The organism is Paraburkholderia sp. SIMBA_054, assembly GCF_046534875.1.
Classification (GTDB): domain Bacteria; phylum Pseudomonadota; class Gammaproteobacteria; order Burkholderiales; family Burkholderiaceae; genus Paraburkholderia; species Paraburkholderia hospita.
In genome coordinates, this window is the sequence record NZ_JAWRXV010000015.1 from 57672 (window position 1) to 115342 (window position 57671).

Annotated in this window: 45 protein-coding genes, 5 tRNA genes and 1 pseudogene (1 of these 51 only partly in view); 19 read left to right on the forward strand and 32 right to left on the reverse strand. The window is 62.0% G+C overall.

Translation table 11 applies throughout. The annotated features are described in order from the left end of the window. Positions 1–1308, forward strand: the 3' portion of a protein-coding gene (locus SB822_RS19595) for an MATE family efflux transporter (RefSeq protein WP_090835748.1). 84 nt of this gene lie to the left of the window's left edge; the window shows 1308 of its 1392 coding nt (coding positions 85–1392); its start codon lies off the left edge, out of view; the stop codon is at positions 1306–1308. Between the two features lie 21 nt (positions 1309–1329). Here SB822_RS19595 and SB822_RS19600 read toward each other — a convergent pair whose 3' ends face one another. Then, complete coding sequence (locus SB822_RS19600; RefSeq protein WP_007744014.1) at positions 1330–1503, reverse strand: hypothetical protein; 174 nt, start codon at positions 1501–1503, stop codon at positions 1330–1332. Positions 1504–1669: 166 nt separating this feature from the next. Between SB822_RS19600 and SB822_RS19605 the strand changes: the two genes are divergently transcribed. The 6 genes from SB822_RS19605 to SB822_RS19630 all read left to right on the forward strand — a co-directional run bounded on the left by SB822_RS19605 (position 1670) and on the right by SB822_RS19630 (position 5089). Next, positions 1670–1843: a hypothetical protein gene (locus tag SB822_RS19605; RefSeq protein WP_167449573.1), complete on the forward strand. Its 174-nt coding sequence runs from the start codon at positions 1670–1672 to the stop codon at positions 1841–1843. A gap of 321 nt (positions 1844–2164) precedes the next feature. After that, positions 2165–2323, forward strand: a complete 159-nt coding sequence (locus SB822_RS19610; RefSeq protein WP_007744011.1) for a DUF3309 family protein — start codon at positions 2165–2167, stop codon at positions 2321–2323. A 61-nt stretch (positions 2324–2384) separates the two neighbouring features. Then, positions 2385–2461, forward strand: a tRNA-Pro gene (locus SB822_RS19615). Between the two features lie 367 nt (positions 2462–2828). Beyond that, a complete protein-coding gene (locus tag SB822_RS19620; RefSeq protein ID WP_090835804.1) occupies positions 2829–3278 on the forward strand; it encodes a hypothetical protein in 450 nt (149 codons plus the stop codon). Between the two features lie 371 nt (positions 3279–3649). Then, positions 3650–4108: a SixA phosphatase family protein gene (locus tag SB822_RS19625; protein WP_007744008.1), complete on the forward strand. Its 459-nt coding sequence runs from the start codon at positions 3650–3652 to the stop codon at positions 4106–4108. Between the two features lie 165 nt (positions 4109–4273). Beyond that, complete coding sequence (locus SB822_RS19630; protein ID WP_007744007.1) at positions 4274–5089, forward strand: GNAT family N-acetyltransferase; 816 nt, start codon at positions 4274–4276, stop codon at positions 5087–5089. A 906-nt stretch (positions 5090–5995) separates the two neighbouring features. On the opposite strand, the gene ppx is transcribed toward SB822_RS19630, so the two are convergent. Beyond that, on the reverse strand, positions 5996–7546 hold the full coding sequence (gene ppx / locus SB822_RS19635; protein WP_244144555.1) for an exopolyphosphatase: 1551 nt from the start codon (positions 7544–7546) through the stop codon (positions 5996–5998). Positions 7547–7783: 237 nt separating this feature from the next. Between ppx and ppk1 the strand changes: the two genes are divergently transcribed. Together ppk1 and SB822_RS19645 are read left to right on the forward strand one after the other, a co-directional pair. Beyond that, on the forward strand, positions 7784–9847 hold the full coding sequence (gene ppk1, locus SB822_RS19640) for a polyphosphate kinase 1 (RefSeq protein ID WP_090835750.1): 2064 nt from the start codon (positions 7784–7786) through the stop codon (positions 9845–9847). Positions 9848–10212: 365 nt separating this feature from the next. Beyond that, a complete protein-coding gene (locus tag SB822_RS19645) occupies positions 10213–14106 on the forward strand; it encodes an ESPR-type extended signal peptide-containing protein (RefSeq protein ID WP_103153673.1) in 3894 nt (1297 codons plus the stop codon). Between the two features lie 862 nt (positions 14107–14968). Here SB822_RS19645 and phoR read toward each other — a convergent pair. The 11 genes from phoR to SB822_RS19700 all read right to left on the reverse strand — a co-directional run bounded on the left by phoR (position 14969) and on the right by SB822_RS19700 (position 27287). Next, positions 14969–16282: a phosphate regulon sensor histidine kinase PhoR gene (phoR, locus tag SB822_RS19650; protein ID WP_090835752.1), complete on the reverse strand. Its 1314-nt coding sequence runs from the start codon at positions 16280–16282 to the stop codon at positions 14969–14971. Between the two features lie 102 nt (positions 16283–16384). Then, the gene (gene phoB / locus SB822_RS19655) at positions 16385–17086 is read right to left on the reverse strand and encodes a phosphate regulon transcriptional regulator PhoB (RefSeq protein WP_007748110.1); all 702 of its coding nucleotides are present in this window, start codon (positions 17084–17086) and stop codon (positions 16385–16387) included. 81 nt (positions 17087–17167) lie between these two features. After that, positions 17168–17872 (reverse strand): phosphate signaling complex protein PhoU, encoded by a 705-nt coding sequence (phoU, locus tag SB822_RS19660; protein ID WP_007748108.1) that lies wholly within the window; start codon positions 17870–17872, stop codon positions 17168–17170. 31 nt (positions 17873–17903) lie between these two features. Next, positions 17904–18752, reverse strand: coding sequence for a phosphate ABC transporter ATP-binding protein PstB (gene pstB, locus SB822_RS19665; protein WP_007748105.1), 849 nt, complete (start codon positions 18750–18752; stop codon positions 17904–17906). A gap of 15 nt (positions 18753–18767) precedes the next feature. Beyond that, on the reverse strand, positions 18768–19664 hold the full coding sequence (pstA, locus tag SB822_RS19670; RefSeq protein WP_086917243.1) for a phosphate ABC transporter permease PstA: 897 nt from the start codon (positions 19662–19664) through the stop codon (positions 18768–18770). Further along, positions 19661–20659 carry a phosphate ABC transporter permease PstC gene (gene pstC / locus SB822_RS19675; RefSeq protein WP_007748101.1) on the reverse strand — a complete coding sequence of 333 codons (999 nt, stop codon included), beginning with the start codon at positions 20657–20659 and terminating at the stop codon, positions 19661–19663. Before pstC ends, pstA begins: the two co-directional genes overlap by 4 nt. Positions 20660–20822: 163 nt before the next feature. Then, complete coding sequence (gene pstS, locus SB822_RS19680) at positions 20823–21854, reverse strand: phosphate ABC transporter substrate-binding protein PstS (RefSeq protein ID WP_007748098.1); 1032 nt, start codon at positions 21852–21854, stop codon at positions 20823–20825. A gap of 286 nt (positions 21855–22140) precedes the next feature. Further along, on the reverse strand, positions 22141–23499 hold the full coding sequence (gene glmM, locus SB822_RS19685; protein ID WP_007748096.1) for a phosphoglucosamine mutase: 1359 nt from the start codon (positions 23497–23499) through the stop codon (positions 22141–22143). Positions 23500–23527: 28 nt separating this feature from the next. Beyond that, positions 23528–24370 carry a dihydropteroate synthase gene (gene folP, locus SB822_RS19690; protein WP_090835754.1) on the reverse strand — a complete coding sequence of 281 codons (843 nt, stop codon included), beginning with the start codon at positions 24368–24370 and terminating at the stop codon, positions 23528–23530. A 177-nt stretch (positions 24371–24547) separates the two neighbouring features. Then, complete coding sequence (ftsH, locus tag SB822_RS19695; protein ID WP_007748092.1) at positions 24548–26437, reverse strand: ATP-dependent zinc metalloprotease FtsH; 1890 nt, start codon at positions 26435–26437, stop codon at positions 24548–24550. A 187-nt stretch (positions 26438–26624) separates the two neighbouring features. Beyond that, positions 26625–27287 (reverse strand): RlmE family RNA methyltransferase, encoded by a 663-nt coding sequence (locus tag SB822_RS19700; RefSeq protein ID WP_079499980.1) that lies wholly within the window; start codon positions 27285–27287, stop codon positions 26625–26627. 299 nt (positions 27288–27586) lie between these two features. Here SB822_RS19700 and SB822_RS19705 point away from each other — a divergent pair, with 299 nt between their 5' ends. Continuing rightward, positions 27587–28129, forward strand: a complete 543-nt coding sequence (locus tag SB822_RS19705; RefSeq protein ID WP_090835755.1) for a YhbY family RNA-binding protein — start codon at positions 27587–27589, stop codon at positions 28127–28129. Positions 28130–28287: 158 nt separating this feature from the next. Here SB822_RS19705 and SB822_RS19710 read toward each other — a convergent pair whose 3' ends face one another. The 7 genes from SB822_RS19710 to gloB all read right to left on the reverse strand — a co-directional run bounded on the left by SB822_RS19710 (position 28288) and on the right by gloB (position 38584). Next, positions 28288–28794, reverse strand: coding sequence for a DUF4149 domain-containing protein (locus SB822_RS19710; RefSeq protein ID WP_009770796.1), 507 nt, complete (start codon positions 28792–28794; stop codon positions 28288–28290). A 19-nt stretch (positions 28795–28813) separates the two neighbouring features. Beyond that, positions 28814–29290, reverse strand: coding sequence for a transcription elongation factor GreA (gene greA / locus SB822_RS19715; RefSeq protein WP_007748062.1), 477 nt, complete (start codon positions 29288–29290; stop codon positions 28814–28816). Positions 29291–29442: 152 nt separating this feature from the next. Continuing rightward, on the reverse strand, positions 29443–32697 hold the full coding sequence (carB, locus tag SB822_RS19720; RefSeq protein WP_090835756.1) for a carbamoyl-phosphate synthase large subunit: 3255 nt from the start codon (positions 32695–32697) through the stop codon (positions 29443–29445). A 137-nt stretch (positions 32698–32834) separates the two neighbouring features. Beyond that, positions 32835–33989: a glutamine-hydrolyzing carbamoyl-phosphate synthase small subunit gene (gene carA, locus SB822_RS19725; protein ID WP_090835757.1), complete on the reverse strand. Its 1155-nt coding sequence runs from the start codon at positions 33987–33989 to the stop codon at positions 32835–32837. A gap of 456 nt (positions 33990–34445) precedes the next feature. Next, on the reverse strand, positions 34446–35690 hold the full coding sequence (locus tag SB822_RS19730; RefSeq protein WP_090835758.1) for an MFS transporter: 1245 nt from the start codon (positions 35688–35690) through the stop codon (positions 34446–34448). Between the two features lie 270 nt (positions 35691–35960). Further along, positions 35961–37637: a transglycosylase SLT domain-containing protein gene (locus SB822_RS19735; protein WP_007748054.1), complete on the reverse strand. Its 1677-nt coding sequence runs from the start codon at positions 37635–37637 to the stop codon at positions 35961–35963. A 155-nt stretch (positions 37638–37792) separates the two neighbouring features. Next, a complete protein-coding gene (gloB, locus tag SB822_RS19740) occupies positions 37793–38584 on the reverse strand; it encodes a hydroxyacylglutathione hydrolase (RefSeq protein ID WP_090835805.1) in 792 nt (263 codons plus the stop codon). Between the two features lie 19 nt (positions 38585–38603). On the opposite strand from gloB, the gene SB822_RS19745 reads away from it, so the two are divergent. The 5 genes from SB822_RS19745 to SB822_RS19765 all read left to right on the forward strand — a co-directional run bounded on the left by SB822_RS19745 (position 38604) and on the right by SB822_RS19765 (position 41262). After that, the gene (locus SB822_RS19745) at positions 38604–39419 is read left to right on the forward strand and encodes a class I SAM-dependent methyltransferase (RefSeq protein WP_009770793.1); all 816 of its coding nucleotides are present in this window, start codon (positions 38604–38606) and stop codon (positions 39417–39419) included. Further along, positions 39416–39862, forward strand: a complete 447-nt coding sequence (gene rnhA, locus SB822_RS19750; protein ID WP_007748049.1) for a ribonuclease HI — start codon at positions 39416–39418, stop codon at positions 39860–39862. Before SB822_RS19745 ends, rnhA begins: the two co-directional genes overlap by 4 nt. A gap of 66 nt (positions 39863–39928) precedes the next feature. Beyond that, the gene (gene dnaQ / locus SB822_RS19755) at positions 39929–40678 is read left to right on the forward strand and encodes a DNA polymerase III subunit epsilon (RefSeq protein ID WP_079499986.1); all 750 of its coding nucleotides are present in this window, start codon (positions 39929–39931) and stop codon (positions 40676–40678) included. 48 nt (positions 40679–40726) lie between these two features. Further along, positions 40727–40801: transfer RNA gene (locus SB822_RS19760), tRNA-Val, on the forward strand. A 287-nt stretch (positions 40802–41088) separates the two neighbouring features. Further along, complete coding sequence (locus SB822_RS19765) at positions 41089–41262, forward strand: hypothetical protein (protein ID WP_167306977.1); 174 nt, start codon at positions 41089–41091, stop codon at positions 41260–41262. A gap of 17 nt (positions 41263–41279) precedes the next feature. Here the strand turns inward: SB822_RS19765 and SB822_RS19770 are convergent, their stop codons facing one another. The 3 genes from SB822_RS19770 to SB822_RS19780 form a co-directional block, all read right to left on the reverse strand. Next, complete coding sequence (locus SB822_RS19770; RefSeq protein ID WP_090835806.1) at positions 41280–41729, reverse strand: DUF2214 family protein; 450 nt, start codon at positions 41727–41729, stop codon at positions 41280–41282. Positions 41730–41823: 94 nt separating this feature from the next. Beyond that, positions 41824–42681 (reverse strand): hypothetical protein, encoded by an 858-nt coding sequence (locus SB822_RS19775; RefSeq protein ID WP_090835759.1) that lies wholly within the window; start codon positions 42679–42681, stop codon positions 41824–41826. A 252-nt stretch (positions 42682–42933) separates the two neighbouring features. Next, the gene (locus SB822_RS19780) at positions 42934–43998 is read right to left on the reverse strand and encodes a glycosyltransferase family 4 protein (RefSeq protein WP_079499989.1); all 1065 of its coding nucleotides are present in this window, start codon (positions 43996–43998) and stop codon (positions 42934–42936) included. 737 nt (positions 43999–44735) lie between these two features. Between SB822_RS19780 and SB822_RS19785 the strand changes: the two genes are divergently transcribed. Next, complete coding sequence (locus SB822_RS19785) at positions 44736–46571, forward strand: ABC transporter ATP-binding protein (protein WP_009770791.1); 1836 nt, start codon at positions 44736–44738, stop codon at positions 46569–46571. Between the two features lie 81 nt (positions 46572–46652). On the opposite strand, the gene otsA is transcribed toward SB822_RS19785, so the two are convergent. After that, on the reverse strand, positions 46653–48074 hold the full coding sequence (otsA, locus tag SB822_RS19790) for an alpha,alpha-trehalose-phosphate synthase (UDP-forming) (protein ID WP_090835760.1): 1422 nt from the start codon (positions 48072–48074) through the stop codon (positions 46653–46655). A gap of 52 nt (positions 48075–48126) precedes the next feature. After that, entirely contained in the window at positions 48127–48876 is a 750-nt protein-coding gene (gene otsB, locus SB822_RS19795; RefSeq protein ID WP_007741102.1) for a trehalose-phosphatase, read from the reverse strand. A gap of 428 nt (positions 48877–49304) precedes the next feature. Between otsB and SB822_RS19800 the strand changes: the two genes are divergently transcribed. The 3 genes and pseudogenes from SB822_RS19800 (at position 49305) to SB822_RS19810 (ending at position 51293) form a co-directional block, all read left to right on the forward strand. Continuing rightward, positions 49305–49898 (forward strand): SCO family protein, encoded by a 594-nt coding sequence (locus SB822_RS19800; RefSeq protein ID WP_090835761.1) that lies wholly within the window; start codon positions 49305–49307, stop codon positions 49896–49898. A gap of 17 nt (positions 49899–49915) precedes the next feature. Then, complete coding sequence (locus SB822_RS19805; protein WP_007741099.1) at positions 49916–50395, forward strand: copper chaperone PCu(A)C; 480 nt, start codon at positions 49916–49918, stop codon at positions 50393–50395. 20 nt (positions 50396–50415) lie between these two features. Beyond that, a pseudogene (locus SB822_RS19810) lies at positions 50416–51293 on the forward strand (cytochrome c oxidase assembly protein). A gap of 23 nt (positions 51294–51316) precedes the next feature. Here the strand turns inward: SB822_RS19810 and SB822_RS19815 are convergent. The 7 genes from SB822_RS19815 to ltrA form a co-directional block, all read right to left on the reverse strand. Then, positions 51317–51799, reverse strand: a complete 483-nt coding sequence (locus tag SB822_RS19815; protein ID WP_090835762.1) for a GNAT family N-acetyltransferase — start codon at positions 51797–51799, stop codon at positions 51317–51319. Between the two features lie 90 nt (positions 51800–51889). After that, a tRNA-Cys gene (locus SB822_RS19820) sits at positions 51890–51963 on the reverse strand. Between the two features lie 151 nt (positions 51964–52114). Continuing rightward, positions 52115–52190, reverse strand: a tRNA-Gly gene (locus SB822_RS19825). A 68-nt stretch (positions 52191–52258) separates the two neighbouring features. Next, positions 52259–52334 (reverse strand) — tRNA-Gly (locus tag SB822_RS19830). Positions 52335–52498: 164 nt separating this feature from the next. Continuing rightward, a complete protein-coding gene (gene pgsA, locus SB822_RS19835) occupies positions 52499–53089 on the reverse strand; it encodes a CDP-diacylglycerol--glycerol-3-phosphate 3-phosphatidyltransferase (RefSeq protein ID WP_007741090.1) in 591 nt (196 codons plus the stop codon). Between the two features lie 110 nt (positions 53090–53199). Next, a complete protein-coding gene (gene uvrC, locus SB822_RS19840) occupies positions 53200–55392 on the reverse strand; it encodes an excinuclease ABC subunit UvrC (RefSeq protein ID WP_090835763.1) in 2193 nt (730 codons plus the stop codon). 152 nt (positions 55393–55544) lie between these two features. Next, positions 55545–57245: a group II intron reverse transcriptase/maturase gene (ltrA, locus tag SB822_RS19845; protein ID WP_062915167.1), complete on the reverse strand. Its 1701-nt coding sequence runs from the start codon at positions 57243–57245 to the stop codon at positions 55545–55547. Positions 57246–57671 lie beyond the last annotated feature (426 nt).

Sequence of the window (57671 nt, forward strand, 5' to 3'; positions counted from 1 at the left end):
GTGCTGACGCTCGCGTTTCCCATCGTCCTCGCGAACCTGACGCAGCCGATACTCGGCGCCGTCGACACCGCCGTCGCCGGGCATCTCGACAGCGCGTCGTATCTCGGCGGCGTGGCGCTCGGCGGTCTATTCTTCAATTTCGTGTTCTGGGGCTTCGGCTTTCTGCGCATGGGCACGACGGGGCTCGTTGCGCAATCGTTCGGCGCGAACGATCAGGCCGGCCTGCGCATGAACATCGTGCGTGCGATGTTGCTCGCGTTCGCGATCGGCGCACTCATCCTGGCACTGCAGGTTCCGCTGATCGATTTTGCGGTACGCGCGATCGGCGGCAGCGACGACGTGCAGCGGCACGCGCGCGCGTACTGTCACGCGCGTATCTGGGCCGCGCCACTCGCGCTCGGCAACTATGTCGTACTAGGCTGGCTGCTCGGTACGCAGCGCGTGCGCGTTGCGCTTGCCACGCAAGTGTTCATCAACACGGCGAACATCGTCGCCGTGCTGCTGTATGTGTATGCGTTCGACTGGGGCGTGGCGGGCATCGGCGCCGCCACGGCGACGGCCGATGCGCTCGGCTTCGTGTTCGGCGCCATGCTACTCTGGCAGATGCGTCCGCGCGGGCTGCCCGCGCTCGAGCGCGCCGCGCTGTTCGATCCCGTCGCCCTCAGGCGCATGGTGACCATCAACCGCGACATCTTCGTGCGGACCATGTGCCTGCTCGGCGCGTTCGGCTGGTTCGCGCATCTCGGCGCGAAACAGGGCGACGCGACGCTGGCCGCGAACGCGCTGCTTCTCAACTTCCAGACATTCATGGGCTATGGGCTCGACGGCTTCGCGCATGCGGCTGAAGCGCTCGTCGGCGCGGCCATCGGCGCGCGCGACCGCGACGCGTTCCGCCAGGCCGTCAAGGTGACGCTGCTGTGGTCGGCGCTCGGCGCGCTGGTGTTCTCGCTCGTCTACTGGACGGCGGGCGCGTGGATCATCGAGCGGCTCACGGATCAGACCGTGGTGCGGGCAGCGGCGGAAGCCTTCCTGCCGTGGACCGTGCTGTCGCCGATCGTATCCGTGTGGGGCTTTCTGCTCGATGGCGTGTTCATCGGTGCGACGCGCACGCGCGATCTGATGACGTCGATGGTCGTGTCGCTCAGCGTGTTTTTTGCGGCTTCGTGGGCGCTCGCCGGCCCGCACGGCAATCACGGACTGTGGGCGGCGCTGATGATCTTCATGGCCGCGCGCGGCCTCACGCTTCTTCGCCTGTTACCGCGTCTTGCACGCGATGTCGGGTCGGAACTGTTGGGGAGCCGCGCGTAAGCGCACGCCCACGCCGTACGCTTATTTCGGCGCGGCGGGTGCGTCGATCATCGAAGGCGGACGGGTGTCGGTCGGCACGCCGTGGTAGTCCGCCGGGTCTTTCGGCGGCACGTGATGGTGAACGGTCGGATCGTCGGCACACGCAGACAGGGCGAACAGCGAAAACAGCGATGCAGCCAGCAGGAAGCGCTTCATAAACTTTTCGGACAAGGTGTGAGCATCGACGGATGACGTCGCGGGCCACGAGTCTAACCGCAAAGCGCAATGCGCGCCGCCGAACCTGGATATCCACCGCATTGCGCGATCTTGCAGCGCCTGTTCTACTATGTACACAGGGTCGTTTTCGTCGAAGGAGGCCGCCATGGATGCCGAATCGATCGCAGGTCTGGTTGGACTCGCCATAGGGTTGCTGGTGCTTGCCGTGCTGTCGGTGTTCGAGTCGCGCACCTATCGGCGCGAGCATCATGGCGAAGGCATGATGCATCACTGGCTTGCCGAGCATCACGTCCTGGACAGAATGCGCCGCAGACACTGAAGCCGGATGCGCCGCGCCTGCGGCGCTATCCTTTGTGACCGCCTGAATTTTCGTCCGACTCGCGCGCCGGTTTGATCTCGATGCGCGACGTCTTCATTTGCGCGTCCGGATTCCCGGGCACGCATCCTCTCCTGCGCCGTTTCCCGCGTCGTCCCTGCTCCACGGCACCGCCTCATGTCGGGCACATTGCTTGCTCATCTGTAAGGCATAGAGCACGCATTCCGCGCGCTCGACACTCCGGCCGCTAACGCGCGCACGGTCGCTGCCTGTAAGCGCCTACGCGGTCTCCATTTGTGGCCCGGCCATATAAGGAGAGATAACATGACCCTCGGAACCATTCTGCTGATCGTGGTGATCCTGCTTTTGATCGGCGCCCTTCCAAGCTGGCCGTACAGCCGCGAATGGGGTTATCGCCCGACCGGGCTCGTCGGGATTGTGCTGATCGTGGTGATTGTGTTGCTGCTGATGGGCCACTTATAACTTTTGTGCCGCGAGGGTTTGACTTGCGGGCCTCAATGCAGATAGAATCGCTGGCTCGCGTCGGAGCGTAGCGCAGCCTGGTAGCGCATCTGATTTGGGATCAGAGGGTCGTAGGTTCGAATCCTATCGCTCCGACCATAGAAACAAGCACTTAGCCCAGTCCTCGTGACTGGGCTTTTTGTTTTTTCGATCTACGTGTAACCGCTGTGTGGCCACATCTCGTCGACTCGCGCCCGACCACGGTCCCGGCAATCAGCCGACCGGGCGATAGTGCAATTCTTGCGGCACTGGTTCTTTGGCAGGGATGAGTGCGGTCACCCTCATTATGATGAAACTTGCGCTTTACCTCGCCTGATTCATAGGGCAGTTTGAGGGCTGCGCCGTGCAGCTTATGGGGTCCTCGGCTAGGCAATTTCGATTTAAGGAAAAGACGACGCTGATTCCGCGGCAGCTCGGCCATTCCTCGCGAGCAAGTGACGCCGCAACCCTCGATCGAGGAACGGCTATGCGCAGAATCGCTCGATTCATCATCTACTGTTTCAGCAGCTTCCTCTGGGCTCTGCAAATCAGTGTAAACTCATTTTTAGGCAACCCCGAGCCTGTCGGCCCACTGGGTTCCGGTGCTGCAAGCACTGCAGCAGCGATGTGTCTCTGTATCATCTGCTACATCCCGACTCAGGCGGAACGCTCCGACTTCGCGCGCGATTTATTTCTAAGTCGGAAGTGGAAGGAAGTACGGGGATGGAGCTTTGCGCTGTTGATCGTCAGCGTGGCATGGTGGACATGGATTATGTTCTCGACCGCATATCACGTGCGGCTACATCCCTACAACGACCTGATCGACTGGTTCTGGAGAAGCGACTGGAATCGAACGTTGTATCTGACCATATCCGTCGTCATGTACGTTCTCTCCGTGGTGCTCTCGGAGTTGAAGGAATGGGTGTTTGAACAATGAACACAACCATATATGCCGTACAGGTTATTTTGCTGGTTGTCTTGCCGGTAGGAGGATACCTGTTGGCCCGCTGGATCAAGGGACGATGGGAGCAACAGCATAGGGGCACCGACGGTAAACCTGTCCCGGGCACGGAAGGTAAGCCCGTCGCCATGCGCGACTGATTACGGAGAGAGGAAAAACCCGCGACACTTATCCTGGTGTCGCGGGTTTTTGCTTTTTGCGCCGCCGATTTCACGCGAATATCCTGCTAGCGCCGCATACACTCCCGAAACACGCGCGCATTCATTAAAACCAGAGCAGCAGAACTCGCCCCGCGCTGTCCATACTTGTCGAAACCCACCTGCCACCAGAAAAACGGAGACACCGCCATGAACCTGATCCTCTGGCGTCACGCTGAGGCCGAAGACACCGCCTCGACCGATCTCGCCCGCCAGCTGACGCCGCGAGGCCGCAAGCAGGCGCAGGCGTCCGCAAAATGGCTGCGCGCGCGTCTTCCCGACGACGCCGTGATCCTCGCCAGCCCCGCCGCGCGCACCGTGCAGACGGCCGAATCGTTGACGGATCAATATCGCGTGGTACGCGAGATTGCGCCGGACGCGAGCGTCGAAGCCGTTCTTACGGCCGCCGGCTGGCCCGACGGCATTGCGCCGACGGTCGTGATCGTCGGCCATCAGCCGACGCTCGGCCATGTCATCGCGCGTCTGCTCGCCGATAGCGGCGCGAGCTGGTCGGTCAAGAAATCGGCGGTATGGTGGATCGAGAGCCGCTTGCGCAGCAACGGCGAACAGGCCACGTTGCGCGCAGCGATCAGCCCCGATCTCATCTGATCCACGCCGCATCGCCGGGCAAGGCGAGGCAAGGATTGCAGGCGCTGCGAAAGCGTCTTGCTTACGACACGTCATCGAATCGTCACGACGTTGCCACGTGAGCGTCACCCGCCGTTACTACATTGGCGTCGAAGCGAATTTCACATTTTCGACCAGGAACGCCACATGCGAGAACTGCCGACGCCTACCCTGCCCTTCGCATCGATCCTCGAGCCGCGTCGCCGTTTGCCGCGCTCGGAAGAAACGGTAACCGCCCAGCATCGTCTGCAAGTGTCGTGGGCGCGCACCGACGAGGAGCTTCGCGAAGCGCAGCGTCTGCGTTACCGCGTCTTCGCCGAGGAAATGGGCGCGCGCCTGTCCGGCCCTGCCGGCCTCGACGTCGATGCGTTCGACGCTTACTGCGACCACCTGATTGTTCGCGATCTCGACACGCTCAAGGTGGTCGGCACGTATCGCGTGCTGCCGCCGCACCAGGCGGCGCGTATCGGCCGGTTGTATGCCGAGAGCGAGTTCGACGTGTCTCGGCTTACGCATCTGCGCTCGAAGATGGTCGAGGTGGGGCGTTCGTGTGTGCATGCTGACTATCGCAGCGGATCGGTGATCATGTCGTTGTGGGCCGGTCTTGGCTCTTATATGCAGCACAACGGGTATGAGACCATGCTCGGCTGCGCGAGCGTCGCGATGGCTGATGGCGGCCACTACGCGGCCAACCTGTATGCGTCGCTGCAGGACGATGCGCTGACCACGCCCGAGTACCGCGCGTTTCCGCATACGCCGCTGCCCGTCGATGAGCTGAAGACTGGCGCGAAGGTCGCGCCGCCGCCGCTTATTAAGGGTTATCTGCGGCTTGGTGCGAAGATTTGCGGCGCGCCGGCGTGGGATCCTGATTTCAACACCGCCGACTATCTGACGTTGTTCCGGCTCTCTGAAATCAATGCGCGGTATGCGCGGCACTTTCTTGGGGATGCGTTGCCAAGGTAAGTGATTTTTTGGGTTTGCTCGTCGGGGTCGTGGTTTAGGGTTTGCCTTTGCGGGGCAGGCGGTGCCGTTTGGTGTTGTTGGCTTTGCGGCGCGGGCGTTGCCGTTTGGTGTTTCTGCCTTTGCGTTGGCATCCGCGTGTTGCCTTCGCCCTTCAAGCGTCGCCCCTGTGCGGGGCGGCACCTACTTTTCTTTGCCGCCGCAAAGAAAAGTAGGCAAAAGAAAGCGGCTCACACCGCCAGCCCGTGTTCTTATCCACGGGCCCCCAACGTCCCCATGCTTCACACGGCAGTGCCCTGGTTAGTGCGCGTTGCCAACGCTTCGAATGAACGCCTCACCCGCTTCGGATACCCGTGCACGGGCTAACGGCAGCGAATGGTATGTGCCGCCCAGGTGGGAAACTGTGTGTAGGTTGTCGCGTCGTATAGGGTAGCGCTCTTACGGGTGGGACGTGTGCGCTATCGGTCTGGAGTGAGGTGCGTGCAGTACTACGGCCTACACACAGTTTGCCACCTGGGCGGCAGTGGATTATCTGGCGCGGCATGTGGCGACGCGGGCGCGTGAAGCGGGTGAGGCGTCAATTCAGAGCGTTGGCAACGAACATGAGTCACGTGATTGCCGTGTGCAGCGTGGGACCGGTTGGGGGCCCTCAGGCAAGAAGAAATGTTGGCGGTGTTAGCCGCTTTCTTTTGCCTACTTTTCTTTGCGGCGGCAAAGAAAAGTAGGTGCCGCCCCGCACAGGGGCGACGCTTGAAGCACGAAGACATAGCGCGGATGCCAACGCAAAGGCAGAAACACCAAACGGCAACGCTTGCGAAGGCAAAGGCAAAGGCAAAGGCAAAGGCAAAGACAAACCACAAATGCCAGCGCAAAGCCAAAAACACCACCCCCGCGTCGCAGACAAAAACCTCAATCCTCCGTGTACACCACGCGATACGGCGTCCGAATCTTCTCCCACTCAGCCGCCTCCTGAATGAGGCTATAGTCCGTCAGCGGGTTATTCGAAACCCATGAATGAGGCAGTCGCACTTCATACCCGCCATTCGCCTCAGCGACAGTAATCTCGGGCAACCCAGCATCCGCACGCCGCCGGCAAAACAGCGCCGCAAGCCGCAGACAGAACAGCAAATCCCACTCGATATCCCGCGTCTGCGCAAGCTTGCCGAGCTTACCGGCATGACCCACGACAAGCGCCGCAAGCCGCGCCTGATCGGTACGCGAAAACCCCGGCATATCCGCATTGCTCGCGATATAAGCCGAATGCTTGTGATACGCGCTGTGCGAAATCGACAGCCCGATCTCATGCAGCGCAGCCGCCCACCCGAGGAACATGCGGTTCTCTTCGCGCACTTCTGCATCAGGTTCTTCGAACTGGTCATAGAACCGCACCGCGAGTTCGCCGATACGGGCCGCCTGCTCGCGATCCACGCCATAGCGCCGCATAAAGCCTTCAACCGTGACCGTACGCATGTCCTCATGCTGCGAACGCCCCAGCAGGTCATACAGAACGCCAAGCCGCAGCGCGCCGTCCGTCGTATCGACGTATTCGACGCCGAGTTCATCGAACACGGCAATCATGATCGACAGGCCGCCCGCCAGCACGGGCACACGGTCCGGCTTCAGCGCCACGAGCTTGAGCCGGTTGACGTTCTCCGCCTTGATCAGCGCACGCTTCAAACGCTCGAGGCCGCCGCGCGAAATGCCATGCGTGATGCCGGGATCATTGAAGCCGTTCGCTTCCACCAGTTCGGCCAGCGCGCGCGCCGTGCCCGACGAACCGATGCCCTGGTCCCAACCCTCGGCCCGGTAGTCGGCCGAAATGATCTGGATCTCGCGCGATGCCGCGAGCTCAGCCTGGCGCATCGTGTATTCGTCGACATTGCCCGCCGGAAAGAACTGGCGGCTGTGACTCACGCAGCCGATGTACAGACTTTCCATTCGAATCGGCGTGTAGTGCGAGCCAATGATGAATTCCGTCGAGCCACCGCCGATATCAACGACAAGCCGCTTGCCCGCGCTCGCCGGGACCGAATGCGCAGCGCCGGCATAGATCAGGCGCGCTTCTTCGCGGCCCGCGATCACTTCAATGGGAAAGCCGAGCGCCGCTTCCGCTTCGCCGAGAAATTCCTGTGCATTCTTCGCGACGCGCAGCGTGTTGGTGGCGACCGCGCGCACATGATCGGGATGGAAATCGCGCAGACGTTCGCCGAAACGTTTCAGCGCATCCCACCCCCGTTCCTGCGAAGCACGGTCGAGCATTTTTTCGCGCGACAGGCCTGCGCCCAGGCGCACGGGTTCGCGCAGCGCGTCGACCTGATAGATCTGGCTGCCCGCCTCGGTTTCCTCGACGCGGCCCACGATCAGACGGAAGCTGTTCGAGCCGAGATCGACGGCGGCAAGGAGTGGCGGAGTATTGACCATCGGGTGTGAGAACCTCATGCGCGCGGGGAAAGCACCCATCCGGGGAGCCTTCGTTGGCGCGTTGTTTGAAAGCGCCATTTTAAGCGTAGTCGTCATTACGCTGTCACCTCCGCCATTGTCGAGCGATATCGTCACACATGGCTGCGTCATATTTACGACACGACGCGGCAAAAGCGTAAAATCATGACAAAAGTCATTTCATGCAACTGTCATCATACTGTGAGAATTTCCGAGCGTCCCTTCGAGTCACCTTCCGACATTTCATTCTCACCACCGATGTCCAACCGCTATCCTCTTCTGAACCGCGAGCTGGGCATTCTGGGGTTCAACGAACGCGTGCTCGCACAGGCCGCTGACCCTGCTGTTCCTCTACTCGAACGCTTGCGCTTCATCTGCATCACCAGCAGCAATCTCGACGAATTCTTCGAAGTCCGCATGGCCGGTCTTCAGGAACAGATGCGCGACAATCCAGGCGCGCTATCGCCCGATGGCATGTCGCTGCAGCATTGCTACGATCTCGTTGTCGAACGTGCGCAGAAGCTCGTGCATCGACAGTACACGATGCTGCAGGACACCGTGCTGCCCGCGCTCGAAGACGAAGGCATTTATTTTCACGGCATGGAAGCCTGGAACGAAGCGCAGACGCAATGGGCGCGCGACTACTTCGTCAATGAACTGCTGCCCGTCCTGACGCCGATCGGTCTCGACCCCGCGCATCCGTTTCCGCGCGTACTGAACAAGAGCCTGAACTTCGTCGTCGAACTCGAAGGCAAGGATGCATTCGGCCGTCAGGCCGTGATGGGCATCGTGCAGGCGCCGCGCGCGCTGCCGCGTCTCGTGCGCATGCCGCAGGAACTGTCCGGCTATCCGCATGGCTTCGTGCTGCTCAGTTCGCTGCTGCAACAGTTTGTCGGTGAGCTGTTTCCGAATCTCGCCGTGCGCAGCTGCAACCAGTTCCGCATCACGCGCAACAGCGAGCTGTTCGTCGATGAAGACGAAATCACGAACCTGCGCGTCGCGCTGCAGGGCGAACTGCCCGCGCGGCATCTCGGCAATGCGGTGCGGCTCGAGATGTCGGCGGGAACGCCTGCGCATCTGATGCGCCGCCTGCTCGACGAAAGCGGTCTGTCGCAGAAGGACTGCTACTTCGTCGATGGCCCGGTGAACCTCGTGCGGCTGATGCAGTTGCCCGAGATGGTCGACCGGCCCGATCTGAAGTTCGTCCCGCACATTCCCGCGACGCCGCCGCAGATCGCCAACAGCGCGAGCCTGTTCGACGTGATCGATCAGGGCGACGTGCTGCTGCATCATCCGTACGAGAGTTTTCAGCCGGTCCTCGAATTGCTGCTGCAGGCCGCGAAGGACCCGAACGTCGTCGCGATCAAGCAGACCATTTATCGCACGGGCACCGATTCGCCGCTGATGGACGCGCTGATGCAGGCTGCGCGCAACGGCAAGGAAGTGACCGTCGTCGTCGAGCTGCTCGCGCGCTTCGACGAAGAGACGAACATCAACTGGGCGTCGCAACTGGAAGCCGTCGGCGCGCATGTCGTGTACGGCGTGGTCGGCCACAAGTGCCACGCGAAGATGATGCTGATCGTGCGGCGCGTGTCGGAAGGCGGCAAATCGATCCTGAAGCGCTATGCGCACCTGGGCACGGGCAACTATCATCCGCGCACGGCGCGCCTGTATACCGACTTCGGGCTGATGACGGCCGACCAGAAGATCTGCGAAGACGTGCACCACGTGTTCCAGCAATTGACGGGGATCGGCGGTGAATTGCCGTTGCACGAGTTGTGGCAGTCGCCGTTCACGTTGCATCCGCGGCTCGTCGACGCGATTCGTGCGGAGGCCGAGCATGCGCGTGCAGGCAAGCGAGCGCGGATCGTCGCGAAGATGAATGCTCTGCTCGAACCGACCGTTATAGCGGAACTGTACGAGGCGTCGCAGGCTGGCGTGAAGATCGATCTGATCGTACGTGGCGTGTGCGCGTTGCAGCCGGGCGTCGAAGGGCTGTCGGAGAACATTACTGTGCGCTCGATCGTCGGGCGGTTCCTCGAACATCACCGTATCTTCTATTTCCATGACAACGGGCGCGAGCAGGTTTATCTGTCGAGCGCGGACTGGATGGATCGCAATTTCTTCCGCCGCGTCGAAGTCGCGTTTCCGATCAACAACCGGCGGTTGAAGCGCCGGGTGATTGCTGAGGGGCTGTCGGCGTTTCTCGGCGACAACCAGGCCGCGTGGCTAATGCAAAGCGATGGGCACTATCGGCGGCGCAGGCCGGGGAAATCGTCGCGCAATGCGCAGATGAGCTTGCTGACGAAGTTCTGCTCCTAATTTCCCCTCTTCCGAATACAGACACCCCAGACGTCGGTGACGACGCTGGGGTGTTTTTTTTGGGGAATTCCCGTTGCGCTTCCTCAATAAATCAGACAAATACAGCGCGTCCGGCAAATCCCAGGATACCCGCCTCATCAAATTAAGAGTTGTCTCATTAAAGCCCAGTCTCATCTCAAATAAATTTAGAGACATCGAAACGAACTCGCTTCTGGTTCGCGGAATTCCCCGAAAACCGACGAGCATTCGACATCCACGGCTATCGAGATAGCAGCAGATTCATGCACGCATGTGCGGCATCGCTTTGTTCGCGAATCTCAAAATGATAGATCGTTATCCTAAATTTATCTGCTGACGAGTTTTCCATGAACAAGACTTACCGAAATGTTTGGTGCGCAAAGACGGGTACGTTTATCGCCGCAGCCGAAACCGCCAGGGCCAAGGGCAAATCGGCCCGCAGCGGCATGCGTGCGCTGACCTGCGCAACGCTGCTGACGCTCGGCGGCGTGGCGGGTGCGGCGCACGCAGGCGCGCTGGACGGTGGCTCGACGCTCGGCGGAATCGCTGCTGACATCGCGTACGGCAGCGGCGCTCAAACGACGAACGCAGCAGGCGGCAAAGCGGCTGTGGCGATTGGCCAGAACGCTTCGGCAAACAATCTCTCCGGCGCAACGCCGAACGTTGACGGAACGGTCGCCGTTGGTGACTCCGCCAAGGCAACGGATGGCGGCGTTGCCGTAGGCGGGGCGAGCTATGCAGGCTCGATGTCGACGGCGGTAGGCGCCGGCGCGACGGCGGCGACGGCCAATTCGGTGGCGCTGGGCGCAAACTCGGTGGCGAACTCGACCACGCTCGGTACGGCTGGCTTTGCGCCCGTCGGCGGCACGGCAATCTCGGCAGCGACGGCGGCGGGCGAAGTGTCGATTGGCCAAGCGGGCGCCGAGCGTCGGATCACGAACGTGGCTGCGGGTCTGAATCCGACCGATGCTGTGAACCTGAGCCAGCTGATGTCGGTAGATGCGAAGGTCAACAACATCACCAACGGTGGCGCTGGCATCAAATACTTCCACACAAACTCGGCGGCGCCGGACTCGATGGCGTCGGGAAATGGTTCGGTCGCAGTCGGACCGGCCGCATCGGCGTCGAATGGAAATACCATTGCGATCGGAAGCGGTGCGACGGCAAGCGGCGGCAGTTCGCAAGCATTCGGACTAAATGCGCAATCTTCCGGTTCATTGTCAACAGCAATTGGCCCTGGTGCAAACGCCATGGGCCTGTATGCAACTGCTCTCGGCTACAACACGAGCGCTGTGCAACAAAACACGTTCGCTATGGGATCAAAGTCGACCGCCTCCGCTTCCGACGCCATCGCGATCGGCACCCAGTCGATATCTGACGCGAACTCAGACGCCGCGATATCGGTTGGGCGATTGAGCCGGTCTTTGAATGCCCCAAATGCTCTGGCGATTGGCAACCAAGCCATGGCAGCGGCTGCCAACGTGGTCGCTCTAGGCTTTAACGCGACCGCAACGGCATCCAACTCGGTAGCACTGGGCGCTAATTCGACCACGACGGCGAATCTGACTAGCACGGGATACAACCCCGGTTCAGGCTCGCTATCGGGTACGGCATCAACGGCCAACGGCGAAGTCTCCGTGGGCTCGACGGGTACGGAACGCCGTCTCACAAACGTGGCCGCCGGTTCGGCAGCTACCGATGCCGTGAACGTGAGCCAGTTGCAATCCGAGAATGCAAAGGTTAATGCACAAGGCGCAGCCACGGCAGCAGCGTTGGGCGGCGGCTCGACCTACAACTCGACAACGGGTGCGATCACGAACCCGACGTATGTAGTGGGTGGAAGCACCATCAACAACGTGGCTGGCGCGATCAGCAACATCGACGCACGCACCACGCAAAACGCGAACGACATCACCAACATCGACGCACGCACCACGCAGAACTCGAGCGATATCACCGACCTGACCACGGCCATCAACAACGGCGAATTAGGCCTCGTTCAGCAAGACGCAACGACCCGCAACATTTCGGTCGCGAAGACCACCGACGGCACGATCGTCGATTTCACCGGCACAGCGGGCGCGCGCAAGCTGACGGGCGTACACGCTGGCGACGTGAGCGCATCGAGCGCCGATGCCATCAACGGCTCGCAGCTTTACAGCCTGGCGAACTCGACGGCGAGTGCGATCGGCGGCGGCTCGACGGTCAATAGCGACGGCTCGATCTCGGCACCGAGCTACGTGATCGGCGGCACGACTATGAACAGCATCGCTGGCGCGATCACCAACATCGATGCGCGCACCACGCAGAACTCGAACGACATCACCACCATTGATGCGCGCACCACGCAAATCGTCGGCGACGTCACTAATCTCGACGCCCGCACGACGCAAATGTCGAGCGATATCACGAACCTGACCACGGCGATCAACAGCGGCGAACTCGGCCTCGCCCAACAGGACGATACGACGCGCAACATCACCGTCGCGAAGGCCACGGACGGCACGATCGTCGATTTCACCGGCACAGCGGGCGCGCGCAAGCTGACGGGCGTGCTCGCTGGCAACGTGAACGCGTCGAGCGTCGATGCCGTCAACGGCTCGCAGCTTTACAGCGTCGCGAATTCGACGGCCAGCGCGATCGGCGGCGGCTCGACGGTCAACAGCGACGGCTCGATCTCGGCACCCAGCTACGTGATCGGCGGCAAAACGGTCAACAGCATCGGCGGCGCAGTCACCAATATCGATGCGCGTACCACGCAACTGGCGAACGATGTCACCAACCTGACGACGTCGATCAACAACGGCGGACTCGGCCTCGTCCAACAGGACGCGACCACCCGCAACATCACGGTCGCCAAAGCAACCGACGGCACGATCGTCGACTTCACCGGCACAGCGGGCGCGCGCAAGCTGACGGGCGTACACGCTGGCGACGTGAGCGCATCGAGCGCCGATGCCATCAACGGCTCGCAGCTTTACAGCCTGGCGAACTCGACGGCGAGTGCGATCGGCGGCGGCTCGACGGTCAATAGCGACGGCTCGATCTCGGCACCGAGCTACGTGATCGGCGGCACGACGATGAACAGCATCGCTGGCGCGATCACCAATATCGACGCCCGCACCACGCAGAACGCGTCGGACATCAGCAGCATCAACACCGCGTTGAGCGACATCACCGGCGGCGGAATGGGCATCAAGTACTTCCACACGAACTCGATGCTGGCGGACTCGCAGGCGACGGGTAGCGAATCGGTGGCGATCGGCGGCGCTGCCGTGGCAACGGCCGCCAACTCGGTCGCGCTCGGCTCGAACTCGGTTGCGAACCGCGCGAACTCGGTTTCCGTGGGTTCGGCAGGCGCCGAACGGCAGATCACGAACGTGGCGGCAGGTACGGCCGACACGGACGCCGTCAACGTCGCACAACTGAAGGCAACGGGTCTCGTCGGCACGGACGGCACGTCGAAAGCGGCTGTCACCTACGACAGCAACGCAGACGGTTCCGTCAGCTACAGCAGCGTGACGATGGGAAGCGGCATCGCGGGCGGCACGACGATCCACAACGTGGCAGCCGGTACGGTCGACACCGACGCCGTGAACGTCGCGCAGATGAACTCGGCGCTCGCCAACGTCACCAACATCGCGATGAACTCATCGGCGGGCAACCCGATGTTCGCTGCAAGCGGAGACCGGAGCGCAGAGGCGGCAAGCGCCAACGGCCAGCATGCAACGGCGATGGGTGCGAATGCGAAGGCGTCGGCGGACAACTCGGTCGCGCTGGGTGCGAACTCGGTCGCGGACCGCGCGAATACTGTTTCAGTGGGTTCGAAGGGTAACGAGCGTCAGATCGCCAACGTCGCGGCCGGAACGCAGGGCACGGATGCCGTGAATGTCGACCAGATGAACGATGCGGTCGCCAGCGCGACGGGCAATCTGCCGGCAGGCATGAGCGCCAAGGACTACACCGACCAGCGGTTCAACTCGATGCAGAACACTGTCAACCAGGTCGCGAAAAACTCATACGCGGGTGTGGCCGCCGCGATGGCCATGCCGAACATGACGCCTTCGCAGCCAGGCAACACGGTTGTCGCCGCAGGTGCCGGCTCGTACAAGAGCGGCGCGGCGCTGGGTGTCGGCGCGACCTACCGCTCGCGTAACAGCAAGTGGCTGGTCAATGGCGCGGTGTCGGTGACGTCGACGGGGGACGCAGGTGTTCGCGCTCAGGTTGGGTACGAGTTCTAATCCGAATGCGTCGGATGAGCGCTGGCGGGTTCAGGCGCTGATGTTCCAGTAGTACGAAGCCCGGTTTGCTGGTGACAGTGAGCTGGGCTTTTTTGTTGGTGGGCACGGTTTTTTGTCTGCGACGCTGTTTGGTTTTTTTTTTGGATTTTCGCTGGCATCCGCGTTTTTTTAGCGTGCTTCAAGCGTCGCCCCTGTGCGGGGCGGCACCTACTTTTCTTTGCCGCCGCAAAGAAAAGTAGGCAAAAGAAAGCGGCTAACACCGCCAACATTTCTTCCTGCCTGAGGGCCCCCAACGGGTCTTACACTTCACACGGCAACCACGTGACCCATGCTTGTTGCCAACGCTTTGAGTGTGCGCCTCACCCGCTTCACGCGCCCGCGTCGCAGCATGCCGTGCCAGATATTCCACCGCCGCCCAGGTGGCAAACTGTGTGTAGGCCATAGCACTACACACGCGTCACTTCGGACCGATAGTACACGCGTCCCACCCTGTAAGAGCGCCAGGCTATACGACGCGACAACCTACACACAGTTTGCCACCTGGGCGGCACATACCATTCGCTGCCGCTAGTCCGTGTGCGGGTATTTGAAGCGGGTGAGGCGCTCATTCGGAGCGTTGGCAACGAACGTGAACAGGGACGTTGCCGTGTGCAGCGTAGGACCGGTTGGGGGCCCTCAGGCAAACACTAGAACTGGCGGTGTTAGCCGCTTTCTTTTGCCTACTTTTCTTTGCGGCGGCAAAGAAAAGTAGGTGCCGCCCCGCACAGGGGCGACGCGTGAAGCACGAAGGCAAAGCGCGGATGCCAACGAAAAAACCAAATCGACCCAAAGCGTCGAAGACAACACAAAAAAACCAAACCACTTACGCCGCAGTCGACTGCAACCTGGCCGTCCGTGCGGTCGGAAACCGCACAGTGAACGTACTCCCCCGCCCTTCCTCACTCTTAACCTCGAGCTGCGCATCATGCCGCTGCAGCACATGCTTGACGATAGCAAGCCCAAGCCCGGTACCACCCGTATCCCGCGACCGACTCCGATCAACGCGATAAAACCGCTCAGTCAACCGCGGAATATCCGCAGCAGGAATCCCGAGCCCGCTATCGGTCACACAGAACGTGGCCTGCCCGCCTTGAGCATGCCAGCTCACACTAATCGACCCGCCGTCAGGCGTATACCGAATCGCATTCGTAACGAGATTGCCAAACGCGCTGAGGATCTCCGTCTCGACGCCCGTCACAGTAAGCGCCTCGTCGGCGTCGAACGTAATCCGATGGCGTCCGCCAGAAAGACTCTGCGCATCGTCCTGCAAATGCCGCACCACCGCGCGCATATCGACCATCTGGCTGCTCGGCGGTTTGTTATCGCCTTCGAGCGTCGCGAGCACGAGCAGATCACTGACGATATGCTGCATCCGCTGCGCCTGCTGCATCATCAGATCCAGATACCGCACGCGTTCGCTCTCGTCGAGCGGCAACTCGCGCATCGTCTCGAGAAAACCGGACAGCACGGTCAACGGCGTCTTAAGTTCGTGCGATACATTCGCGACAAAGTCGCGGCGCATCGCGTCCGTGCGTTCCAGCTCCGTGATGTCCTGCGACAGCACCAGCTTGCGGTTCTCGCCGTACGGAAACACCTGCACGGAAATCACGTTCTGCCGCTTGTCGCCCATCCCGCGCATGATCAGCATCTCTTCATAGTGATGCGAATTCAGGTAACGGACGAAGTCGGGATGACGCACGAGATGCGTGATGTGCTGGCGCAGATCGCGTTTCGCATCGAGGCCGAAGTGCTCTTCGGAGATCGCGTTGCACCACTCGATCTGATCGTGATCGTCGAGCATCGCAACGCCGTTCGGCGACGCCTGGATCGCCTGAATGAAACGCGAGTGCTGCTGCTCGACCTGGCGCACCTGCGCGTGCCAGCGCTTCGCGAGCTTGTGCAGCCGGTAGTAGATTTCGCCCCAGATGCCTGGCGCGCTCGGCACTTCGCCATACACAGGCGCGTCGAGCAAACGCCACAGGCGCTGCTTGTGAAACGTGCTGAAAATGCCTTGCGCGAGCAGCGCGAGCACGGCAAGCGTCAACGCCGCCTTGGTGCTGACGAAAACACCGACTGCCGCGCATAGCACAGCGAGGAGCACAAGCGATACCAGGGAGCGCGCCCAGATGATGTTCATGTGTTCCTGCAACCTCGAAGACGAATCTGAAGACTACAGAGACAACAAAGCGCGCTGCGTTGACATGCCGCAGCGCGCTTCGTGTTTTTCGATCAGTTTACCTTATGCGCTCTTGGCCAGGCGATACCCACTGCCCCGCACCGTCTCGATCATCGCATCACAGCCGGCCGGCTTGAGCGCGGCGCGCAGACGCTTGATGTGCACGTCGACCGTGCGCTCTTCGACGAACACATGGTCGCCCCACACCTGATCGAGCAGCTGAGTGCGGCTGTGGACACGCTCCGGGTGCGTCATGAAGAAGTGCAGCAGACGGAATTCCGTCGGACCCAGATCGAGCTTGATCTCGTTGCCTTCCGCATGAGCCGCGACGCGATGCGTAGCCGGGTCGAGCTTCAGCCCGTTGATCGCGACGACGTCTTCCGTCAACTGCGGCGCGCGGCGGCGCAGCACCGCCTTGATGCGCGCCATCAGTTCCTTCGGCGAGAACGGCTTCGTCACGTAATCGTCGGCGCCGATCTCGAGGCCGAGCACCTTGTCCTGCTCGTCGCCGCGCGCCGTCAGCATGATGATGGGAATGTGCTTGGTGCGCTCGTTGTTGCGCAGGTCGCGCGCGAACGCAATACCCGATTTGCCCGGCAGCATCCAGTCGAGCAGCACGAGATCGGGAAGCACATCGCTGATCAGGTTCTGCGCCTGTTCGGCGTTGTACGCACGAATCGGACAATGGCCCGCGTGTTGCAAGTTGACCGAGATCAGCTCGGAAATAGCGGGTTCATCTTCGATAACGAGAATACTGCTGGGCATCTGCGCCTCTTGATAAACGGTATGCGATGAAAACGGTTTGCGTGAGCGGATAGACGCATCCGCTCACAGATCAACTCAGCATCAGCTGAGCGCCTCGCGTTCGAGCGCGTCGCGGCCCATGTGGCGCACGTCCGTGCCCTTCACCACGTAGATGATGAACTCGGCGATGTTCTTCGAGTGGTCGCCGATCCGCTCGATCGCCTTCGCGATGAACAGAAAGTCGAGCCCGACGGAGATCAGGCGCGGATCTTCCGTCATGTACGAAATCAGCTTGCGCACGAACGCGCGGAATTCCTCGTCGATCGCCTTGTCGTCGCGCACGATCTGCGCGGCCGCCACGGTGTCGAGGCGCGCGAACGCATCGAGCGCGCGGCGCAGGATGCTCACGGCCATATCGCCCGACAGCTTGATCTCGGCGATGTTGATCGTGCGCGATGCGCCGTCTTCCGACAGGCGCTTGGTGCGCTTGGCGATCTTCTCGGCTTCGTCGCCGGCGCGCTCGAGGTTCGTGATGGTCTTCGAGATCGCCATCACGAGGCGCAGGTCACGCGCCGTCGGCTGACGCCGCGCGATGATGTTGCTGCACTCTTCGTCGATCTCGACTTCCATCTGGTTCAGACGTTCTTCTGCGGCGATCACCTGATCGGCGATACCAGTGTCGAATTCGTTCAGCGCGTTCATCGCGGCGACGATCTGCGCCTCGACGAGGCCGCCCATTTCGAGCACCTTCGAAGACACGGCGTTCAGATCGGCGTCGAACTGGCTGGACAGGTGTTTGTCGGACATGTCGTACTCCCTAAGCTCGTGCGCTCAGCGCTTAGCCGAAACGGCCCGTGATGTAGTCTTCCGTTTCCTTGCGGACCGGCTTGATGAAGATCTTCTCGGTGTCGCCGAACTCGATCAGCTCACCCAGGTACATATAGGCAGTGTAGTCCGAACAACGCGCCGCCTGCTGCATGTTGTGCGTGACGATCACCACCGTATAGTCGCTCTTCAGTTCGGCGATCAGCTCTTCGATGCGCCCCGTCGAAATCGGGTCGAGCGCCGAGCACGGCTCGTCGAGCAACAGCACTTCCGGACGGATCGCAATGCCGCGCGCGATGCACAGACGCTGCTGCTGGCCGCCCGACAGACCGTAGCCGCTCTGGCCGAGCTTGTCCTTCACTTCATTCCACAGGGCCGCCTTGGTCAGGGCCCACTCGACGCGGTCGTCCATCTCCGAGCGCGACAGCGTTTCGAACATCTTCACGCCGAAAGCGATGTTGTCGTAGATCGACATCGGGAACGGCGTCGGCTTCTGGAACACCATGCCGATGCGCGCGCGCAGCAGCGAAATGTCGCGCTTCGTCGTGAGCAGGTTTTCGCCGTCCATCAGGATTTCGCCTTCGGCGCGTTGCTCCGGATAAAGCGCATACATCTTGTTGAACGTGCGCAGCAGCGTCGACTTGCCGCAACCCGACGGACCGATGAACGCGGTCACCTTGCCTTCGGGAATCTGCAGGTTGATGTTCTTCAGCGCGTGATACTTGCTGTAGAAGAAGTTCAGGTTGTTGACTTCGATCTTCGGGCGCGAGGGCGCTGCCGCTTGACCGCTCTGTGCCGGGTCGAAACCGGCGGGTGCCGCCGGGCGTTCGACGGGATTCAGGTGACTTTCTGCCATGTTCATCGGATCGCTCCGCCCTTACTTGTTCGAAAAGATCGTACGCGCGAGGATGTTGAGTCCCAACACTCCGAGCGTGATCAGGAAGACGCCAGCCCACGCGAGCGATTGCCACTGCGCAAACGGGCTCATCGCGAACTTGAAGATCGTGACCGGCAGGTTCGCAACCGGTTGATTCATGTCCAGCGTGAAGAATTGATTGGACAGCGCCGTGAAGAGCAGCGGTGCCGTTTCACCGGCGATACGCGCGATGGCCAGCAACACGCCCGTCACGATACCCGCCACCGACGCCTTCAGCGTGATCGACAGCACCATCTTCCACTTCGGCGTGCCGAGCGCGAAAGCCGCTTCACGCAGCGCGTTCGGCACGAGCTTCAGCATGTTCTCCGTGGTGCGGATCACGATGGGAACCTGCAGCAGCGCCAGCGAGATCACGCCTGCCCAGCCGCTGAAGTGGCCCATCTTGGCAACCACGAGCGCATACACGAACAGACCGACGACGATCGACGGCGCCGACAGCAGAATGTCGTTGATGAAGCGCGTGATGCTCGCGAGCCAGCCCTTCTGGCCGTACTCGGCGAGATACACACCCGCCATGATGCCGATCGGCGTGCCGACGAACGTGGCAATCACGACCAGCATCAGGCTGCCGACGATCGCGTTCGCGAGGCCGCCGCCGTCCGTGTTCGGTGGCGGCGTCGACTGCGTGAACAGTTCGATGGACAGGCCACCGATGCCAAGGCGCAGCGTCGTGTAGAGGATCCACACGAGCCACAGGAGGCCGAATGCCATTGCCGCGAGCGACATCGTCAGCGCGATCGCATTGGTGACTTTCCGGCGCTTTTGCAGCCGGGTGCGCATCGCTTCGAGCGCGACGCTGTCGTTGCTGCCCGGCATGTTCAACGAGGACTGGCTCATTTCGCGCCCTCCCCTTTCTCGAGGCGAAGCAGCATGATCTTCGAAATCGCCAGCACGATAAAGGTAATCACAAAAAGGATCAGGCCGAGTTCCATCAACGCGGCCGTATGCAGGCCGGGCGCGGCTTCCGCGAACTCGTTCGCGAGCGCCGACGTGATGCTGTTACCCGGCGAGAACAGCGACACGTTGTCGAGCAGATTCGTATTGCCGATCACAAACGTGACGGCCATCGTCTCGCCGAGCGCGCGGCCGAGGCCAAGCATCACGCCGCCGATCACACCCGTCTTCGTGAAAGGAAGCACGATCTTCCACATCACTTCCCAGGTCGTGCAGCCGATGCCGTATGCCGATTCCTTCAGCAGCACGGGCGTAACTTCGAACACGTCGCGCATCACGGAGGCGATGTACGGAATGATCATGATCGCGAGAATCACGCCCGCGCACAGAATGCCGATACCGATGGGCGCACCCTTGAACAGCGCGCCGATGATCGGCATGCCGCCAAGCAGCTTGCCGAGCGGCTTTTCGAAATACTCAGCGAAGATCGGCGCGAACACGAGCAGGCCCCACATGCCGTAGACGATCGACGGAATCGCGGCGAGCAGCTCGATCGCGATGCCGAGCGGCCGGCGCAGCCAGGCGGGCGATAGTTCGGTCAGAAAGAGCGCGATGCCGAAGCTCACGGGCACCGCGATGATGAGTGCAATGATCGACGTCGCAATCGTGCCGTAGATGGGCACCAGCGCGCCAAACTGCTCGGAAGGTGGATCCCAGTCGGCCGTCCACAGGAAGGCGAGGCCGAATTTCTGGATCGTCGGCAACGAGGCGACGAGCAACGACACGATAATGCCGCCGAGCAGCAGTAGCGTGACGATGGCGGAAAGCCGCGCAATGCCGCCGAAAATGACGTCGCCCGCGCGGCTGGGCGCTTTCTGCGTCGTACTACCGGGCGGAGTCGACCGGGCGCCGTCAGAAGTGAGAGGGAGGTCGGACATGGGAGCTGATAAACCTGTTTCCGGTTGCCGCATGGCGTATGCCAGACGGCCAGAACGATGGCCGCCGGGCTTCATCGAAGCCGGGCGGCCGGCCGCGCGCATCATCCAGATATCATGCGCGCGGTGCTTGCTGCTGTTGCCTGCTGTTGCTGCAAGTCGAGGATTACTCGGCGAGCGCCTTGCCCGATGCGTCCTTGACCTTTGCCTTCCACTGCGTCTTGATTTCCGACACGACCGATTCCGGCAGCGTGATGTAGTCCAGATCGTTCGCAGCCTGGCTGCCGTTCTTGAATGCCCAGTCGAAGAACTTCAGCGTTTCCGCGCCTTGCGGGCCCTTTTCCTGCGTCGTGTGCAGCAGCACGAACGTCGCGCCGACGATCGGCCATGCGTTCTTGCCCGGCTCGTTCGTCAGGATCTGGTAGAACGACTTCGACCAGTCAGCGCCGGCTGCCGCTGCCTTGAACGTTTCCGTCTTCGGCTCGACCACCGTGCCTGCCGAGTTCTTCAGGTCGACGTAGGTCATGTGGTTTTGCTTCGCGTATGCCCACTCCACATAGCCGATCGCGCCCGGCAGACGCTGCACGAATGCCGCGACGCCGTCGTTGCCCTTGCCGCCCGTGCCCGTCGGCCAGTTGACCGTCGAACCTTCACCGATCTTCGACTTCCACTCGGGGTTGACCTTCGACAGGTAGTTCGTCCAGATGAAGCTCGTGCCCGAGCCGTCAGCGCGGCGGACCACGGCGATGTCGGTATCCGGCAGCTTGACCTTCGGGTTCAGCGCGGCGATTTCCGGGTCGTTCCACTTCTTGACCTTGCCGAGGTAGATGTCGCCGAGCACTTCGCCCGACAGCGTGATTTCACCAGCCTTCACGCCCGGCACGTTGATAACGGGCACCACGCCGCCGACCACCGTCGGGAACTGGAACAGGCCTTCCTTCGCGAGTTCGTCGTCCTTCAGCGGAGCGTCCGAGCCTGCGAAGTCAACCGTCTTCGCGACGATCTGCTTGACGCCGCCCGACGAGCCGATGCCCTGATAGTTGACCTTGCCGCCGCCCGTCTTCTGGTAAGCATCTGCCCACTTCGTGTAGATCGGTGCTGCAAAGGTGCTGCCCGCGCCAGTGATATCGGCGGCTTGCGCTGCGATCGCGAAGAGAGCGCCAGCCATGCCAGCGAACGCGGTTTGCATCAGTTTCATGTTTTCTCCGTGGTTATGAGCGTGTGCAACGACACCGCGAAGAATAGTGGCCTATTGTGACAGTCACATGACTAATCGTGAACTTCGTGTGACAGTTCTATTACGGCCGTGAAAGGCGCTATGTCAGGGTTTCTACTGCGGAAGCAGATGTGCTTTGGATAGGCGGTTTTACGCTCGAAATCGGCCCGTCGCGAACGTTTGCGGGCTCGGGCGCTTAATCAGACGGTTGCGTGAAAAAAAGGGCGGCATAGAGCCGCCCTTCTCGTCGAAACGCTTCAGTCGCGACTCAGGTCGTCGCTTGCTTCACGACGTCCGCGATCGTTTCCGCATGATGCACGGCGTCCTTTTCTTGCGCGGCCTCGACCATCACGCGCAGGACGGGCTCAGTGCCCGACGCGCGGATCAGTACGCGCCCGCTGCCGTCGAGCGCGCCTTCCGCCTCACTGATCGCGCGGCGGATCGCGTCGCTGCCCTTCCAGTCCGCGCCCGGCTGCATCCGCACGTTGATCAGCTTCTGCGGGAACAGATTGACGCCTTCGAGCAGTTGCTCGAGCGACCGGCCGCTGCGCTGCATCGCTGCCAGCACCAGCAGCGCGGAGACGATACCGTCGCCCGTCGAATGGCGATCCAGCGACAGGATGTGGCCCGAACCTTCCGCGCCGAGTTCCCAGCCATGCTCGCGCAGTTGTTCCAGCACGTAGCGGTCGCCGACGGCGGCACGCACGAACTGCACGCCCACCTTCTTCAGCGCCACTTCGACAGCCATGTTGGTCATCAGCGTGCCCACTGCGCCTTCAACCTTGCCTTGCGTCGCGATCCGGTCCTGCACCAGCACGTACAGCAGCTCGTCGCCGTTGTAGAGCCGCCCGTTCGCGTCGACGACCTGCAGGCGGTCGGCGTCGCCATCGAGCGCGATGCCGAGATCCGCCTTGTTCGCGCGCACCGCGCGCACGAGCGCGTCGGGCGCCGTCGCACCGACGCCGTCGTTGATGTTGAAGCCGTTCGGCGATACGCCGATCGTGATCACGTCCGCACCGAGTTCATGGAACACTTGCGGCGCGACGTCGTACGCCGCGCCGTGCGCGCAGTCGACGACCAGCTTCATGCCGCGCAGATCGAACGCCTGCGGGAAGGTGCTCTTGCAGAACTCGATGTAACGGCCTGCCGCGTCGTCCAGACGTCGCGCCTTGCCGAGGCGCTCGGACGGCGCGCAATCGAGCGGCTTGTCCAGTTGCTCTTCGATCTGCAGTTCGACTTCGTCCGGCAGCTTGTTGCCGTCGGCGGAGAAGAACTTGATGCCGTTGTCGTAGTACGGATTGTGCGAGGCGCTGATCACCACACCCGCCGCAAGACGCAGTGCGCGCGTCAGATATGCGACGCCCGGCGTCGGCATCGGCCCCGCCAGCATCACGTCGACACCTGCCGCCGAGAAGCCCGACTCCAGCGCCGCTTCGAGCATGTAGCCCGACACACGCGTGTCCTTGCCGATCAGCACCGTAGGCCGCTTGCCCGTATTCGCCCAGGTGTCGGCGCCCGCGAGCACCTTGCCGGCTGCGTAGCCGAGCCGCAGCACAAAGTCAGGCGTGATCGGCGCTTCGCCGACCTTGCCTCGAATCCCATCCGTTCCGAAATATCGACGTGCCATATTGGAATTTTCCTCCCAAGCGTGGAGATCAGGCGCGCCGCGCTGCATCGCGCGTCGCCGCCCATACTTTTAGTGCATCCACCGTCTGCTCTACGTCATGCACGCGGATGATCGCCGCCCCCCGTTCAGCCGCGCATACGGCCGCCGCGACACTCGCCGCTACGCGTTGCCGCGCAGGCCTGTCCACGACAGCGCCCAGCATCGACTTGCGCGACATGCCGGCCAGAATGGGCAGCGGCGTGCCGACGATCGGCGCGGTCTGAGACAGGTGAGCGAGCAGCGCGTAATTATGCTCGACCGTCTTGCCAAATCCGAATCCTGGATCGACGCTGATGCGATTTTTCGCAACACCTGCGCTCATCATCGTATTGACACGTTCGTCGAGGAAGGCGCGGATCTCAGCGACGACGTCCGCGTAGGCGGGTTCGCCGACCTGCATCGTCTGCGGTTCGCCGAGCATATGCATCACGCACAGACCACATTGGCTGTCCTTCACGGCGTCGATCGCGCCGGGCATCCTGAAGCCCCAGATATCATTAATCAGATCAGCGCCGGCCGCCAGCGCATGGCGCATAACTTCAGGTTTATACGTGTCGACGGATACGGGAATACCTGCGTCGCTCAGTTCCTTGACTAGGGGTATCACGCGATCCAGCTCATCTTGGAGCGGTACGGGCGGCGCACCGGGCCGCGTCGACTCGCCGCCAATGTCGATGATGTCGGCGCCGTCGGCCAGCATCAGCTCCGCCTGCAGCCGCGCCTTGCTGGGCTCTGCGTACAGACCACCGTCGGAAAACGAATCGGGTGTGACATTCAGAATGCCCATCACGAGCGGGCGTTCGAACGTAAAGGTGAACCGGCCGCATTGCATCGGCTCTGGAATGGGATAAAGCGGGGAATTGGCGTTTGACACGAGACAGGACCGTACTACGAAGGCGAAGGGTTAAGAACGACCGCGAAACGACCGTATCGCGATCCGAGCAGCATTAGAAATGAAAACGGGCCGGTGTGAAAACACACCGGCCCGTAAAACACCTTTAACCGATCATCAGGTAGCCGGCGCGGTCGCGCTGCCAGGCTTCACTTCCGTGCCCGGGCTGCTGCCGCCCGATGCGTCGGTAGGCGACGGCGAGCTCTTCGGCGAGCGCGGCGGACGGCCAGCCATGATGTCGTTGATCTGATCGGCGTCGATCGTTTCCCACTCCATCAGTGCTGCGGTCATCGCCTCGACCTTGTCGCGATTTGCGTCGAGCAAGCGCTTCGCGAGGTTGTACTGGTCGTCCAGCACGCGACGGATTTCCGCGTCGACCTTCTGCTGCGTCGCTTCCGAAATGGTGCGCGTGAAGCCCCGGCCGAACGGCGACGCATCGTTCTCGTCGTCGACGTAGACCATCGGTCCCAACGCGTCGGTCATACCGAAGCGAGCCACCATCGCACGCGCGGTGGCCGTCGCCTTGTTGAAGTCGTCGGATGCGCCCGTGCTGATCAGGTTCAGGAACAGCTCTTCCGCCACGCGCCCGCCGAACAGGATGGCCAGACGGTCGAGCAGGTAATCCTTCGAATACGTTTCGTTGTCGTGCTCCGGCAACTGCCACGTCACGCCCAACGCACGACCGCGCGGGATGATCGTGACCTTGTGCACCGGGTCCGCCTTCGGCAGCAGCTTGGCGATCACCGCATGGCCGGACTCGTGGTAAGCCGTCGCGCGCTTCGCGTCTTCGCGGATCACGGCCGACTTGCGCTCCGGACCCATGAAGATCTTGTCCTTCGCGTCCTCGAAGTCCTGCATTTCGACGATGCGCTTGCCGCGACGCGCGGCGAACAGCGCCGCTTCGTTCACGAGGTTCGCCAGATCGGCGCCCGAGAAGCCCGGCGTGCCACGCGCGATCACTGCCGCGTCGACGTCGTTCGAGATCGGTACCTTGCGCAAGTGCACCTTCATGATGTGCTCGCGGCCACGGATATCCGGCAAACCGACATACACCTGACGGTCGAAACGGCCCGGACGCAGCAGCGCCTTGTCCAGCACGTCCGAACGGTTCGTCGCGGCGATCACGATCACACCCGAGTTCGCTTCGAAGCCGTCCATCTCGACGAGCATCTGGTTCAGCGTCTGTTCGCGCTCGTCGTTGCCGCCGCCCATGCCGGCGCCGCGATGACGGCCGACCGCGTCGATTTCGTCGATGAACACGATGCAAGGCGCATGCTTCTTCGCCTGCTCGAACATGTCACGCACACGAGCCGCGCCAACGCCGACGAACATTTCGACGAAGTCCGAACCCGAGATGCTGAAGAACGGCACCTTCGCCTCACCAGCGATAGCGCGCGCGAGCAACGTCTTACCGGTTCCTGGCGGACCAACCAGCAGCACACCGCGTGGAATGCGGCCGCCGAGCTTCTGGAACTTCTGCGGATCGCGCAGGAAGTCGACCAGTTCGGACACTTCTTCCTTGGCCTCGTCGCAGCCGGCGACATCCGAGAAATTGATTGCGTTGTTGTTCTCATCGATCAGACGCGCACGGGATTTACCGAACGAGAACGCACCACCTTTCCCGCCTCCCTGCATCTGTCTCATCATGTAGAACCAAAACCCGATGATCAGGATGGTTGGCCCGAGGTAATACAACGCGGACACCAGCGCGTTCGGCTCGTCATCCGCCTTGCCGCTGACCTGCACGCCATACTTCATCAGGTCGCCGACCATCCAGATGTCGCCCGGCGACACGATCTGATACTTCTGACCGTCGGCCGGCGTCACCGTGAGGTTGCGCCCCTGAACGATCACGCTCTTGACCTTGCCGCTTTTCGCGTCGTCCATGAACTGCGAATACGAAACGCCTTCCTGGACACGGGGCTTGTCGAACTGCTTGAACACCGTAAACAGCACCAGTGCGATCACCAGCCACACTGCTGCTTTCGAAAACATGTTGTTGTTCAAAGCACCACTCCTTCACTCATAGACAAGCGCCTACATTTGCCTTGCGGCACCACTCAGGCATTCTAATCCAGTCCGAAGACCCCTGCCATAAGCATTCGCTACCGCATAAATAGCGTACCGCGCAACCTCAGCGCTCTTATTTTCCGGCGTGCCGGAAATGCGGGCTTACATATCACTGCACCCGTTTTTAACGGGGTCGCTTCAGATGCCTTCCCAGAATAAACGTCTCGGAGGATTTGTCCCGAGACGCCTTCGGTTTGCGAGCGGCCACCGTCTTAAACTGATGCTTGAACTTTTCGACAATCTGGCTGTAACCGCTGCCGTGAAAGCATTTAACTAAAAGGGCACCATCAGGTTTGAGGTGGTTTTGCGAAAACTCCAGCGCGAGATCGCACACATGCTCGATTCGCGCGGCATCCGCCACCCCCACTCCCGACAGGTTGGGCGCCATATCCGAAATTACAAGATCGACATCGCGCTCTCCGACCACTTCTTCCAGTTGTTCGAGAACATTGTCCTCGCGGAAGTCGCCCTGAATGAAATGAACGTCGGCGATCGGCTCCATCGGCAGCAGGTCGAGCGCGATGATTGTGCCGTCGATCCCGCCGTCCCGCTGTGCGTCGCGGTGCTTGCCCTGCGCGAGCTTGTTGCGTACGTACTGGCTCCAGCTGCCGGGCGCCGCGCCCAGATCGACGATGACCTGACCCGGCCGGATCAGCTTGTCCTGCTCGTCGATTTCCTTCAGCTTGTAGGCTGCGCGGGCGCGATAGCCCTCCCGCTGTGCCATTTTCACGTACGGATCGTTGATGTGGTCGTGCAGCCACGACGTGTTGAACTTGTTTTTTGCCATTAAACGTTGAACTCTTGCTACGTAATGCCGCGCTTTTAGCGGATAATACGCGTTTAATTCGCGCGGCTGCAGCCAAAGGCCGCCTTCCGCGCTCGTGATTCTGCTGGTAGTCCGCGCTGCCGTCGCCGCTGCCATCGCACCTGGCGCCGGCCTTGATGCCGGATTCATCGCCCGCAGTTGCCTAACCGCAGTTTCCTGATTTTTCGCGCACCGCCTGCTGTTCCGCCGGATCGCCGGTTTGCCGGACCACCGGTCCCTGCTCGCGGGCGTCGCCATTTTAGTCGAGTCCTCTACTTCTCATGCCAGCCCTCAAAGTTTCTTCCGAACAACGCGCCGAATTGCGCTCCCAGGCTCACGCGCTCAAGCCGGTCGTGATCGTCGGCGCCGAAGGGCTGACCGATGCCGTGCTGACTGAAATCAAGGTCCATCTTAAAGCGCACCAGCTGATCAAGATCCGTGTGTTCGGCGACGAGCGCGAAGAGCGCATCGCCATCTACGACGAAATCTGCGATCGCCTGAGTGCGGCGCCGATCCAGCATATCGGCAAGCTGCTCGTCATCTGGAAGCCGGAAAAGGTGGCCACCGAGCGCGCTCCCGCCGCCACGAAAGCGAAGCGCGGCGCGCTGCCGAGCGTCCGTGAGGCCCTCGGCGATGCACCGGCGGGCAAAGGACGCGCGCCTCGCGTCGTGAAGGTCGTCAAGCCGTCCGAAAATCCGCTGCGCAAGCCAAAAGCGCAGAAACTGGTGGTGCGCGGCAACGAGCGCGTCACCGCGGGCGGCAACATCAAGAAAGCGAAGAAACGCCAGACCAGCGCAAAGCGCATGCATCAGACGTCGAAGTAAAACGGGCGTCGCGCGGAAAACCGGTTTGATATTTGGACTGGGCCGCGCCGACCGAAGAGAATTTACCGGGCGCCGCGCCTCGTGCGGCGATCCGTCGCGTACTTGAGTGCTGTCGAGCCAAGCTACTCGCCCACGCGGACGCGATCAGCGTCGATACGCTATCCCGCCGTCCGGCCAGCGACGCGTCCCGCGCCTCGCTCCACGGCGATGCCCGTTCCCGCCGGCAGCTTCCACACGAGCACGATGCCCAACAGGCTTTCGATCAGATAGAACACGCTCGACACGCCGTGCAGCATGCCAAAGCGGCTTGCATAAACAGAGTGGCCGACATCCGTGCCGGCTTCCTGTGCGGCGACGCGCAGCGCATTCATGAACGGTTGCAGCGCAAAGTAGCCGACCAGCACGCACACCAGCATGCCGGCAATCAGCCAGCGCAGACGCCGATACGCATCGCCGCCACGGCGGACCAGCACGTTGCACAGCGCAAGCAGCAGCACGCCGCACACCACGCCGATCACGCCTTCGATGCGAAACAGTTGCGCCGCGACCGCGCCCGCCGTCACCCGGTCGAGCGACGTGAACAGCACGGGCGCCACAGCATAGCCAATGGTCAGCAAGCTGCCGATCCAAACGACCGTCAAGAGGCGGAACAGGCGATGCGGCATCGAAGACACGGCAGCCGCCTCAGATGTAACGGACCGCGATGATTTCGTACTCGCGCACGCCGCCCGGTGCCTGCACCGACGCGACATCGCCTTCCGTCTTGCCGATCAGCGCGCGCGCGATCGGCGAGCTGACGGAAATCAGGCCGTGCTCGAGATCGGCTTCGTCATCGCCGACAATTTGATAGGTAACCGAAGCACCCGAACCCAGATCTTCCAGATCGACCGTCGCGGCGAACACAACGCGGCCTTCCGCGTCGAGTGCGGACGGATCGATGATTTGCGCGCCCGCCAGCTTCGATTCGATTTCAGCGATGCGGCCTTCGATAAAGCCCTGCTTCTCTTTCGCAGCGTCGTACTCGGCGTTTTCCGACAGATCGCCCTGGGCGCGCGCTTCCGAGATCGAGTTGATGACAGACGGACGCTCAACCGATTTCAGGCGCTGCAATTCGTCGCGCAGTTGGTCTGCGCCGCGCTTCGTCAATGGAATAGTGCTCATAAACAACTCTTTGGCAAAAGACAGCCACAAAAAAAATCACCGCGGTTAAGTGCATCCCGCTACGGTGCGCAAACGTGGCACAAAGCCCGATCTGACACCTTAGGGACGCCGCTTAACCGCGGCACTTACGACTTGGACAGGAAACTGAAGCCTTAGTTTAGGCGAGCATGGAGGCCTTGTAAATCATAGACTTCCAGGTCCTTCAGATAACGCAGGCCTTCGACGGCGGCACGCGCGCCCGACATCGTCGTGTAGTACGTGACCTTGTTCGCCTGCGCGCTCATGCGGATCGAACGCGAATCGGCGATGGCTGCACGCGTTTCGTCGACGGTCGTGAAGACGAGTGCGATCTCGCCGTTCTTGATCATATCGACGATGTGCGGACGGCCGTCCTTCACCTTGTTGACGACCTTCACCGGAACGCCCGCCGCTTCGATCGCCGCCGCCGTGCCCTTCGTCGCGACGAGCGGATAGCCCAACTCATGCAGCATACGCGCGACTTCGACGGCCTTCGGCTTGTCGGCGTCCATCACGGTCAACAGCACGGTGCCCGTCTCCGGCAGACGCGAACCCGCTGCGAGCTGCGACTTGAAAAGCGCCTCGCCGAAGGTTTGGCCCACGCCCATCACTTCACCCGTCGAACGCATTTCGGGTCCGAGCACCGGGTCGACAGTCGGGAACTTGACGAACGGGAACACCGCTTCCTTCACGCTGAAGTACGGCGGGATGACTTCCTTCGTCACGCCCTGCTGGGCGAGCTTCTGGCCGACCATTGCGCGCGCCGCGATCTTCGCGAGCGGCAGGCTGGTCGCCTTCGACACGTACGGCACCGTACGCGAAGCGCGCGGGTTCACTTCGAGCACGTAGATGACGTCCAGCTTCGAACCGTCAGCCTGCGGCACCTGCTGGATCGCGAACTGCACGTTCATCAAGCCGATCACGTTCAGCGCCTTTGCCATCGCGCCCGTCTGGCGCTTGAGTTCAGCGACGGTTTCCTTCGACAGCGAGTACGGCGGCAGCGAGCAAGCCGAGTCGCCCGAGTGCACGCCTGCCTGCTCGATGTGTTCCATCACGCCGCCGATGAACACCGTGTCGCCGTCCGAGATGCAGTCCACGTCGCATTCGATCGCGTCGTTCAGGAAGCGGTCCAGCAACACGGGCGAATCGTTCGACACCTTCACGGCCTCGCGCATATAGCGCTCGAGGTCGCGCGGCTCGTGGACGATTTCCATCGCGCGGCCGCCGAGCACGTATGACGGACGCACGACAAGCGGATAACCGATTTCGTCGGCGAGCTTGAGCGCTTCGTCTTCCGCGCGCGCGGTGCGGTTCGGCGGCTGACGCAGACCGAGGTCCTGCAGCAGCTTCTGGAAACGCTCGCGGTCTTCTGCGGCGTCGATCATGTCCGGCGACGTGCCGACGATGGGCACGCCGTTCGCCTCGAGATCGAGCGCGAGCTTCAGCGGCGTCTGGCCGCCGTACTGGACGATCACGCCGAGCGGCTTTTCCTTGTCGACGATTTCGAGCACGTCTTCGAGCGTCAGCGGCTCGAAGTACAGACGGTCCGACGTGTCGTAGTCGGTCGAAACGGTTTCAGGGTTGCAGTTGACCATGATCGTTTCGTAGCCGTCTTCGCGCATGGCGAGCGCGGCATGCACGCAGCAGTAGTCGAACTCGATGCCCTGGCCGATCCGGTTCGGGCCGCCGCCCAGCACCATGATCTTCTTGTTGTTCGTCGGGTTCGCTTCGCACTCTTCTTCGTACGTCGAGTACATGTAGGCCGTCTTCGTCGCGAACTCGGCCGCGCAGGTATCGACGCGCTTGTACACGGGGCGCACGTTCAGTTCGATACGGCGCTTGCGCACGTCGGCGCCCGTCGCGCCGATCAGCTTCGCAAGGCGGCGATCCGAGAAGCCGCTCTGCTTCAGATAAATCAGCTCTTCTTTCGTGAGGCTCGCGAGCGTGCGGCCTTCGAGCGCCTTTTCCTTGCGGACGATCTCTTCGATCTGCGCGAGGAACCACGGGTCGATCGCCGTTTCCTCGAAGATTTCCTGTTGCGTCAGACCGAGGCGGAACGCGTCACCGACATACCAGATGCGGTCCGGACCGGCTTCGCCGATCTCGCGGATCACTTCATCGCGGCTCGTGGTCTTTTCGTCCAGACCGTCGACGCCGACTTCCAGACCGCGCAGCGCCTTCTGGAACGATTCCTGGAACGTGCGGCCGATCGCCATCACTTCGCCGACCGACTTCATCTGCGTGGTCAGACGCGGATCGGCTTCACGGAATTTCTCGAACGCAAAACGCGGAATCTTCGTGACGACGTAATCGATGGTCGGTTCGAACGATGCCGGCGTCTGACCGCCCGTGATTTCGTTCTTCAGTTCGTCCAGCGTGTAGCCGACTGCCAGCTTCGCCGCGACCTTCGCGATCGGGAAGCCCGTCGCCTTCGACGCCAAAGCCGACGAACGCGACACGCGCGGGTTCATTTCGATCACGATCATCCGGCCATCGACGGGATTGATCGAGAACTGCACGTTCGAGCCGCCCGTATCGACGCCGATCTCGCGCAGCACCGCGAGCGATGCGTTACGCAGGATCTGATATTCCTTGTCGGTGAGCGTCTGCGCCGGCGCGACGGTAATCGAGTCGCCCGTGTGGATGCCCATCGGGTCGAGGTTTTCGATCGAGCAGACGATGATGCAGTTGTCCTTTTTATCGCGGACCACTTCCATCTCGTACTCTTTCCAGCCGAGCAGCGATTCTTCGATCAGCAGTTCGCGCGTCGGCGACAGATCGAGACCGCGCTTGCAGATTTCTTCGAATTCTTCGCGGTTATACGCGATGCCACCGCCCGAGCCGCCGAGCGTGAACGACGGACGGATCACGATCGGGTAGCCGCCGCCACCCGTGAACGCCGCGATTTCCGCTTGCACCTGCAACGCTTCTTCCATCGAATGCGCGATGCCCGACTTCGCCGAGCCGAGGCCGATCTTCGTCATCGCGTCCTTGAACTTCTGACGGTCTTCAGCCTTGTCGATCGCTTCCGGCGACGCGCCGATCAATTCCACCTTGTACTTTTCCAGCACGCCGTGGTGATGCAGATCGAGCGCGCAGTTCAGCGCGGTCTGGCCGCCCATCGTCGGCAGGATCGCGTCCGGGCGCTCCTTCGCGATGATGCGCTCGACCACTTCCCACGTGATCGGCTCGATGTAGGTGACGTCGGCCGTGTTCGGGTCGGTCATGATCGTCGCCGGATTGCTGTTGACGAGAATGACCTTGTAGCCTTCCTCACGCAGCGCCTTGCACGCCTGCGCGCCCGAGTAGTCGAACTCGCACGCCTGGCCGATGATGATCGGACCCGCGCCGATAATGAGGATGCTCTTGATGTCTGTCCGCTTGGGCATAACGCTCTCGCTAATGTATTCCTGAGTTCTTACTGTTGGCGCGCCGGCGGTGTGCCGTTCGGGCCGGCCCGTATGGGCTGTGCCGAACGGCGTCGCGGGGCGCGCTTTCTTCCGTCGCTGCTTGTGCGAGCGCTTGCTTACGCCGCGGCCGACTTGCTGCCCTTCGCCTCGTCCATCAACGCGGTGAAGCGGTCGAACAGATAGGCGATGTCATTCGGACCGGGCGATGCTTCCGGGTGGCCCTGAAAGCAGAATGCCGGCTTGTCCGTCAGCGCGAAGCCTTGCAGCGTGCCGTCGAACAGCGACACGTGCGTCACCTTCGCATTAGCGGGCAGCGTGTCGGCGTCGACCGCGAAGCCGTGGTTCTGCGACGTGATCACGACGCGGCCGTCCCCGAGGTCCTTCACGGGATGATTCGCGCCGTGGTGGCCCGTCTTCATCTTCATCGTCTTCGCGCCGACGGCGAGACCCATGATCTGATGGCCAAGGCAGATACCGAACGTCGGAATGCCACTCTCGATGAATTCGCGCGTCGCAGCGATCGCGTAATCGCACGGTTCGGGGTCGCCGGGGCCGTTCGACAGGAAGATGCCGTCCGGATTCAGCGCGAGCGCGTCAGCCGCCGTGGCTTGCGCCGGCAGCACCGTGACCTGGCAGCCGCGTTCCGCGAGCATCCGCAGAATGTTGTACTTCACGCCGAAGTCGAACGCGACGACGCGGTAGCGCGGCGTGTTCTGCATGCCGTAGCCGCTGCCCAGGCGCCATTCCGTCTGCTTCCATTCGTACGGCTTTTGCGTCGATACGACCTTCGCGAGGTCCATGCCCGCGAGGCCGGGGAACGAGCGCGCGAGTTCGATTGCCTGCGCTTCGTCATCCGAGCCGGCGAGAATCGCGCCGTTTTGCGCGCCCTTGTCGCGCAGCACGCGCGTGAGCTTGCGGGTGTCGATACCGGCGATCGCGACAACGCCTTCCGCCTTCAGGTAATCCGGGAGCGTGCGCTCCATGCGGAAATTCGACGCGAGAACAGGCAGATCACGGATGATCAGGCCGGCGGCATGGACTTTCGTGGCTTCGACATCTTCGGCGTTCACACCAACATTGCCGATGTGCGGATACGTCAGCGTGACGATCTGGCGCGCGTAGCTGGGGTCGGTCAGGATTTCCTGATAGCCGGTGATGGCCGTATTGAAGACGACTTCACCGATCGTATGACCGGGCGCGCCGATCGAGTAACCACGAAAGACCGTGCCGTCGGCGAGCGCGAGCAGAGCGGGAGAAAATGACGGCAACACGGGAGACTCCTTGGGGAGCACCCTGTTGCCGACCTGTCTATCCGACCGTGCGGGCCGCGGCGAGGCGCATCATTCGATGCGCGCGCAGGCTCGCTCGCGTTGTCGCTGTTCGCGGAGGGTCGCATCGGGCGCCGCGGAGCTCGCAGTCGGCCCATTGTGTAGGCGAACTGGCTGGTTGCGGGCCGCTGGCGACAGTAGCCGGGAGGTTTCACTCATGAAAAACAACCGGGACTACAACGAAACGCGGCGGATGAACGGTATGGGAGAGGTAGGCGCTAGGGTGCGGGTTGATAAGCTCAAACCTTGAAATTATAGCCTGAAATGACCCTTCTCTTCAAATCCGAGATGGGCGATGGCGCGGCGAAGCTGGCATCGTCAGGCGCTCGGGGCGCAATCAGCTTGCCGCGCAAGCCGCCTGGCGGGCCCTTCACCGTGTATCAGGATATGCCCGGCAGCTTACGGCTGATGTTCTGCGTGCACGTGCGCCGGACTTCTGGCCAGCACACGGCTCGGCAGCACGTACCAGATGGCGCTCGCCAGTTGCAGTGCAACGAGAATGCCCCACGCGGTCAGATGCGCGGCGGGTGGATAGTGACCGTCGACGGGTGTCCAGCGCGACAGCACGGCGCCGACGCCAATCTGGAAGCCGAAGATCAGCAGAAAAATGATCAGCGTCAGCGTCGTATTTGCGCGTCCGATCAGATGTTGCGGAAAATGGCGCGCGAGCACCGCATAACTCAGAATGCCGACGCCGCCGAAAATCCCATAAGCCGCCCACAGCAATCCCGCGGGCAGCGGCGCACGCAACATGATCAGCAGTTGCGTGATGACGAAAAGCACCATGCCGATGCCGCAAAACGCATACAGCGACAGCCCACGCCGCTCCATGCTGCGCGCCGCCGCGCCGAAGCCGACGCAGCCGGCCATCATCGCGAAACCGAGCACCGACACGAACGCAGCCGCTTCATGCGACTGGAAGCCCGACACGTCGCGCAACCAGGCGCCCACCCACAGCGACTGCATTGCGTAGAACACGCCTTGCGTGACGACCGAAAACGACGCGATCTTCCAGAACGCCGCACTGCGCAGGATATGCCACGTGCCCTTGAACTGGCTGACGAGGCTGGCCTGATGGTGCGTCTCCTTGGTTTCGGGCGCGAACGCCCATAGCATCGCCGCCACGATGATCGTGAGAATGACGAGCCCAAAACAGACGGCGCGCCAGCTTGCAAAGGTCAGCAGCCACGTCAGCGGCGAACCGACCACGACGCCGCCCAGACCGCCGACGGCCATCACGAGCCCATTGATCAGCGGCAGGCGCGCCGCCGGGAAATGCTGCGCCAGCGCCTTGAACGCGCCGCCCAGGCACACCGACACGCCGACGCCGATCAGCAGCCGCCCGATCATCATTGTCCCGACGCCGTGCGCCACACCGAATACGCCAATGCCTGCGGCGGCGAACAGCAGCATCCCCGCCGTCACGCGACGCGCGCCGTAGTGATCAAGCAGTACACCGGCAGGCAGTTGCGCGCCTGCGAAGCCGAGAAAGTAAAGGCTCGTCAGCAGACCTAGATCGGCGGCCGTCAAGCCGAGCTCGTGCGTGATCAGCGGCGCGAAACCGAGATTCACGCCACGAAACACGTACGAGACGAAATAACCGGCGGAGAACAGGAGAAAAACACGAAGCGGCGTCGAGAACATGAGGCGTCAGCGAGTTGGCCAGGCGGGCCCGAGGGTGAACGATAGCCCAATCATGTCCATCGTGGTGCAAGACCGCGCATCGCGTACGGGCTCCCGTATGGGTCCGCGTATGGGTCCGCGTATGGGTTCCCGTAGGGGAAACGTCGGTCGAAATGAAAAACGCCGTCACCTCAGGTGACGGCGTCAAGGAAAACGAGGAGAGATCGGAGCGCACTTCATACGCTGCCCCCGCAGCGCATGTTCGGTCATCCTCGAGAAGGCCGCTGTTGTTTACTTGCCCTTCTTCGCGTTGGCCGAGACCTTATGGCGGCTAGTGGTATCAGCCTTCGACGCCTTGCCGGCCGCTTCCGTCGAAACCTTCGTCACCTTGCCTTTTGCTGCGGCGGGCTTGGCTACCGGTTCCGACACCTTCACCACGCCAGTCTGGCCGCGGCCTCGTTTCTTATCGTAGCGCGATTCGGACCGCGTGTCTGCGACCTGGGCGCTGGCCTTCTCGACACCGCCGCCGACGGGCACCGTCGCCAGTTTCTGCGGACCCGGCTCGCTCGGCATCGACTTGCCGACGGGGACGTGCAGCACGACCACCTGCCCCGGTGTCACGAGATCGCGCTTCGTCCGGTTCCAGGCCTTCAACTGACCGATCGACACGTCGTAACGGTCGGCGATCATCGCCATCGACTGCTTGCGGCGCACGCGGATCAGCATCTTGCGCGTGTCGGGCACGTCCGGCTCGATCGCGAGCACGGCGCTTTCAGCGACGTCGGCGCTGATGTCTTCGTCGTCGTCATCGGCGCGCGGCACGACGATCGTCGAGCCCGGCTTCAGGCGCATGCCGGCCGGAATCTTGTTGACGGCCATCAGCGTGTCGGGATCGACGCCGATCTTTTCGGCAATCGCGGCCGGACGCGAGCGCTCGGTGACCGTATAGGTCGTCCACGACGACAGCGAACCCGTGTACGACTTCAAGTTGCGTTCGAACGCGCTGGCGTTGTCGAACGGCAGCAGGATCTGCGGCTGCGTCGCGCCCAGAATGACCGGCTTCTTGAACGACGGGTTCAGCGAACGGAATTCATCCGGCGTCATGTTCGCGAGCTTCGCCGCGGTGTCGACGTCGATATCGTGCGAAGTCGTCACCGTCACGAAGTACGGATGGTTCGGAATGGACGGCAGCGTGAGCCCATAGACCTGCGGGTTCGTCACGATGTTCTTGACGGCCTGCAGCTTCGGCACGTAATTGCGCGTTTCCATCGGCATGCGCAGGCTCTGGTAGTCCGTCGGCAGACCGGCCGCCTCGTTACGCGCGATCGCGCGCTGCACGTTGCCCTCGCCCCAGTTATACGCAGCGAGCGCCAGATACCAGTCGCCGAACATATCGTGCAGACGCGACAGATAGTCGAGCGCGGCACTGGTGGAGGCGAGCACGTCGCGGCGCTCGTCCTGCCACATGTTCTGCTTGAGGTTGTACGTGCGGCCCGTGCCAGGCACGAACTGCCACATGCCCGCCGCCTTCGCGACCGACAGCGCCTGCGGGTTATACGCGGATTCGATGAACGGCAGGAGCGCCAGCTCGGTCGGCATATGGCGCGCTTCCAGCTCTTCGACGATGTGATACAGGTACTTCTGCGACCGTTCGGTCATGCGCTGGACGTAGTCCGGGCGCTGCGCGTACCAGTTGACCTGCATGTCGACGAGGTCGGTCTGCAGGTCGGGCATCTGAAAACCACGGCGGATACGGCCCCAGAGATCGCTGTCCGCGCTCGTCAACTGGTCGACGGAACCCTGGTCGACGTTGATCGTTTCTTTGGCGGTGGCAGTCTTGCGAAGGGCGTCGGCTACGGCTTGCTGGCTAGCGGGATCGGAAGCAGTGGAAAGGCTGTTCGTTGCTGGCCCTTGACTCGCGCAGGCGGCGAGCGTCAGGACCAACAACGCGCTAAAGATAAATCTCATGAACGTCTCGGCTTCCAAAGGGGCTGGAATTTGCAGCCGATAGTACGAAAGACCGCCCTTTCCGTCAATCAGAATAATGTGAAAAACGTAGCCAAATCTGAGGCTTGGCGTTTCTTTCTACGATTCGGATGAGCATGCCCCCATAGTTTACCTGGTCAGCGGAACCTGTTCTTCCATTCTCGCATCAACGTGAAAGCGGCCAACCGATCCGGCACCGATTCATGCAACTGCTCGGCGAGCGTCGCCTGAACAGACCGCTCGCCCGCGCGCAAGAACGGGTTGACGGCGCGCTCGTGCGCGATCGTCGTGGGCAGCGTCGGCACATGGCGCGCGCGCAGATCCGTCGCTTCGTCGCGCCAGGCTTGCAGCTTTGCGTTGTCAGGCTCGCACGCGAGCGCGAAGCGGATGTTCGACAGCGTGTATTCGTGCGCGCAATGCACTTCCGTTTCGCCGGGCAAGCCGGCGAGCGCATCGAGCGAATTCAGCATCTGCGCGGGCGTCCCTTCGAACAGCCGGCCGCAACCGCAGGCGAACAGCGTGTCGCCGCAGAACACGTGCGGCGTGCCGCGCGGATCGGCCGCCTGGAAATACGCGATATGGCCACTCGTGTGACCGGGCACGTCGAGAATGGTGAAATCGAGCGCGGGCGCCACGATGTGCACTTTATCGCCCTGTTTGAGGCGCTCCGTCAGGTACGGAATCGCTTCTCCGGCGGGGCCGTAGACGGGCACAACCTGGCCATCCAGCAGATCGGCCACTCCGCCGACGTGGTCGGCATGATGGTGCGTGAGTAAAATAGCGCTCAGCCGCCATCCCCGTTTTGCCAGATAAGCCTTCACCGGGGCGGCGTCGCCCGGATCGACGACGACGGCGTGATGGCCGTCCGACACGACCCAGATGTAATTGTCATCAAACGCCGGGACAGGTACGTACTCGAGCGAATTCATAGGCGACGCATTCTTCAACATGTCTGACCGAACGATTATAGACTGGCCAGCCTGGACCACATCCCCTCCCGGACACTATGTGCTGGAGTGGGAGCAGGCGCAGCTCGACCGCGTCGTGTCCGACGTATTCGGCTATCACGCGCTGCAACTGGGCCTGCCGCAACTCGACGCGCTGCGCGAGAACCGCATGCCCTGCCGCGGCCTCGTGCTCGACGCCGAAAGCGGCGCGAGCGCGCCATACACGTTTCCGCGCGGCGTCGCGGGAGGGCTGCCCGAGCGTCACGCGCCGTCCGGACGCAGCGCCGTCTGGTGCGACCTGCTCGATCTGCCGTTCGAGGCGCAAAGCGTCGATCTGATCGTGATGCCTCACACGCTGGAGTTCACGCGCGATCCGCACCGCCTGCTGCGCGAAGCCGAACGCGTGCTGATGCCCGAAGGGCAGTTGATCATCCTCGGCTTCAATTCGCTGTCGCTGTGGGGCGCGCGGCAGTCGGTCGGCAAGGTCACGGGGCGGCCGTTCGTGCCCGCGGCGCATGATCTGATCGCGTTCACGCGTCTCAAGGACTGGATCAAGCTGCTTGGTTTCGACCTTGAACGCGGACGCTTCGGCTGCTATCGTCCGCCCCTCGTCGGCGAAAAATGGCTGTCGCGTTATGAGTTCATGGAAGCCGCCGGCGACCGCTGGTGGCCGATTTTCGGCGCCGTCTACATGGTCACGGCGATCAAGCGCGTGCGCGGCATGCGCCTCGTCGGTCCGCTGAAAGTCAAGAAGCCCGTGCTGGCCGCCGGCCTCGCGCCCGCCGCCACGCCCAACACCCGCAACAAGGCAAAATGAGTTCAGATCTGATCGAAATCTTTACCGACGGCGCCTGCAAGGGCAATCCCGGACCCGGCGGCTGGGGCGCGCTGTTGCGCTACGGCGCGCAGGAGAAAGAACTGTTCGGCGGCGAAGCGAACACGACCAACAACCGCATGGAACTGATGGCCGTGATCGCCGCGCTCGAAGCGTTGAAGCGCCCATGCAAGGCGATCGTGCACACAGACTCGCAGTACGTGCAGAAAGGCATCAGCGAATGGATTCACGGCTGGAAGAAGAAAGGTTGGGTGACGGCCGCCAAGGCGCCCGTGAAAAACTCGGATCTCTGGAAGCGGCTCGATGCGCTCACGCAGCAGCATGAGCTCGAGTGGCGCTGGGTCAAGGGCCATGCGGGGCATCCGGAGAACGAACGCGCAGACGCGCTCGCCAATCGCGGCGTGGCCTCGCTGACGCAGCTTTAATCTTCAGCAGCGCATTTAAGAACGCTCCATTCTTTTCACGCATCACCACAGACAGGCAACACCGACATGCGTCAAATCATCCTCGATACGGAAACGACAGGACTGAATGCGAAGAGCGGCGACCGGATCATCGAAATCGGCTGCGTCGAGCTGGTGAACCGCCGGCTGACGGGCAACAACCTGCACTTCTACGTCAATCCCGAGCGCGACAGCGATCCGGGCGCGCTAGCCGTACACGGACTGACGACGGAATTCCTGCGCGACAAGCCCAAGTTCGCGGAGATCGCCGACGCGCTGCGCGATTTCGTAACGGACGCGGAACTCATCATTCACAACGCGCCCTTCGATATCGGCTTTCTTAACGCCGAGTTCTCGCTGCTGGGGTTGCCGCCGTTCACCGAGCATTGCGGCGAGGTGATCGACACGCTCGTGCGCGCGAAGTCGATGTTCCCGGGCAAGCGCAATTCGCTCGACGCGCTGTGCGACCGCTTCGGCATCAGCAACGCGCACCGCACGCTGCACGGCGCACTGCTCGACTCGGAACTGCTCGCCGAGGTGTACCTCGCGATGACGCGCGGCCAGGAAAGCCTCGTGATCGACATGATCGGCGAGGCGGCAGCGGGCCATGCAGGCGGCGCGAAGCGCGTGAAGCTCGACACGCTCGAACTCGTCGTGCTCACTGCGACGGAAGACGAACTGGCCGAACACGAAGCATTGCTCGATGGTCTCGACAAATCGGTGAAGGGAACGAGCGTGTGGCGCACCCAACCGGCTGCGGAAGATGTCTCGGCGACAGCGGATGCGCAAATCGCTTAAAAAGTACTTGTCGAAGTCTAAAAGTGCTGACATAATGCACAGCTCTTCGGGTGGTTAGCTCAGCGGTAGAGCACTGCCTTCACACGGCAGGGGTCACTGGTTCGATCCCAGTACTACCCACCAGAATTTCTGGTGTCGGTAAAGACGAACACCGAAGAATTAAGGGCTTAGGTTTAACAACCTAAGCCCTTTTTCATTTTCTCCGCGCCAATCTGTTGCCCGTTTCGTCCCTCACGCGTCCCATCGATTCTGCGTTCGGCTGGTTAAGTTCGTCTTAATCCCGATTACCCGGGCACGGTTCTTACTTCGTTACCACCACGATAAACGCAGCGCACAGCGTGACCTACTGCCGACGAAATGTGCAGGTCCTCCCGCCGATTTCCACACGCACCGCGACTTCGAGCTTCGCCATGCAGCGGATGGTCTTCAACCAATGGACCTTCAGGTTCCAGCCCAACGCGGGTTCGCTTCGTCGAGGCGAGCGCGCCGACTCCAGCTTCGACGCGGCCTCGTGCATGCCATATGAAGCCGGGATCGGCAAAGGCGTGCTCGCGTGGCAGTGGTGTCGCATCAGCCCGCGCTGAAAGCCATCCGTCGACAACTACGCGCCAATGCCGCGCGCCATGCCCGACGCGGCAAACACCATCACGACCAGCAGAATGGATTGCCAGTGCCCCGTTCGGGCAAAGCGGCGGGCGCGGGAGAGATCCGGCGTCTCGCCGTTTCTGACGGCGAGACGCCAGCGGATCAAGGTCATCATCGGCGCGATCTCAAGAGCCAGGATCAGCACGAGCGCCGTCATCTTCACGTGAAAGAGCGACTCGTGCAGGTAGTAGTCCGCGCCCTTCTCAAAGCCACCGAACACGCGCATCAAGCCCGTGACGATCAGAACGACGGCCGTGATGCCCCAGACGTTGTCCGCAACGAAGACGCGCTGTAGACCAGCCGGACCGGACAGCCGACGCAGCCCGCGCGTGCGCCCGATGATCGCGGCGAGCGCGAAGCCATAACCCAGCAGATGGACAGCGGCCAGCAACCAACGGATCAGCATGGACAGCTCCATGAACGATGCAAAGCGGTTGGCGCTTCAGGCCCATTCGGGGCCGTGGATGCACGGACGCGAGGACCGCACCCGGAAAGAAAATTCAGGCCTGGCGCAGACTCGCGTCGAGCGCCCGCGCCGCGACGCGATCGCCTTCCGTCGAGAGCGGCGTCCTGAACACGGTCTGCCGGTTGTGGCCGGCGGCAGCGGGCGAATCCCACATCAACTCGACTTTCGGACGGCGCAGCAAGCCGCCGACACCCGCGCGCTCGAGCGTCGCGTGGCCGTTCGAAATGGGAGGCATGGTCGCAGGCTGCGCGCCTGACAGATCGACGGCCTGCGCCGCGCGCGGCACACCGGCCGCGCGCTCAGTCCCGTCGTGCCAGCGCAACGACAACTCGCGCGCGTCGTACTGGCCGAGCTTGCGGCTTTCAGCCCACACGATGGCCGTCCGGGTGACGGCATCGATCGAAATGGCAAAGCGACCAATCGCGAAGCGGCGTGCAGCGATATTCGTGCGCCACAGCGCCCGCGGACGGCAGATCCACACGACCACGGCGTACAGCGTTGGCGCGGCGAGCAGCCAGCCGTTGGTCGCGGCGACCGCGTTGAACGCGCGCCGCCAGCCGGCCGCCCAGACGAACGCGCCCACCGACCAGACCGCGAACAGCAAACCCAGGAACGCAAACACGCGCAGCGCCTGACGCAACCATTGCGGCAACGGATGGAACGGCCGCTCGGCGCGCGCCTTCGCGCCCGGCAGGAAGATCAGCAGAAAGAGGAAGACGAGATTGATGCACGCCCACGGCGACGAGGCCATCGCCTGCAGTGCCGTCAGCGGGTCCATCTCACCCATCGAGAAGAGCCAGCGCGCCAGTATCACGAGACCGATGGCGCGAAGCGCGAACATCGTGCCGGCGCCGGGCGCCGCGCTCGCACGCGTCTGTTTCGTTCTCGCCAAAGCAATCTCCTCATATCGACCGGCTGCGCCGGATTTGCGGCACGGCCATTATAGGGATATTACCGATTCGTCTCACGGTTGCAGGACCACGAACGCACACTTTCGGTACATTCCCCGCGCGTTTCGCATCGGCGTGCGGCGCAAATGCAACAACGCCCCGCATGTTCGACACATGCGGGGCGTTGTCGGCCCATCTAACCGACCGCGCACGAGCTAAACAACCGTCTCCAGCGCGGCCTGCTTCGGCGAAGATCAGCTTGCGTTGACTTCGCGCAGCACCGTGCGGCGCTTCGCGTGCAGCAGTTCTTCGTACGTCTTCAGGTAGTTCTTTGCCATCACCTTCGACGAGAAGCGCGATTCGAACGCCTTGCGCACTTGCGCGCGCGGCAGCTGGTCGAGACGCTTGAGGGCAGCAACAGCGCTGATTTCGTCTTCGACGACGAAGCCCGACACGCCGTTTTCGATCACTTCCGGCACCGAGCCGCGCTTGAACGCGATCACGGGCGTACCGCATGCCATGGCTTCGATCATCACCAGACCGAAGGGCTCCGGCCAGTCGATCGGGAACACCAGTGCATGCGCGTTGCCGAGGAACTCACGCTTTTCGGCTTCGCCGATTTCGCCGATGTACTCGACGTGCGGCAGCGCCATCAGCGGCTTGATCACTTCTTCGTAATAGGCGCGGTCGGCCTTGTCGATCTTCGCGGCGACCTTGAGCTTCATGCCTGCCTGGCCGGCGATGCGGATCGCGCGGTCGAGGCCCTTCTCCGGCGAGACGCGGCCGAGGAATGCGAGGTAGCCCGGCTCGACGTTGGGGATCGGCGTGAGCACGTTTTCCGGCAGGCCGTGGTACACCGTCGACAGCCAGTGCGCCTGCTGCAGCGGCTGGCGCTGGTTGTCCGAGATCGACACGACGGGCACGTCGCTGAACGTGTTGAAGACCGGCTGCAGTTCGGGCAGATCGAGACGGCCGTGCATGGTCGTCAGGAACGGCACCGGCTGGCGCGCGAACAGCGAGAACGGGTAGTAGTCGATGTGGAAATGCAGCACGTCGAATTCTTCCGCGCGGCGGCGGACTTCTTCGAGCAGCAACATGTGCGGCGCCATCACGTCGCGGATGGTCGGGTCCAGACGCAACGCCTGCGGCCAGAAAGCTTCGAGCTTTGCCGAGGTTTGCGAATCGCCACTGGCAAAAAGCGTCACGTCATGTCCCAGCTCGACGAGCGCTTCCGTCAGGTACGACACGACGCGTTCCGTGCCGCCATAGAGCTTGGGAGGAACCGCCTCGTGCAAGGGAGCGATTTGAGCGATTCGCATAGGGAGAACTCCTCGTAAAAAATCAGGCAAAAAGACTGCAGTTTGGAAAAAGCGACTTCGCTTGCTCGCCAGGGCGCCCGGTTCGGCATGCAGCCTGAAGCTGCACCGGACACGAGCCTGATTCTTTCGAGAAATTCCTGCGATGGATCGCTTGGTAAGACGCCAGCTTGGTCGATGTCAAAGTCTGTGCTCAAAGCCATAAACGCAGCTAACGAACGAACGTTGACAAACTGTCAGTTTTTTCCTGACGCGACCGAGCATGCATTATCGATGCCTGTCTCGCGGACCGGCCCCTACATTTCAAAGTCTTTACGTTGTTACAAACGCGAAACACTTCGCAAACCCTTGTTTTCTCAAGGTGTTTTACAGTAGGAGCCCTGCTTCGGCACTGGCGTCGCAAGCCGTTCGACCGCGGTCATCGTTGACCCGTCTGCGACGGCTGGAACTCAATGAAATTCCGCCTCGCCGGCTCGTATGCAATCTGTAATTATATCTCGAAAATTCACGGCGCTGTCGTGAACCCCTTGCCCGCTCGCGGGTCAAGGTGGGAAACCTTACCGGTACGTGTCGCGAAAATAATCGCGCCCCCATTGGCTGTACCGCCATGCGAAATGGCTTTTGCATGTTTACAATGCGAGGCCTACGCTGGTGTTACGGGCCGTTCCCAGGCACGACCGTTGCACGACCTGAACCCGTTTCAGACGTCTCAAACCGACACTGACAGACCAAACGAACAATTGGAACATCTGACCATTGCCCAGCGAAACGCCCATAACGCAAAGCTTGCGAGCTATGCGCACAGGCCGCTTGCGTTCCTTTTCCGCTTTATCCGACGCCACCCGGTTGCTCATCTGATCGTACTGGGCAGCGTGTTCGCGGCCGTGGGCTGTGCGCTCGCTTCGCAATACGCGATCAAACATCTGATCGACGTGCTCGGCGCGGGCCGTCATCATCCGGGGCCGCTGTGGGGCGCGTTCGCGATCCTGGTCGGCCTGATCGCCGCCGACAACCTGTTGTGGCGCGTCGGCGGGTGGGTCGCCGCGCATACGTTCGTGGCCGTCACGGGCGATCTGCGCAAGGACCTGTTCCAGTATCTGACAGGCCATTCGCCGACCTACTACGCGGAGAAACAGCCGGGCACACTGGCGAGCCGGATCACGGCGACCTCGAACGCCGTCTACACAGCGGAAAACACGACCGCGTGGAACGTGCTGCCGCCGTGCATCGCGGTGGTCGGCGCGATCGTGATGATCACCGCCGTCAATCCGTTGATGGCGCTCGGCCTGCTGACCTGCTCGGCGATTCTGTCGGTCGTGCTGTTCAAGCTGGCTGGCCGTGGCTCGGCTCGCCATCACACCTTCGCGAGCAGGGCGGCTGCCGTCGACGGCGAACTCGTCGACGTGATCGGCAACATGGGCCTCGTGCGCGCGTTCGGCATGACGTTCCGCGAGCAGAAACGCTTCAGCGCGACCGTGAAGTCGGAAATGGTCGCGCGCCAGCAAAGCCTGCTGTATCTGGAGAAGCTGCGTCTGCTGCACGCGGTCATCACGGCGCTGCTGTCGGCGGGGCTGCTCGGCTGGGCGCTGTGGCTCTGGGATCAGGGCAAGGCGACCTCGGGCGACATCGTGCTCGTCAGCTCGCTTGGTTTTACGATCCTGCACGGCACGCGCGATCTGGCCGTCGCGCTCGTCGACGTAACGCAGCACGTCGCGCGTCTCGCGGAAGCCGTGAAGACGCTACTTGAGCCGCACGGCATGCCTGACCACAACGACGCCGTCGAACTCGTGCCGCAAGGCGGCCGCGTGACTTTCGACAAGGTGACGTTCGCGTATCCAAAGCGCCGCCCGATTCTCGATCATTTCGATCTCGACATTCCGGCGGGCCAGCGCGTCGGCCTGATCGGCAAGTCGGGCGCGGGCAAGTCGACCGTGCTCGCGCTGCTGCAACGCTTTTATGAAACCCAGGCCGGACGCATCCTGATCGACGGCCAGGATGTCTCGTCGATCTCGCAGGACAGCCTGCGCCACTCGATCGCGCTGGTGCCGCAGGACATCTCGCTGTTCCACCGCTCGGTCTATGAAAACATCGCGTACGGCCGGCCCGAAGCGACGCGCGACGAAGTGCTCGCCGCCGCGCGCGAAGCCCGCTGCTCGGACTTTATCGAGGCGATGCCGGAAGGCTTCGATACGATCGTCGGCGACCGCGGCGTGAAGCTGTCGGGTGGCCAGCGTCAGCGCATCGCGATTGCGCGCGCGATCCTGAAGAACGCGCCGATCCTGCTGCTCGACGAAGCGACCTCCGCGCTCGACAGCGCGTCCGAGGAAGCGATCCAGAAAGCCCTCGACCGGCTGATGGTCGGCCGCACGGTGGTCGCGATCGCGCACCGCCTGTCGACGCTGCACAACTTCGACCGCATCATTGTGATGAGCGCGGGCAAGGTGATCGACGACGGCAGCCCCGAAGAATTGCGCAACCGTCCGGGCCTGTATCGCGACCTGCTGTCGAAGCAGTTCGGCAAGCATTCGACACTGCACGTCGGCGGCAAGAAGTTCGACGAGCAGCATGTAGCGTGATGCGCTTCTGAACTGACGCGCGATGAAAAAAGCCGCTTCGATGAAGCGGCTTTTTCTATTGGTGTGACAGCGAGAAAGAGATCAACCCTCAGCGGCTTCGCTCACCACCGGTTGCGCGCTCGGCATCTGTTGCAGGTCGCGCATGAAGTTGTCGCGCCACACGGACACGTTGTTCTCGCGCAGCTGCACCATCATGTCGTCGTAGCGCGCCTTGCGTTCGGCAAGCGGCATCGAAAGCGCCGTGCCGAGCGCATCGGCCATGCCGTCGATATCGACGGGATTGACGATCAGCGCGCCCGTCAGCTCCTGCGCGGCGCCCGCGAAACGCGACAGCACCAGCACGCCGGGATCTTCCGGATCTTGCGCCGACACATACTCTTTCGCGACGAGATTCATGCCGTCGCGCAACGGCGTCACGTAGCCGACATGCGCAGTGCGAAACAGCGCTGCGAGCACGGGCCGTTCGTACTGTCGATGGATATAGCGGATAGGCGTCCAGTCGAGCTCCGCAAAGCGGCCGTTGATGCGCCCCGACTCGCCTTCGAGCTGCAAGCGGATTTCCTGGTACGCGTGCAGATCGGAACGCGTCGGCGGCGCGATCTGCAGGAATGACACCTTGTCGCGATACGAAGGCGAATGCTCGAGCAGCCGCTCGAACGCGCGAAACCGCTCGACCAGTCCCTTCGAATAATCGAGCCGGTCGACGCTCATGATCAGCTTGCGCGCGTGCAGCGTCGCTTCGATAGTGCGCACCGGCTTGTCGCCCTCGCCCGCTTTCGCCAGCTCGGCGATCTCGTCGGGATACACGCCGATCGGATAGGCCGCCGCGCGCAGTGTGCGGCCGAACCCGTGCACCACCGTGGGCCCTTGCGCCGAGGCTTCGACGGAACCGTCCGCCTCGTTGACGATGTAATCGCAGAACGCGCGCAGATCGGGCCCGGTCTGGAAGCCGAGCAGATCGAACGAACACAGCGCCTCGACCAGCGCGCGATGCGGCGGCACGGCGAGCAGCACCTGCGCCGCCGGAAACGGAATGTGCAGGAAGAAGCCGATGCGGTTCTTCACGCCCGCCGCGCGCAGCGCCTGCGCGAACGGAATCAGATGGTAGTCGTGGACCCAAATGACGTCGTCGTCGCGCAGCAGCGGCACCAGCTTTTGCGCGAGCCACGTGTTCACGCGGCAATAGCCCTCGAAATCGTGCCGGTCATACTGCAGCAGATCGGGCCGGTAATGAAACGCGGGCCACAGCGTCGCGTTCGAGAAGCCGCGGTAATACTGGTCGTAATCGCGCCGCACGAGGCCGATGGTCGCGAACGTCACCGGGCCGCGCTCTTCGAGCTTGATCTGCGGTTGGCCGCTGCCGAGCACGTCGCCGCTCCACCCGAACCACATGCCGCCCGTTTCCTTCAACGCGTCGTAGACGCCGACGGCCAGGCCGCCCGCCGCGGGGCCACCCTCCGAAATTGGCGCGACGCGGTTCGATACGATAATCAGTCGGCTCATGACGCGAAGTTTCCGTGCTGAACAGGAGCGAGGCGCGGATGAACGGATGTCATCATGCGTTGCGCGCCGCCGCGACGATTTCCGACAGCCACGCAAGCAGCGCGCTGACAGAGCCGATGCGCGAGCGCGCGATCGTATCGCCGCCGCCGACCTTGATCGACAGACCGCCCTTTTCGTTGACGACTACGAAGCCCTTCTCGTCAGTCAGATCGTCGCCCGCAAACACGGGCGTGCGGCCCGTGAACGGCGGCTCGTCCAGAAAGGCGCGCAGCGCGCGGCCTTTGTCGACGTCCTTCGGCTTGATTTCATAGACCATCTTGCCCGGCTGCAGTACATAAGCGCCCGGGTACTCGGCGACCAGACGGGTCGTCGCTTCGCGCGCCACCGGTTCGCGATCGGGCGCGTTGCGATAGTGCAGCGCGAGCGCGGCGCCCTTGATTTCAAGCAGCGTTCCGGGATTGGCGTTGACGACTTGAGCAAGCACCTGCTCCATGCGCAGCAGACGGTCGTCGTTGAAACCGATACGCTGCGTGTCGCCGTTCGCGTCGCGCCGCTCGGCGCCGTGCAGTCCGGCGATGGGCATATCGGGCATGCAGAGAAACTGGTCGATGCTGTCGATCCCGCGTCCCGACACGATCGCCACCGCGCCGTTCGTCAGACGCCGGAGTTCGGTGAGCAAGGAGATCACCTCGGGTTGGACCAGCACGCCGTCGGGCGTCGGTGCGAGATCGACGAGCGTGCCGTCGAAATCGAAGAAAAATGCCGTCTCCGTCGGAGACAGAAAAGCCGGAAGTGCTTGCATCGGTGTACGTTGCCTCTCAGCCGCTTGCAGCCGGAAAAGTGTGCGCATCTTACCGCGCATCGATCGTTTTTTCGAGAAAGTAAGTTTTCGTGCCGCGTGGACGGGCGTTCCGGGCTGTCGCGCCAACGAACGGACTGCAAACTCCGCACGATCCGGCTACAGCCGCCTTTCACCGCGCTGCGGCATATTGACTCGCTTTTTCCCTCACAGAGCCACGGTACAACGACGCGTCTGAAATTGCGATAGAGTCGCAACGGAGTGCGCCGTGGACATGGAATAGCATGGACCGCCATCGAGTCATGCCAATCGCGGAGCGCCGGTTGCGTTCCGTTTGCGCCCTGTTCTGAATCGAGTCGTCGAAACTGCCTTTGTTCCCGAAAGCACTGGTGTCCATCTCCCGCTTCCTCGCTCCGCACGCTTCTACGTCAATGCGCGTGGCGGCGTTGAGCGTCGCGCTGTGCGCAGCGCTCAGCAGCGCGGGATGTTCGCATCAAGGCGAACCGTGGCAGTTGACGGACGTGAGCGGACATCTGCCCGACCTCGATTTCACGCTGACAGGCGACGACGGCCGGCCCGTCGCGGCCGATACGCTCAAGGGACGCGTATCGCTCGTCTACTTCGGCTATACGCATTGCCCCGATGTCTGCCCGGAAACGATGGGGCGTCTGATGCAGGTCATCGGCAAGCTCGGGCGGGACGCGCAGAATGTTCGCATCCTGTTCGTCAGCGTCGATCCCGCGCGCGACACACCCAGCGCGTTGCACGACTACGTCGGCGCATTCGATTCGCAGCACGCGTTCGGCCTGACGGGCACGGATACACAGATCGAGCAGATGGCAAGGCATTACCGCGTCGCGTATCAGATGGAAAAGCGCGACCCGAACGGCAATTACGAGGTGACGCACAGCTCGGCGGTCTACATCTTCGACGCACGCAATCGCGCGCGCCTGCTCGCCACGGACCACGACTCGCCCGACGTCATCGCGCGAGACGTGCGCCGTATCATTGAAGACCAATCCTGATTTCTCACAGGTTCGCCATGACACAACAAATCAAAACGCTTTCGAGGGTCCACACGCTGGTTTGCGCAGCCGCTTTCGCGTTCGTCGCCACGGGCAGCATCGCCGCGCACGCTGCCGACAGCAAGCAGGCCATCGCCGTGCAGAACGCATGGGTCCGCTGGCTGCCGAACAATCTGCCCGCCGCCGCGTACGTCACGCTGACCAACTCGAGCGACAAGGCGATCGATCTCGTCGACGTGTCGAGCGCCGATTACGGCAGCGCGATGCTGCATCAGACGGTGTCGAACGGTTCGACGCAAAAGATGGTGATGGTCGACAAGTTGACGGTACCCGCGCACGGCCAGGCGTCGATTGCGCCGGGCGGCTATCACGTGATGCTCGAAGAAGCGAAGCATAAGATCGCGCCGGGCGACACGGTGCATCTGAAGCTGCAGTTCTCCGACGGCGAAACGCTCGATGCGCCGTTCGCCGTCAAGTCGCCTTCGCAGACCAAGTAACGGCGGGTGACGAACCCGCGATGACTTTGCTCTACTGGCTCGAACCCTGGGAGCCGTCGCCGACTGTCGTAATCGTGATGCTGCTCGCCGCGCTGCTGTTCGCGCGCGGCGTGCGCAAGGCGAAGGTGTCGGTGGCGCGGCAGGTGTCGTTCTGGTTCGGGCTGGCCGCGCTCTATGTCGCGCTGCATACGCGGCTCGACTATTTCTTCGAGCATGAGTTCTTCATGCATCGCGCGCAGCATCTGGTGCTGCATCATCTCGGGCCGTTCTTCATCGCACTGTCCTATCCCGGCGCGGCGCTGCGCTGCGCGCGGGCATTCCATTCGCGTGGCGGCAACGCTACGTGCGGCCCGCGCTACAGATGCGCTGGGTGCGCGCGACGCTCGATGTTCTGTTTCATCCCGTTGTCGCCGTCGTTCTGTTCGTTGGACTGATCTATTTCTGGCTGCTCTCGCCGATTCACTTCGTCGCGATGCTCGACTGGCGGCTGTATCGCGTGATGAACTGGAGCATGGTGATCGACGGGTTGATGTTCTGGTGGCTCGTGCTCGATGCGCGGCCCGCGCCGCCTGCGCGGCTGTCGCCCGGCAAACGCGTGCTGTTGGTCGTCGCCGCGATTCCGCCGCAGATCATGCTCGGCGCGTTCATCTTCTTTTCGCCACGCGAGCTCTATCCCGTCTATTCGATCTGCGGGCGCGCGTTCACATGGCTCAGTCCGATGCGCGATCAGCAGATCGGCGGACTGTTGCTATGGATTCCAGGTTCGATGATGAGCGTGATCGGTGCCGTGCTCGCGCTGCGTCACTGGATGAGACTGTCGGCGCGAGCGCGCCTGCGTGATGAACGGCATGTGCCAGCGTCTGCCGGCACGCACATTGTCGCGCACGCTAACCGTTGATCCGTACTGAGACGCTGCAAGCGTCACGCAGAACGCATCCAGATATGCGGGATACCGTCCTCTTCGTGCACGTCTGAAATCGGCTCGAAGCCGAACGCGCCATAGAATGGCTGCAGATGCGCCTGCGCATGCAGACGTATGGGCGTGCCGGGCCACTGCGCATGGATATGCCCGAGCACCGCTTCGAGCATCGCACTGCCGAGGCCTTGTCCGCGGAAATCGGCCGTCGTCAGCACGCGGCCGATGCGAATGTCAGCGTCGTCGTTATCAGGCAGCAGCACGCGCAAATAGCCGGCCAGTTTCGCGCGCGCGCCGGACGGCTGCGCGCCGTACGCGAACAGATGCCACGCGTCGATATCGAGTCCATCGACATCGCCATACAGGCAGTTCTGCTCGATCACGAAAACGGCTGCGCGAGCGGCGAGCATGTCGTAGACCTCGACGTTCGTCAGATCGTCGAAAGCCTTCCAGCGCCATTCGATAGGAGAAGTCTCTTTGCTTTGCATACGTTGCTGCCCGGTCGTGACGTTGCCTTGGCGCGAAACCCCGCGCTGAAAAAAGAAAAGCCCCGAAATCTCGGGGCTTTTCTTTGCTTCTGGAGGCGCGAACCGGAGTCGAACCGGTCTAAACGGCTTTGCAGGCCGCTGCATAACCGCTTTGCTATCGCGCCGAAAGCGGACTACCGAACCGTACTTTGTTGCAGTTGCAACGGCTCGCAGATTTTGTGCGATGACCTGAAAAACACGACATCAGGGCCACCTGCGTTTGATGCTTCTACTGAAGCATCAAACAAAAAGGGAAGCTTGGCTTCCCCCTATGTGTGGAGCGGGAGACGAGTCTCGAACTCGCGACCTCAACCTTGGCAAGGTTGCGCTCTACCAACTGAGCTACTCCCGCATGAACCTGCGCTTTACTGCTTTACAACGCCCTGCTGACTGCTTGCCGCAAAACGCTGCTTCAAAATCTGGAGCGGGAGACGAGTCTCGAACTCGCGACCTCAACCTTGGCAAGGTTGCGCTCTACCAACTGAGCTACTCCCGCGTTTTCCTTCTACTGCTTCCTAGTGTTTCGCGCTGTTTAGTAGCGCGTGCACCGGAGAAACGAGATTATGTAGAAGCCGCCGAATCGTGTCAACTCTTTTTGTACGAGAGATTGAAAATTCTACTGATGCATCGCGCTGATGCCGCGACGTCTCAACCACTACGTCACGCCATACCACCGCGCTCGCGAATCTGCGGCCACGCAAGCTTCATGTAGTACAGCATCGACCAGATCGTGAGGAACGCGGCGAGATAGATGAGCCACAAACCCCACACGCGCGTGTCGATCGAAAACACACCGAGCGATAGCGGACCATAGAACAGCAGCATCGGGATCGCGGTCATCTGGCAGGCCGTCTTGAACTTGCCGAGTGAGTTCACTGCGACGCTCTTCGACGCGCCGATCTGCGCCATCCATTCGCGCAGCGCCGAAATCGCAATTTCGCGGCCGACGATCACAAGCGCGATCGCCGAATCCAGACGCGACAACTGTACGAGCACGAGCAAGGCGGCTGTCACCATCAGCTTGTCGGCGACGGGATCGAGGAACGCGCCGAACGCGGACGTCTGGTTCCACTTACGCGCGAGAAAGCCGTCGAACCAGTCGGTCAGCGCGGCGAGGATGAAAATCGTCGCCGCGGCCAGATTGCGGTGCGCCGGACTCAGCATCATGTCCGGCAAATAGAACACGCCCACGACGAGCGGAATCAACACTATCCGCAGCCACGTCAGGAAGATCGGGAAATTAAACGGCATGGGCAGGCGCTACGTTCTGAGATAAGAGATGCAATTGTGCCGCTTCACCGGGCGAGCCACAAGCAAGGCCCGGGCGCATGGCGCAGCGGCATACGTGGACGCTGACACGTTCAATGCAACTGACGATAAATCTGCTCGGCGAGCGCGAGCGAAATGCCCTCGACGCTCGCGAGATCGTCGATACTCGCCGCCACCACGCCGCGCAAGCCGCCAAAGCGCGCCAGCAGCCGCTGACGCCGCTTCGCGCCGACACCTTCCAGTTCCTCGAGCCGCGACGTCTGGCGCGTCTTGCCGCGCTTCGCGCGCATACCCGTGATCGCGAAACGGTGCGCTTCGTCGCGGATCTGCGCGACCAGCATCAGCGCCGCGCTTTCCTTGCCGAGTTCGAGCGCCGACCGGCCGTCCGCGAATACGAGCGTCTCGAGGCCAACCTTACGCCCTTCGCCCTTCGCGACGCCGACCAGCATGCCGAGGTCCAGCCCGAGTTCGTTGAATACCTGGCGCGCGATCTCGACCTGCCCTTTGCCGCCGTCGATCAGCACGATGTTCGGCAACAGCCCGCCCGCGGCAACGGGTTCCGCGCCTTCCGGCGCGACGGCCGGATCGGCGGCGGCTTCAGGTTGCAGCTCGGCCGCTTCGTCGTTCGCGTTCGCCGCGGCCTGCGCGACCATCTTCTCGTAGCGGCGCGTGAGCACCTGACGCATCGCCGCGTAGTCGTCGCCGGGCGTGATACCCGTGATGTTGTAACGCCGGTACTCGGACGACTGCATCTTGTGATGGTGATAAACGACGCACGACGCCTGCGTCGCTTCGCCCATCGTATGGCTGATGTCGAAGCATTCGATGCGCAGATGCGCGAGGTCTTCGCATTCGAGCGACAACGTGTCGGTGAGCGCGCGCGTACGCGATTGCTGCGAACCTTGCTCCGACAACAGCCGCGCGAGCGCGATCTTCGCGTTCTGCTCGGCCATCGCGAGCCAGGCGCGCTTCTGGCCTTGCGGCTGGCGCAACAGCGTGACCTTGTGCCCAGCCTGCTCGATCAGCAGATCGACGAGTTCGCGGCTCGCGGGCGCGTGGCTGACCACGAGCACGGGCGGCACGCGATTGCCCAGATAATGCTGTGCAATAAACGCTTCGAGCACTTCCGATTCGATGCCGGGCGTGCGGCGCGGCTTCTTGCCGGTGTCGGCGTCTGCGTCTGCGCCAGTAGCGACTTCGGGTTCTTCGCTGCTTTCCTCCGGCAAGTCTTCGTCGACACTGACGACTTCATCAGACTCCTCGCCCAGCTCCGCTTCGACATCGATCACTGTCGCAGGCTCAGCCCGCACGATTTCATCGCCATCGTCGAAACCGCCCTCTTCCGCTGTCAACGCGCTTTCGACATGCGTCGGGAAATACGCCTTGTCACCGAGATGCCGGCCGCCGCGCACCATCGCGAGGTTCACGCACACGCGCCCGCCAAGCGCGACGACGGCCAGAATATCGACGTCGCTCTCGCCGCCCACTTCGATGGCCTGTTGATGCAGCACCGTCGACAGCGAACTCATCTGATTGCGCACAGCCGCTGCCTGCTCGAACTTCAGTTCGCTGGCGAAAGCGTGCATCTTCTGCTCGAGTTCGTTCATCACTTCCGACTGCCGTCCGAGCAAGAAGCGCGACGCGTTCGACACATCGCGTGCGTAATCTTCTTCGCTGATCGCGGCAACGCACGGGGCCGTGCACCGTCCGATCTGATGCAGCAGACATGGCCGCGTGCGGTTGTTGAACACGGAGTCTTCGCAAGTGCGCAACTGGAACACGCGCTGCAGGATCTGAATGCTCTCACGCACCGCCCACGCGCTCGGGAACGGTCCGAAGTACTGGTTCTTCTTGTCGACCGAACCACGGTAATACGCCATGCGCGGGAACTGATGACCCGTCAGCTTCAGATACGGATATGACTTGTCGTCGCGAAACAGGATGTTGTATCGCGGCGCCAAAGCCTTGATCAGATTGTTCTCCAGCAACAGCGCTTCGGCTTCGGAACGCGTGACCGTCGTCTCGATCTTCGCGATCCGCGTGACCATCATTGCGATGCGCGGCGACAGCAGCGTCTTCGTGAAGTAACTCGACACGCGTTTCTTCAGGTCGCGCGCCTTGCCCACGTACAACACCGTGCCCTGCGCATCGTAATAGCGATAGACGCCCGGCATGTGCGGCAACTGGCGCAACACCTTCTTCGGGTCGAAGTCTTCGGCGACGGCTTCGGGCACGCCGGGCTTCGCGGCGGAACCGGCTGCGGGAGAGGGATCGGATCGGGTCATGCAGAATCGGATTGGGCGCCGCGTACGCACGGCGCGTCATGTGGGTGATGTGCTTGTCGGGTAGCCCGACTTTCTTGCGAAAGCCGGGCCCCCCGAGAACCGTACGTGCGAGTTTCCCCGCATACGGCTCAAATCTACAAACAAAGTTCTGTCTACAACAGAACCGGCTTAGTTACAACCAGCTTACCAGCGTGCACTTGCTGGTGGCAGTGCGGGTGGAGCAGCACCCGGTTGGACAGCGCGTCGGTACCACCATGCATCCGAAATTCCAGATGATGATCGTGCCAGCCCGTGTCGTCCGTTAGCGCACAGCCACAATGCGCGCATAGCCCGCCTTGTGACATATACAGCGTCGCCCACTGCTTTCGGTAGCGCATTTGTTCCCACATGCGCCCCTGCCGCAGGGTTTCGCCATATTGCTCCCATGTCGGATCAAAAGGATTGAACTCGCCCTTGATCCTCGTGTGCCGTTTGATAGCCATACCACTAAGCTGGTATAGCTCATTCAGCCCCCAACTACCGTCTTCGCGTACCGTACGAACCGCAAACACCCAGTGCCGGGCACCGATAGAGTGAAAGTACTTCTGTTTCACCCACACAGCGCTCTTTTGCGGGTGCCTCCGCTTCGACCACCGCCAGAGCTTCCGAAAAATCAGATGCTCCATGCGGCTGTACGTCTGCTTGGCCGAGACCGGACGGTGATACTGCGCCCATCCGCGCAACATCGGGTTCAGCAGTTGAATTAGATCCCCCTGCTTTGCCGTTTTGTTGCCGCTGATCGTTTCCGCCACCTTGCGATAGAACGCTTGCGCGTTTTTCTTGCTCGGCTTGATGAGCAGTTTTCCCGAGTACTTCCGGAAATTCCACCCAAGGAAATCGAAGCCTTCATCAATGTGGGTGATGCGCGTCTTCGCCTCAGACAGTTGCAGGCCCCGAACCGCAAGGAACGCTTCCACCCAAGGCCTGACCACGCTTTCCAGTATCTCTTTCGAGTCACCGGTAATCACGAAGTCATCCGCGTATCGCACCACATTGACCTTCAACTTCTTAGCTTTGACGATCCCAAATTTCGCACCGAGGTGCGCAACCAGTTCACGCTCCAGCCCATTCAGCGTCACATTCGCCAGCGTCGGGGAGATGATCCCTCCCTGCGGCGTACCGGCCTCAGTCGCCTGTAGCTGACCCTTGTAAATCAGGCCAGCCTTCAACCACTTCCGGAGAATTTCCCTGTCCATGGGGACATGGTTTTCCAGCCAATCGTGGTTGATGTGGTCAAAGCAGCCTTTGATATCCGCTTCCAGTACCCATCGGGACGAATCCTTCCGGGACGTGCAAGCGCGTACCTGACCCATAGCATCAGCCGTCGAACGGTTTATCCTGAACCCATAAGAGTTCGGGTCGCTCGTCGATTCCGATACCGGCTCCAACGCCAGCAGATACAGGGCCTGCATCGCCCTGTCCCGCATGGTCGGGATGCCCAGCGGGCGCTCCTTTCCATTGGCTTTGGGGATAAAGACTCTCCGTAATGGCAGAGGCTTGTATCCGCGCCGCTTCAACCTGCCGACGGCTTCCCACCGGCTTTCAGGCGAATCCCACAGTTCGCGATCGACTCCGGCCGTTCGCGCACCCTGGTTCTGCGTAACACGTCGTACCGCGTGCAGCTTTGCGGACAACGTGCGGGTCAACATCCGTTGCAGGGCTTTCACCCTGCGCCATTTGCCTTCCCGCGTCGCCTTCGCAATTCGAATCTGCATCCCTCTCACGTTCCGTTCAACCCGACGCCAATCTACGGCGTGCCAGTTGTCCAGCGCGTGGGAAAGCGCAGATCCAGTCTTTCGACCAGATACTTTCATGCTGCTCTCCTACCTTGGATTAGACCCCCGGCAGAAGGCGCATCTCCCCCAGCGGGGAAGACACACCCCGCTGGGGAACAACAGACACCTCAATATGAGCGCATGCACTCACATCTCGGACAAACACCTCAATACGGGCGCGCGCGCCCGCATCTAACCAAGTTACAGAGGGTAGTCAGCCGTCTTGCGACGGTAGACCAGACGGAAGTCTGCCCGCTTATCGCGTGAGGTAATGTCTCAACCCCTATCCGGACCGTTACAGCCCGGCATTCGCTTTCTCCGTCCTCCCATACCTGCACAATCAACAGCGTCCCTTGCGGTTCGCCTGCCAGCCGTAATGCGCTGGCAACCATACAGGCTTACCACGTTCCCGGCATGTCACACGACTGACGTAGGTTCTGCCTATCCCCCGGTGGCTTGACAACG

Bases quoted from the DNA above. Each gene is read 5' to 3' on its own strand.
- uvrC (WP_090835763.1), bottom strand. From the start codon at position 55,392: ATGACCCGATCCGATCCCTCTCCCGCAGCCGGTTCCGCCGCGAAGCCC.
- SB822_RS19705 (WP_090835755.1), top strand. From the start codon at position 27,587: ATGCCAGCCCTCAAAGTTTCTTCCGAACAACGCGCCGAATTGCGCTCC.
- pgsA (WP_007741090.1), bottom strand. From the start codon at position 53,089: ATGCCGTTTAATTTCCCGATCTTCCTGACGTGGCTGCGGATAGTGTTG.
- SB822_RS19600 (WP_007744014.1), bottom strand. From the start codon at position 1,503: ATGAAGCGCTTCCTGCTGGCTGCATCGCTGTTTTCGCTGTTCGCCCTG.
- ppx (WP_244144555.1), bottom strand. From the start codon at position 7,546: ATGGGTGCTTTCCCCGCGCGCATGAGGTTCTCACACCCGATGGTCAAT.
- folP (WP_090835754.1), bottom strand. From the start codon at position 24,370: ATGCAATGCGGCCGGTTCACCTTTACGTTCGAACGCCCGCTCGTGATG.
- SB822_RS19610 (WP_007744011.1), top strand. From the start codon at position 2,165: ATGACCCTCGGAACCATTCTGCTGATCGTGGTGATCCTGCTTTTGATC.
- SB822_RS19605 (WP_167449573.1), top strand. From the start codon at position 1,670: ATGGATGCCGAATCGATCGCAGGTCTGGTTGGACTCGCCATAGGGTTG.
- greA (WP_007748062.1), bottom strand. From the start codon at position 29,290: ATGAGCACTATTCCATTGACGAAGCGCGGCGCAGACCAACTGCGCGAC.
- SB822_RS19815 (WP_090835762.1), bottom strand. From the start codon at position 51,799: ATGCAAAGCAAAGAGACTTCTCCTATCGAATGGCGCTGGAAGGCTTTC.
- SB822_RS19630 (WP_007744007.1), top strand. From the start codon at position 4,274: ATGCGAGAACTGCCGACGCCTACCCTGCCCTTCGCATCGATCCTCGAG.
- ltrA (WP_062915167.1), bottom strand. From the start codon at position 57,245: ATGAAAGTATCTGGTCGAAAGACTGGATCTGCGCTTTCCCACGCGCTG.
- SB822_RS19645 (WP_103153673.1), top strand. From the start codon at position 10,213: ATGAACAAGACTTACCGAAATGTTTGGTGCGCAAAGACGGGTACGTTT.
- phoB (WP_007748110.1), bottom strand. From the start codon at position 17,086: ATGCCCAGCAGTATTCTCGTTATCGAAGATGAACCCGCTATTTCCGAG.
- SB822_RS19730 (WP_090835758.1), bottom strand. From the start codon at position 35,690: ATGTTCTCGACGCCGCTTCGTGTTTTTCTCCTGTTCTCCGCCGGTTAT.
- dnaQ (WP_079499986.1), top strand. From the start codon at position 39,929: ATGCGTCAAATCATCCTCGATACGGAAACGACAGGACTGAATGCGAAG.
- SB822_RS19805 (WP_007741099.1), top strand. From the start codon at position 49,916: ATGACACAACAAATCAAAACGCTTTCGAGGGTCCACACGCTGGTTTGC.
- SB822_RS19700 (WP_079499980.1), bottom strand. From the start codon at position 27,287: ATGGCAAAAAACAAGTTCAACACGTCGTGGCTGCACGACCACATCAAC.
- SB822_RS19765 (WP_167306977.1), top strand. From the start codon at position 41,089: ATGCAGCGGATGGTCTTCAACCAATGGACCTTCAGGTTCCAGCCCAAC.
- SB822_RS19780 (WP_079499989.1), bottom strand. From the start codon at position 43,998: ATGCGAATCGCTCAAATCGCTCCCTTGCACGAGGCGGTTCCTCCCAAG.
- pstC (WP_007748101.1), bottom strand. From the start codon at position 20,659: ATGTCCGACCTCCCTCTCACTTCTGACGGCGCCCGGTCGACTCCGCCC.
- SB822_RS19710 (WP_009770796.1), bottom strand. From the start codon at position 28,794: ATGCCGCATCGCCTGTTCCGCCTCTTGACGGTCGTTTGGATCGGCAGC.
- phoU (WP_007748108.1), bottom strand. From the start codon at position 17,872: ATGTCCGACAAACACCTGTCCAGCCAGTTCGACGCCGATCTGAACGCC.
- SB822_RS19620 (WP_090835804.1), top strand. From the start codon at position 2,829: ATGCGCAGAATCGCTCGATTCATCATCTACTGTTTCAGCAGCTTCCTC.
- pstB (WP_007748105.1), bottom strand. From the start codon at position 18,752: ATGAACATGGCAGAAAGTCACCTGAATCCCGTCGAACGCCCGGCGGCA.
- rnhA (WP_007748049.1), top strand. From the start codon at position 39,416: ATGAGTTCAGATCTGATCGAAATCTTTACCGACGGCGCCTGCAAGGGC.
- carB (WP_090835756.1), bottom strand. From the start codon at position 32,697: ATGCCCAAGCGGACAGACATCAAGAGCATCCTCATTATCGGCGCGGGT.
- otsA (WP_090835760.1), bottom strand. From the start codon at position 48,074: ATGAGCCGACTGATTATCGTATCGAACCGCGTCGCGCCAATTTCGGAG.
- SB822_RS19745 (WP_009770793.1), top strand. From the start codon at position 38,604: ATGTCTGACCGAACGATTATAGACTGGCCAGCCTGGACCACATCCCCT.
- pstA (WP_086917243.1), bottom strand. From the start codon at position 19,664: ATGAGCCAGTCCTCGTTGAACATGCCGGGCAGCAACGACAGCGTCGCG.
- SB822_RS19625 (WP_007744008.1), top strand. From the start codon at position 3,650: ATGAACCTGATCCTCTGGCGTCACGCTGAGGCCGAAGACACCGCCTCG.
- ppk1 (WP_090835750.1), top strand. From the start codon at position 7,784: ATGTCCAACCGCTATCCTCTTCTGAACCGCGAGCTGGGCATTCTGGGG.
- otsB (WP_007741102.1), bottom strand. From the start codon at position 48,876: ATGCAAGCACTTCCGGCTTTTCTGTCTCCGACGGAGACGGCATTTTTC.
- SB822_RS19800 (WP_090835761.1), top strand. From the start codon at position 49,305: ATGCGCGTGGCGGCGTTGAGCGTCGCGCTGTGCGCAGCGCTCAGCAGC.
- SB822_RS19770 (WP_090835806.1), bottom strand. From the start codon at position 41,729: ATGCTGATCCGTTGGTTGCTGGCCGCTGTCCATCTGCTGGGTTATGGC.
- gloB (WP_090835805.1), bottom strand. From the start codon at position 38,584: ATGAATTCGCTCGAGTACGTACCTGTCCCGGCGTTTGATGACAATTAC.
- phoR (WP_090835752.1), bottom strand. From the start codon at position 16,282: ATGAACATCATCTGGGCGCGCTCCCTGGTATCGCTTGTGCTCCTCGCT.
- SB822_RS19735 (WP_007748054.1), bottom strand. From the start codon at position 37,637: ATGAGATTTATCTTTAGCGCGTTGTTGGTCCTGACGCTCGCCGCCTGC.
- glmM (WP_007748096.1), bottom strand. From the start codon at position 23,499: ATGGCACGTCGATATTTCGGAACGGATGGGATTCGAGGCAAGGTCGGC.
- pstS (WP_007748098.1), bottom strand. From the start codon at position 21,854: ATGAAACTGATGCAAACCGCGTTCGCTGGCATGGCTGGCGCTCTCTTC.